The sequence below is a fragment of the Paenibacillus sp. WLX2291 genome (assembly GCF_046603665.1).
GTDB lineage: Bacteria > Bacillota > Bacilli > Paenibacillales > Paenibacillaceae > Saccharibacillus.
The window spans coordinates 519,042-576,712 of sequence record NZ_CP176755.1; the positions used below are offsets into that span (position 1 = coordinate 519,042).

General features: G+C 48.2%; 50 protein-coding genes (2 of these 50 cut by a window edge). 40 read left to right on the plus strand and 10 right to left on the minus strand.

The window, feature by feature from the left end:
- The 4 genes from opp4C to ACDE64_RS02155 form a co-directional block, all read left to right on the plus strand.
- Positions 1-569, plus strand: partial view of an oligopeptide ABC transporter permease gene (gene opp4C, locus ACDE64_RS02140; protein ID WP_411348862.1) — the 3' portion only. The gene continues 358 nt to the left of window position 1, outside the view; the window shows 569 of its 927 coding nt (coding positions 359-927); the start codon falls outside the window, past its left edge; the stop codon is at positions 567-569.
- 9 nt (positions 570-578) lie between these two features.
- On the plus strand, positions 579-1,568 hold the full coding sequence (locus tag ACDE64_RS02145) for an ABC transporter ATP-binding protein (RefSeq protein WP_411348864.1): 990 nt from the start codon (positions 579-581) through the stop codon (positions 1,566-1,568).
- Positions 1,561-2,574 carry an ABC transporter ATP-binding protein gene (locus ACDE64_RS02150; RefSeq protein WP_411348865.1) on the plus strand — a complete coding sequence of 338 codons (1,014 nt, stop codon included), beginning with the start codon at positions 1,561-1,563 and terminating at the stop codon, positions 2,572-2,574. The genes ACDE64_RS02145 and ACDE64_RS02150 overlap by 8 nt, the downstream gene beginning before the upstream one ends.
- Positions 2,575-2,830: 256 nt before the next feature.
- Positions 2,831-4,141 carry a hypothetical protein gene (locus ACDE64_RS02155; RefSeq protein WP_411348866.1) on the plus strand — a complete coding sequence of 437 codons (1,311 nt, stop codon included), beginning with the start codon at positions 2,831-2,833 and terminating at the stop codon, positions 4,139-4,141.
- Between the two features lie 57 nt (positions 4,142-4,198).
- Here the strand turns inward: ACDE64_RS02155 and ACDE64_RS02160 are convergent, their stop codons facing one another.
- Positions 4,199-4,963 (minus strand): tryptophan-rich sensory protein, encoded by a 765-nt coding sequence (locus tag ACDE64_RS02160; protein WP_411348868.1) that lies wholly within the window; start codon positions 4,961-4,963, stop codon positions 4,199-4,201.
- Positions 4,964-5,390: 427 nt separating this feature from the next.
- Here ACDE64_RS02160 and ACDE64_RS02165 point away from each other — a divergent pair, with 427 nt between their 5' ends.
- The 5 genes from ACDE64_RS02165 to ACDE64_RS02185 all read left to right on the plus strand — a co-directional run bounded on the left by ACDE64_RS02165 (position 5,391) and on the right by ACDE64_RS02185 (position 12,779).
- On the plus strand, positions 5,391-6,320 hold the full coding sequence (locus ACDE64_RS02165) for a carbohydrate ABC transporter permease (RefSeq protein WP_411350211.1): 930 nt from the start codon (positions 5,391-5,393) through the stop codon (positions 6,318-6,320).
- Positions 6,320-7,156 carry a carbohydrate ABC transporter permease gene (locus ACDE64_RS02170; RefSeq protein WP_411344929.1) on the plus strand — a complete coding sequence of 279 codons (837 nt, stop codon included), beginning with the start codon at positions 6,320-6,322 and terminating at the stop codon, positions 7,154-7,156. The genes ACDE64_RS02165 and ACDE64_RS02170 overlap by 1 nt, the downstream gene beginning before the upstream one ends.
- Positions 7,157-7,216: 60 nt before the next feature.
- The gene (locus ACDE64_RS02175; RefSeq protein WP_411348869.1) at positions 7,217-8,491 is read left to right on the plus strand and encodes an ABC transporter substrate-binding protein; all 1,275 of its coding nucleotides are present in this window, start codon (positions 7,217-7,219) and stop codon (positions 8,489-8,491) included.
- 455 nt (positions 8,492-8,946) lie between these two features.
- A complete protein-coding gene (locus ACDE64_RS02180; RefSeq protein ID WP_411348870.1) occupies positions 8,947-11,391 on the plus strand; it encodes a TIM-barrel domain-containing protein in 2,445 nt (814 codons plus the stop codon).
- Between the two features lie 389 nt (positions 11,392-11,780).
- The gene (locus ACDE64_RS02185) at positions 11,781-12,779 is read left to right on the plus strand and encodes an ROK family protein (RefSeq protein WP_411348871.1); all 999 of its coding nucleotides are present in this window, start codon (positions 11,781-11,783) and stop codon (positions 12,777-12,779) included.
- Between the two features lie 210 nt (positions 12,780-12,989).
- On the opposite strand, the gene ACDE64_RS02190 is transcribed toward ACDE64_RS02185, so the two are convergent.
- A complete protein-coding gene (locus tag ACDE64_RS02190) occupies positions 12,990-13,706 on the minus strand; it encodes a copper homeostasis protein CutC (RefSeq protein ID WP_411348872.1) in 717 nt (238 codons plus the stop codon).
- Between the two features lie 468 nt (positions 13,707-14,174).
- On the opposite strand from ACDE64_RS02190, the gene ACDE64_RS02195 reads away from it, so the two are divergent.
- From ACDE64_RS02195 to ACDE64_RS02205, 3 genes are all read left to right on the plus strand, one after another.
- Positions 14,175-17,321, plus strand: coding sequence for a DEAD/DEAH box helicase (locus ACDE64_RS02195; protein WP_411350212.1), 3,147 nt, complete (start codon positions 14,175-14,177; stop codon positions 17,319-17,321).
- A complete protein-coding gene (locus ACDE64_RS02200; RefSeq protein WP_411348873.1) occupies positions 17,318-18,193 on the plus strand; it encodes a hypothetical protein in 876 nt (291 codons plus the stop codon). The genes ACDE64_RS02195 and ACDE64_RS02200 overlap by 4 nt, the downstream gene beginning before the upstream one ends.
- Positions 18,194-18,356: 163 nt before the next feature.
- Entirely contained in the window at positions 18,357-19,400 is a 1,044-nt protein-coding gene (locus tag ACDE64_RS02205; RefSeq protein ID WP_411348874.1) for a D-alanyl-D-alanine carboxypeptidase family protein, read from the plus strand.
- 130 nt (positions 19,401-19,530) lie between these two features.
- Here the strand turns inward: ACDE64_RS02205 and ACDE64_RS02210 are convergent, their stop codons facing one another.
- The 3 genes from ACDE64_RS02210 to ACDE64_RS02220 form a co-directional block, all read right to left on the minus strand.
- A complete protein-coding gene (locus tag ACDE64_RS02210) occupies positions 19,531-20,469 on the minus strand; it encodes a nucleotidyl transferase AbiEii/AbiGii toxin family protein (protein ID WP_411350213.1) in 939 nt (312 codons plus the stop codon).
- Positions 20,453-21,091 carry a DUF6088 family protein gene (locus ACDE64_RS02215; protein WP_411344937.1) on the minus strand — a complete coding sequence of 213 codons (639 nt, stop codon included), beginning with the start codon at positions 21,089-21,091 and terminating at the stop codon, positions 20,453-20,455. Before ACDE64_RS02215 ends, ACDE64_RS02210 begins: the two co-directional genes overlap by 17 nt.
- 143 nt (positions 21,092-21,234) lie before the next feature.
- On the minus strand, positions 21,235-23,313 hold the full coding sequence (locus ACDE64_RS02220) for an ATP-dependent helicase (protein WP_411348875.1): 2,079 nt from the start codon (positions 23,311-23,313) through the stop codon (positions 21,235-21,237).
- Positions 23,314-23,576: 263 nt separating this feature from the next.
- Here ACDE64_RS02220 and ACDE64_RS02225 point away from each other — a divergent pair, with 263 nt between their 5' ends.
- A complete protein-coding gene (locus tag ACDE64_RS02225) occupies positions 23,577-24,422 on the plus strand; it encodes a zinc ribbon domain-containing protein (RefSeq protein WP_411348876.1) in 846 nt (281 codons plus the stop codon).
- A gap of 189 nt (positions 24,423-24,611) precedes the next feature.
- Complete coding sequence (locus ACDE64_RS02230; RefSeq protein WP_411348877.1) at positions 24,612-25,394, plus strand: TrmB family transcriptional regulator; 783 nt, start codon at positions 24,612-24,614, stop codon at positions 25,392-25,394.
- On the opposite strand, the gene ACDE64_RS02235 is transcribed toward ACDE64_RS02230, so the two are convergent.
- Positions 25,378-26,025 carry an NUDIX hydrolase gene (locus ACDE64_RS02235; RefSeq protein WP_411348878.1) on the minus strand — a complete coding sequence of 216 codons (648 nt, stop codon included), beginning with the start codon at positions 26,023-26,025 and terminating at the stop codon, positions 25,378-25,380. The two genes, ACDE64_RS02230 and ACDE64_RS02235, sit on opposite strands and share 17 nt — an antisense overlap.
- 323 nt (positions 26,026-26,348) lie before the next feature.
- On the opposite strand from ACDE64_RS02235, the gene ACDE64_RS02240 reads away from it, so the two are divergent.
- Positions 26,349-26,654: a hypothetical protein gene (locus ACDE64_RS02240; protein WP_411348879.1), complete on the plus strand. Its 306-nt coding sequence runs from the start codon at positions 26,349-26,351 to the stop codon at positions 26,652-26,654.
- Between the two features lie 189 nt (positions 26,655-26,843).
- On the opposite strand, the gene mscL is transcribed toward ACDE64_RS02240, so the two are convergent.
- Positions 26,844-27,329 carry a large conductance mechanosensitive channel protein MscL gene (gene mscL / locus ACDE64_RS02245; RefSeq protein WP_411344943.1) on the minus strand — a complete coding sequence of 162 codons (486 nt, stop codon included), beginning with the start codon at positions 27,327-27,329 and terminating at the stop codon, positions 26,844-26,846.
- Between the two features lie 528 nt (positions 27,330-27,857).
- Between mscL and ACDE64_RS02250 the strand changes: the two genes are divergently transcribed.
- The 17 genes from ACDE64_RS02250 (at position 27,858) to ACDE64_RS02330 (ending at position 46,632) form a co-directional block, all read left to right on the plus strand.
- Positions 27,858-28,235: a hypothetical protein gene (locus ACDE64_RS02250; RefSeq protein ID WP_411344944.1), complete on the plus strand. Its 378-nt coding sequence runs from the start codon at positions 27,858-27,860 to the stop codon at positions 28,233-28,235.
- Positions 28,236-28,660: 425 nt separating this feature from the next.
- The gene (locus tag ACDE64_RS02255; RefSeq protein ID WP_411348880.1) at positions 28,661-29,413 is read left to right on the plus strand and encodes a YveK family protein; all 753 of its coding nucleotides are present in this window, start codon (positions 28,661-28,663) and stop codon (positions 29,411-29,413) included.
- Positions 29,397-30,065 carry a CpsD/CapB family tyrosine-protein kinase gene (locus ACDE64_RS02260; RefSeq protein ID WP_411348881.1) on the plus strand — a complete coding sequence of 223 codons (669 nt, stop codon included), beginning with the start codon at positions 29,397-29,399 and terminating at the stop codon, positions 30,063-30,065. Before ACDE64_RS02255 ends, ACDE64_RS02260 begins: the two co-directional genes overlap by 17 nt.
- Before the next feature lie 526 nt (positions 30,066-30,591).
- Positions 30,592-31,497 (plus strand): UTP--glucose-1-phosphate uridylyltransferase GalU, encoded by a 906-nt coding sequence (gene galU, locus ACDE64_RS02265; protein ID WP_411344947.1) that lies wholly within the window; start codon positions 30,592-30,594, stop codon positions 31,495-31,497.
- 74 nt (positions 31,498-31,571) lie between these two features.
- Positions 31,572-32,192, plus strand: a complete 621-nt coding sequence (locus tag ACDE64_RS02270; RefSeq protein WP_411346670.1) for a sugar transferase — start codon at positions 31,572-31,574, stop codon at positions 32,190-32,192.
- Positions 32,193-32,226: 34 nt separating this feature from the next.
- Positions 32,227-33,165 carry a GDP-L-fucose synthase family protein gene (locus ACDE64_RS02275; protein WP_411344948.1) on the plus strand — a complete coding sequence of 313 codons (939 nt, stop codon included), beginning with the start codon at positions 32,227-32,229 and terminating at the stop codon, positions 33,163-33,165.
- A 36-nt stretch (positions 33,166-33,201) separates the two neighbouring features.
- On the plus strand, positions 33,202-34,185 hold the full coding sequence (gene gmd, locus ACDE64_RS02280; RefSeq protein ID WP_017812584.1) for a GDP-mannose 4,6-dehydratase: 984 nt from the start codon (positions 33,202-33,204) through the stop codon (positions 34,183-34,185).
- A gap of 20 nt (positions 34,186-34,205) precedes the next feature.
- A complete protein-coding gene (locus tag ACDE64_RS02285; RefSeq protein WP_411344949.1) occupies positions 34,206-35,573 on the plus strand; it encodes a flippase in 1,368 nt (455 codons plus the stop codon).
- A gap of 216 nt (positions 35,574-35,789) precedes the next feature.
- Positions 35,790-36,950 carry a glycosyltransferase family 4 protein gene (locus ACDE64_RS02290; protein WP_411348882.1) on the plus strand — a complete coding sequence of 387 codons (1,161 nt, stop codon included), beginning with the start codon at positions 35,790-35,792 and terminating at the stop codon, positions 36,948-36,950.
- Positions 36,947-37,558, plus strand: a complete 612-nt coding sequence (locus ACDE64_RS02295) for a DapH/DapD/GlmU-related protein (RefSeq protein WP_411344951.1) — start codon at positions 36,947-36,949, stop codon at positions 37,556-37,558. Before ACDE64_RS02290 ends, ACDE64_RS02295 begins: the two co-directional genes overlap by 4 nt.
- Complete coding sequence (locus ACDE64_RS02300; protein ID WP_411346671.1) at positions 37,558-38,817, plus strand: O-antigen ligase family protein; 1,260 nt, start codon at positions 37,558-37,560, stop codon at positions 38,815-38,817. The genes ACDE64_RS02295 and ACDE64_RS02300 overlap by 1 nt, the downstream gene beginning before the upstream one ends.
- Complete coding sequence (locus tag ACDE64_RS02305; RefSeq protein ID WP_411348883.1) at positions 38,747-39,997, plus strand: glycosyltransferase; 1,251 nt, start codon at positions 38,747-38,749, stop codon at positions 39,995-39,997. Before ACDE64_RS02300 ends, ACDE64_RS02305 begins: the two co-directional genes overlap by 71 nt.
- Before the next feature lie 25 nt (positions 39,998-40,022).
- Positions 40,023-40,613, plus strand: coding sequence for a WcaF family extracellular polysaccharide biosynthesis acetyltransferase (locus tag ACDE64_RS02310; RefSeq protein WP_411348884.1), 591 nt, complete (start codon positions 40,023-40,025; stop codon positions 40,611-40,613).
- A gap of 435 nt (positions 40,614-41,048) precedes the next feature.
- Positions 41,049-42,341, plus strand: coding sequence for a glycosyltransferase family 4 protein (locus ACDE64_RS02315; RefSeq protein ID WP_411348885.1), 1,293 nt, complete (start codon positions 41,049-41,051; stop codon positions 42,339-42,341).
- Between the two features lie 86 nt (positions 42,342-42,427).
- Positions 42,428-43,795, plus strand: coding sequence for a sugar phosphate nucleotidyltransferase (locus ACDE64_RS02320; protein ID WP_411344955.1), 1,368 nt, complete (start codon positions 42,428-42,430; stop codon positions 43,793-43,795).
- On the plus strand, positions 43,759-44,913 hold the full coding sequence (locus ACDE64_RS02325; RefSeq protein WP_411348886.1) for a glycosyltransferase: 1,155 nt from the start codon (positions 43,759-43,761) through the stop codon (positions 44,911-44,913). Before ACDE64_RS02320 ends, ACDE64_RS02325 begins: the two co-directional genes overlap by 37 nt.
- 393 nt (positions 44,914-45,306) lie before the next feature.
- On the plus strand, positions 45,307-46,632 hold the full coding sequence (locus tag ACDE64_RS02330; RefSeq protein ID WP_411348887.1) for a UDP-glucose dehydrogenase family protein: 1,326 nt from the start codon (positions 45,307-45,309) through the stop codon (positions 46,630-46,632).
- A gap of 336 nt (positions 46,633-46,968) precedes the next feature.
- Here the strand turns inward: ACDE64_RS02330 and ACDE64_RS02335 are convergent, their stop codons facing one another.
- The gene (locus ACDE64_RS02335) at positions 46,969-47,328 is read right to left on the minus strand and encodes a helix-turn-helix domain-containing protein (RefSeq protein WP_411344958.1); all 360 of its coding nucleotides are present in this window, start codon (positions 47,326-47,328) and stop codon (positions 46,969-46,971) included.
- A gap of 564 nt (positions 47,329-47,892) precedes the next feature.
- Here ACDE64_RS02335 and ACDE64_RS02340 point away from each other — a divergent pair.
- On the plus strand, positions 47,893-48,465 hold the full coding sequence (locus ACDE64_RS02340; RefSeq protein WP_411348888.1) for a xanthine phosphoribosyltransferase: 573 nt from the start codon (positions 47,893-47,895) through the stop codon (positions 48,463-48,465).
- A gap of 184 nt (positions 48,466-48,649) precedes the next feature.
- Here ACDE64_RS02340 and ACDE64_RS02345 read toward each other — a convergent pair whose 3' ends face one another.
- Entirely contained in the window at positions 48,650-49,858 is a 1,209-nt protein-coding gene (locus ACDE64_RS02345; RefSeq protein WP_411348889.1) for an MGDG synthase family glycosyltransferase, read from the minus strand.
- Positions 49,859-49,876: 18 nt separating this feature from the next.
- Entirely contained in the window at positions 49,877-50,935 is a 1,059-nt protein-coding gene (locus ACDE64_RS02350) for a serine hydrolase domain-containing protein (RefSeq protein WP_411348890.1), read from the minus strand.
- 486 nt (positions 50,936-51,421) lie between these two features.
- Here ACDE64_RS02350 and ACDE64_RS02355 point away from each other — a divergent pair, with 486 nt between their 5' ends.
- The 7 genes from ACDE64_RS02355 to ACDE64_RS02385 all read left to right on the plus strand — a co-directional run.
- Positions 51,422-51,610 (plus strand): hypothetical protein, encoded by a 189-nt coding sequence (locus ACDE64_RS02355; protein ID WP_367062412.1) that lies wholly within the window; start codon positions 51,422-51,424, stop codon positions 51,608-51,610.
- A 445-nt stretch (positions 51,611-52,055) separates the two neighbouring features.
- Positions 52,056-52,784, plus strand: coding sequence for a hypothetical protein (locus tag ACDE64_RS02360; RefSeq protein WP_411348891.1), 729 nt, complete (start codon positions 52,056-52,058; stop codon positions 52,782-52,784).
- Positions 52,785-52,835: 51 nt separating this feature from the next.
- On the plus strand, positions 52,836-53,225 hold the full coding sequence (locus tag ACDE64_RS02365) for a GntR family transcriptional regulator (RefSeq protein WP_411348892.1): 390 nt from the start codon (positions 52,836-52,838) through the stop codon (positions 53,223-53,225).
- Between the two features lie 19 nt (positions 53,226-53,244).
- Complete coding sequence (locus tag ACDE64_RS02370) at positions 53,245-54,222, plus strand: ABC transporter ATP-binding protein (RefSeq protein ID WP_411348893.1); 978 nt, start codon at positions 53,245-53,247, stop codon at positions 54,220-54,222.
- Entirely contained in the window at positions 54,219-55,127 is a 909-nt protein-coding gene (locus tag ACDE64_RS02375) for an ABC transporter ATP-binding protein (RefSeq protein ID WP_411348894.1), read from the plus strand. The genes ACDE64_RS02370 and ACDE64_RS02375 overlap by 4 nt, the downstream gene beginning before the upstream one ends.
- Positions 55,120-56,502 carry an ABC transporter permease gene (locus ACDE64_RS02380; RefSeq protein ID WP_411348895.1) on the plus strand — a complete coding sequence of 461 codons (1,383 nt, stop codon included), beginning with the start codon at positions 55,120-55,122 and terminating at the stop codon, positions 56,500-56,502. The genes ACDE64_RS02375 and ACDE64_RS02380 overlap by 8 nt, the downstream gene beginning before the upstream one ends.
- A 58-nt stretch (positions 56,503-56,560) precedes the next feature.
- A protein-coding gene (locus ACDE64_RS02385; protein ID WP_411348896.1) for a M23 family metallopeptidase crosses the window boundary here: on the plus strand, positions 56,561-57,671 show its 5' portion. The gene runs 50 nt beyond the window's last position; the window shows 1,111 of its 1,161 coding nt (coding positions 1-1,111); the start codon lies at positions 56,561-56,563; its stop codon lies beyond the right edge, outside the window.

Below are 57,671 nucleotides of genomic sequence, written 5' to 3' on the forward strand. Positions count from 1 at the left end.
CGATTGCCGGATATTATCGCGGCATTGTCGATCAGATCATTATGCGCATTGCTGATCTGCTGCTAACGATTCCAAGTTTGCCGCTGCTGTTTATTTTCGGGGCGTTGTTGTCGGAGTGGAAGGTGCCGACGGATTATCGGATGTATATCGTGATGCTCATTTTGAGCTTTGTTGGTTGGCCGTCGCTGGCACGTATGATTCGCGGGCAGCTGTTATCGCTGCGAGAACGCGAATTTATGCAGGCGACAACGGTACTGGGGCTGCGGGATCGGCGGAAGCTAGTACATCATCTACTGCCGAATCTGGTGCCGCTGCTGATCGTCATTGCAACGCTGAATATCGGCGGCGCGATTTTGAGTGAATCGGTGCTGAGCTTCTTCGGGCTGGGGGTTATGCCGCCAACGCCAACATGGGGCAATATGATTGATACGGCGAACAATATGATTGATTTTCAGGAGCGTCCGTGGTTGTGGGTACCGCCCGGATTTTCCATTTTTATTACAGTGATTGCGATTAATATTTTTGGGGATGGGCTGCGGGATGTACTTGATCCGAAGCAGAGAAAGTAGGTGGACAGCATGAGTGACAGTGTATTGCGGATTCGCAATTTGCAAACCCAGTTTCGGACCGATGAAGGTATTGTGCGTGCGGTGGACGATGTAAGCCTACGGGTCAAGCCGGGCGAGATTGTCTGTATCGTCGGTGAATCCGGCTGTGGCAAAAGCATTACCGCGCTGTCTGTGATGGGACTGGTTGAGGAACCGGCAGGACAGATTGCTGGTGGGGTGATCGAATTTGAAGGACAGGATCTACTGCAATTGAGCAAGCATCATCTGCGCGCCATTCGCGGCAATGAGATCTCAATGATCTTTCAGGAGCCGATGTCCTCGCTTAATCCGGTACTTACGATTGGCGAACAGCTAACCGAGCCGCTGATGGTGCATGGCGGATTGAATCGCAAAGCTGCTAGTAAACGAGCGCTGGAGCTGATCAACGAAGTCGGCATTTCCCGACCAGAGCAAATTGTGCGTTCTTATCCGCATGAACTGAGTGGCGGTATGTTACAGCGGATTATGATCGCAATTGCGATCTCCTGCCAGCCGAAGCTGCTGATCGCAGACGAGCCGACAACCGCACTCGACGTCACGATTCAAGCGCAGATTCTGGATACACTGCGCCGTCTGCGTGACGATACGGGCATGTCGATTCTGCTGATCACCCACGATCTGGGCGTAGTTGCGGAGATGGCAGATTACGTGATTGTCATGTATTCCGGCAAAGTGGTAGAGGAAGGCGATGTGGTGGAGCTGTTCGAGCATCCGCGTCATCCGTATACACAAGGGCTGCTGCGTTCCAAGCCGGTCATTCACCAGCGTAAGGAGTCGCTCTATTCGATTCCTGGCTATGTACCCAATCCGCTGGAACTCAAGGAATCTTGCTATTTCCACGAACGGTGTGAGCACTGTATGGACATCTGCCGCAATCAGCAACCACCGCTGCGCGAGCTGGATAACGGACAGAAGACCGCCTGCTGGCTGTATGAACAGGAGGTTGCTGCGCATGTCTGACATCGTATTGCCTGCTGCTTCTGCAATATCGTCGTCATCTTCACAGACGCCATTGTTGGAGATTACGAATCTGAAAACGTATTTTCCGGTCAAATCCGGTCTGCTCAGTCGCACGGTCGGTCATGTCAAAGCTGTCGACGATATTAGCCTAACCATCCGCCCGGGCGAAACATTCGGTCTGGTTGGCGAATCTGGTAGCGGCAAATCGACCGTCGGGCGTACTGCCATCCGTTTGACCGACAAAACGGCAGGTGACGTACACTTCGACGGTATCGATCTGTACAACATCTCGCCACAGGAGCTGCGCCGATTGCGTCCGCGGATGCAGTTGATTTTTCAAGATCCGTACAGCTCGCTCAATCCGCGTGTACGCATCGGGGATGCGATCGGTGAGGCGTTGTTGGATCATGGACTGGCACCAGAGCATGAGATTCGTGACCGGGTACAAGATGTGCTGTCATCATGCGGATTGTCGTCCTATCATATCGACCGATTTCCACATGAATTTTCCGGTGGGCAACGACAGCGGATCGGGATTGCGCGTGCGCTCATTCTGAATCCTGATCTGATCATCGCCGATGAGCCAGTGTCTGCACTGGATGTGTCGATTCAGGCGCAGATTATTAATCTGTTCAGCCATTTGCAGGAGACACGGGGATTGACGTATCTGTTCATCTCGCACGATCTGAGTGTAGTCGAGCATCTGTGTACGACGATTGGTGTGATGTATCTCGGTTCGATGGTGGAAAAGGCACCTCGGGATGAATTGTTCAAGCATCCGCTACATCCATATACCAAGGCGCTGCTGTCCGCGGTGCCGATTCCGATTCCACGGTTGAAGCGCGAACGGATCGTGTTAAAGGGCGATATTCCAAGTCCGGTTAACCCGCCGTCTGGCTGCAAATTCCATACGCGTTGTCCATTTGCCATGCAGCGCTGTATAGAGGAGATTCCACAGTTCCGCGAGGTAGCACCGGATCATCAGGTGGCTTGCCATCTGGTGTGAATGGAATATTTACATGAAAGATAATCATTACGAGATAAAAAGCAATTTTTCTATTAAATATGGAAAAATTGCTTTTTTGTTTTCACCAATTTAATTGCTATAAACTATTATTACAAGGAATACGATATATTATAAAAAGTAATATTAGTAATATAATCCTCATAATTATATTTAATGTAATTATAAGGAAAATTATAAAAATAGTGTAGATTTATGTAGATAAAGATAATAATATGATGTAAAAGGAGGTAATAATATGTCGAATGAAGTCGCAAAAATGATCAAGTCGTTGCCGGAATTAGAATTGAGTTATTGGAAAAATGTTCTAAGAGTGGATACAGATCGAATCAGGAATGCTCTTGAAAATCCAGAAAGTGGAGTTTTAGATCGCATGCTACAAAAAATAATAAAATCTAATGATGGAATTTTAGAACTTTTAAATGAAATATTTCTCTTCGAAGATGAAGTGAAAACTAGTGAACAAATTAGGACAGAACTTGCATTAAAATATGCAGATGATAAACACTTAATTGTCTTACTACTATGCCAAGAGTTCTTGAAAAATAAACATCAATTTTCTAAAGATAGAATATACAGCAAGTTTCTTAAAGGGAAAACAGATGTTTTAGGTAGTTTTGAAAAAAAAGATTTATTTCGGTGTATTTTATTATTATCCTTAGATTGGAAAAAAATGATTTATTATATTTTATTTGATAGTCATGAGAAGGCAGCTATCAAACGCTATAAACTTGTACCTGACGAAAATGAAGGACGATTTGAGAAAGCCGAACAGATATTAAAAAGAGGAATCAATATTGAAACTTATTTAAAAGAAGAAGATATTGATAGTGTACTTGCAGCATTTGAAAAAAATGAAGGAAATGAAGGCGTTAGTAGGAGCTTAGAAGTTTTGAGCGAATCAGATTACATTACTTTATTCGTTCAGAGAAACTACAAACCTACTAACATACTTGAACAAAATACAACTATTTTTGGTGATGAGACTAAAGTTGTTATTATGATGTTTAATAGAAACGGTATGATTTTAAATCAACATTCTGTACAAAAAGATAGTACAAAATTGGCTGGTTTTTTAATGTCCAATGCTTATAAATTAAGATTAAGATACGTTGAAAGTAACGATGCTAATGAAATAGATAAATTTAAAAATGTTTTGGGCTTATTATTAGCAGATCAAGATGAATTTATTGATATAGTATCAGTAGAATATCGAAACTTTGAAGTGGTTGGACACCCTATTGTCAAAATAATCAAGACACATACTACACCTTTGTCAGAAACTATCGAAGATTTTAAAAATAGAGGTTTTGGCGTACTTAATAACCCTGATAATATTATTGCTATAAAGTTGAAGTTTAAAAGCAATGAGAACGATAAAGCCAATACGATAACACTAAGCTTTCGAGTTACAGAAGATGGTGTAGTGTTGTATTATTTTAATAATCGTTTAGGAAAAGCGAAAACGGAATACTTTCATATCTACATGCAGCAAGAATATGGAATCATAGTCATACCTGATGCTGCCAATCAAAAAGATGCTAAGTAGTAAATAAAAAAGCTAGAGTCTTATAGACTCTAGCTTTTTTATTTACATTGTATACTATCAATCCCTCGCCGTATTCCTCGCAAAGAAAATCCACAACGAGTACGCTGCCAGCAGCACGGCGATAATCATGCCTGTCCACCATACCGTCTGAATATCTGGATGCTTGAGCGCAATCGCTATATACGCCCATGTGAACACTAGCGGATAGATGCTATCCCGAAACCGATAACTGATCACGACCGCCAGCAGCGCGCCAACGATTAGTCCAATGACTGACCAGACAGTCGGTGCAATTCCGAAGCCTGACCATTGATTGCTCGACAACGTGATTCCGATGTTAAGAATGGTAGCGACCGATACCCAGCCCATGTAAATACTGTATGGTAATTTGACTAGCCAGATTTGTCCCATCGTCGGACGTACAATCCGGCGAATCTGCACATACGGCACGATCAATGTCACCAACAACAGCAGAATGACTAGCACAGCAATCTCCAGTTGCAGCGTATGCCATAGCATCAGCCAGCCCATATTACAGAGCGAATTCAGAATCAGCCATGGACCGATAATCTGTACCGATTCCCGGCTGTCTTCCCGATTGCGGAACTGGTAGATCAGGAAACCGATTAGTAGCAGATAGATGACCATCCAGATCGAAAAGGCATAACCTGACGGCGTAATTTGCAGCGGATATTGATCGGAAATCTCGCCAGTATCTCTACCGAACAGACGTAGTGCGGATGCCATATAATTGACGACCAGCACACCGACGATACCCAGTACATTTAGCCAGCGATACATATTCAATTTTGTCAACATCATTGCCTCCTTAAATGGAAAAGATATCGTGCTTGTAGAGGACAGTACGCTATTTATATACCCGCTGCTTGCCATATCGCCTACAGAAAATTCGCACAAATTCCGCATAATTTTCTGGCACGGTATGAATGCCCTTTGACCATCGCAACAATCATGCGTCATAACTGAGAGTCTACGTCGATGATAGCGTTATCAAAAAATGAACAAATCGTGTCATCAAGCTTACAATCTTTGGGTATATAACAATATATTGCGAGTGAGGCGCGACATTCTTCTATGCGTGGCACCCGCGGTTGAGTGGTTTTGCTCAGCAAAACGCCTCGCCCATAACAATACGGAAAACCGCATTGTAGAGCAGGTGCTTGTGCCTGCGACTATCGGCAGTACATACGCACCCGCGCCAAATGATAATGGAAAAGGGGTTGGCATGATGAATGATACGAGGGTAGCGGCAGGAACACGCGGAGCGGCGCGCACGTCCAGCCGCAAACGGCTAACGCAGTGGCTTCATCAGATTGTGTTTGTAGGCCCGGCTACATTTTTCTTTATTCTGATTGTGATTATTCCGTTCTTTCTCGGTCTGTATTACTCGTTCACCGACTGGAACGGCATCTCCAAAAACATCAACTGGATCGGTATCGAAAATTATACCCATATCCTCACCAAAGACCCTGACTTCCGCAACGCGTTCTGGTTTACCGTTCGGTTTACGGTGGTAGGGATTATCCTCACCAATCTGCTCGGATTCGCACTGGCATACATTCTGACCAAGCCGCTGCGGACGCGCAACATTATGCGGACGATCTTCTTTATGCCGAATATGATCGGCGGTCTGTTGCTCGGGTTTATCTGGCAGTTTATCTTCATCCGTGGGTTTGCCGCTGTGGGCGAAGCGACCGGATTGAGCTTGTTCAATTTGCCGTGGTTAGGTGATCGGGCGACGTCGTTCTGGGGCATTGTCATCGTATTTGTGTGGCAGACAGCTGGTTATTTGATGGTCATCTATATTTCCTCACTGAACAATATTCCGAAGGATGTACTGGAATCGGCAGAGATCGACGGAGCGAATCGTTGGCAGATTATTCGTCATATTGTTGTGCCGCTCGTTATGCCTGCGGTGACGATCTGTCTGTTCCTAGCAATTTCATGGGCGTTCAAAATGTTCGACTTGAACCTTGCGCTCACCGGCGGTGGGCCATTCAAGGCAACCGAATCGGTAGCACTGGATATTTACAATGAAGCGTTTACCAATAACCGTCTCGGACTCGGTACAGCGAAGGCTGTGATCTTCTTCGTGATCGTTGCCATTATTACGAGTATTCAGGTACGTGCTACCAAGAGCAGGGAGGTTGAGATGTAATGGACGTACAAAGCAAATACAGCGCCCGTACATTGATTCTGGAGATCGTTGTTATTCTCGTGGGCTTGTTGTTCCTCGTACCGTTTTATTTTCTGGCAGTCAACTCGGTCAAATCGTTCGGCGATATTTTGTCCAATTCGGCAGCATGGCCGCAGCAGTTTGTATGGAGCAATTATAAGGATGCGTGGACAGCGATCGACTTTCCGTCCGCTTTTAAAAATTCATTGATCGTTACCGTATTCAGCAACATATTCCTCGTATTGATCAGCTCGATGGCAGCGTACCAGATGGTGCGTCGCCCGACGAAATTCAATCAGATTTTGTATTTTGTATTCGTGGCGGCAATGGTCATTCCGTTTCAATCGATCATGTTGCCACTGGTAGAGATGGCAAGCGCTTATCGTCTTAATAACAGCATGCTTGGTCTGGTCGTCAGCTATCTCGGATTTGGCGCACCGTTGTCCGTTTTCTTGTTCCATGGATTTGTGAAAAATGTACCGCTGGAGATTGAACAGGCTGCACGGGTGGATGGCTCCAATCGCTATGGCGTCTTTTTCCGCATCGTCTGTCCGCTAATGATGCCGATGTTCGTAACGGTCATCATCCTGAATACATTGTGGATCTGGAACGATTACCTGCTGCCTTCCCTGATGCTGTCCAGCCCGGAGCTGCGCACCATTCCGATTGCGACGTATAGCTTCTTCGGACAATACACGAAGCAGTGGGATCTGGCATTGCCTGCACTGGTGCTAGGTATTACGCCGATCATTATTTTCTTCCTGTTCCTGCAACGGTATATCATTCAGGGCATTACGGCAGGCTCGGTCAAAGGCTAAACATGGCAATGATGAAGAGGGCTTGAACAAACGGCATTTCAAAGACAGGAGGATCTGTGCATGAACAAGCTGTGGCTTACCTCCCTGATCCTGCTAATCAGTCTGTCCCTGATCATGGCGGGATGTGGCAATTCGGGGCAGAGCAGTACTTCGGCGAGCGGGAAAAAGGTGATCCGTATTTATCAAGGCAAGGTTGAGATCGCTGATGCCCTTGCCAAGTTGAAAGTGGAATACGAGAAGGAGCATCCTGATGTGGAGCTGCAAATCCAGTCCGTCGGTGGTGGTACCGATTATGCGGCTTCATTAAAAGCGAAGTTTGCGGCGGGCGATATTCCAGACATTTTCACCAATGGTGGAGATGAAGAATTGAATTTGTGGCAGGAATATTTGGAAGACTTGTCTGATCAGCCGTGGGTGAAAAACATCGTCGACGGTGCCGCCGACCAGATCAGCAAGGACGGCAAGATTTACGGTCAGCCGAACGGTCTGGAAGGATACGGATTTATTTATAACAAGGATATTTTCAAAAAAGTAGGCATTACCGAAGTGCCGACTACGATTGACGAGCTGCGCGCAGCATGTGAGAAGCTACAAGCGGCAGGCTATACGCCATTTTCCAATGGATTTCAGGAGTGGTGGGTGCTGGGCAATCACAATGTAACGATTCCATTTGCCCATCAGTCAGATCCGACGCAATTCGTTGAGGATCTGGATAACGGAACCGCTCAGATTCCGGGCAATGAGAAATTCAACGAATGGCTCAATCTGCTTGATCTGATGGTGAAATACGGTAACGCGAATCCGCTGACGACCGACTATAATACGCAGGTGACGCTGTTTGCTAATGGCAAAGCTGCGATGATGCAGCAGGGAAACTGGACGCAAGTACAGATTGACGGTATTAAGCCGAATATGAATATCGGGCTGATGCCAATGCCAATCAATAACAATAAGGAAGAGAATGACCGTCTGTTTGTACGTGTGCCGAACAACTGGGTCATTTATAATCAATCGCCCGTGAAGCAGGAAGCAAAGGATTTCCTCAATTGGTTAGTGACTTCCGATACAGGCAAACGCTACATTACCGATGAATTCAAATTTGTACCAGCATTCAAAAATATCCCGACTACCGACAAGCAGCTCGGTCCGATCGGTGCGGATATTGTTCGTTATAATGATGCAGGCAAAATCCTGCCATGGATTTTCCCGAAATTCCCAATGGGATTAAGCAAAGATTATGCGAGTACGATGCAGCAGTATCTGGTTGGTGAGTTGAGCAAAGAAGATATGCTGCAACAGATGCAAGAGCAGTGGGTGAATCTGCAATTGCGTTGATGCGTTAGGTACGCATGTTCATCGAATGGATATTCAACCTCTTACTTGTATAGTTGGACTTATATAGCTTGGTACCAAAAAGAGTATCTGAAAAGATACTCTTTTTTACTTAAAGCGGCAGATTCACTGTTATGCTGAACGTACCTTTTGGAATGAAATTAACGGTGAACATTCATATCAATGAATACACTTCGTTCGTAAGCTCAATATGCCAGACAAAGCGTATAAATCAATATTGCGCAAACGTTAGCACAAATGATATGATGCAACATAATGAGCATGATTGTCTCCAATTAGCAGATTGAACAGGAGCTAGGTAGCTTAATATAAAAGTATAGATTGAGCAAACGCCAAACCCCATAGAACGTGCAGCTTCGCCGTGCGACAGCCCATGATGCAGCGATAACGATCAATCTGTTTCTCAGTTCACATTACCAGCCATGGAGGGAAAACCAATGATGGAAGATACAAGCGAAGCGATACACCCCGATAAAGCGGACGCCCCCGTCATACAAGAAGTATGGAATACGTTTGGTCAGTTACGCGACTGGCGCGAATATGATGGCGCCTATCTGTGCCATGGTCAGAAGGCGGGAGCGGTGCTGGTGTTTTTCTCGCCGACGCAGTTTCGCTTCAAGGTGTTTGGTGAAGGGGTCATTGATCTGACCACGACGATTGCTGTGCTGCCATCTCAAGAAATTATCAAACCGGATGTAGAAGAAACAGAAGGTCATTTGAATTTTAGTACAGGTGAGCTGATCGTTTCCTTGGATAAGCAAACGTTTGCACTAACGGTGTTTAACAAGGAAGGCGTAGAGGTGGCTCGTCAGGAAAGTGTGAGCTGGAGTCCACGCGGGGCAACGAGTGCGCTGTTTAATATGGAAGAAGACTCGCACTTTTACGGTCTGGGCGAGAAGTCCAGTTTTCTCGATAAGCGTGGAGAGCGATATACGATGTGGAATACAGACGTTTACGCGCCCCATATGCCGGAGATTGAGGCGCTGTATCAATCGATTCCGCTGCTCATCCATACGCATAGTGGGCTGACGTATGGCATTTTCCTCGACAACCCGGGACGTTCGGAATTTGATATGCGCTCGCATGGTGTTGCGTATACGGTCGGCTGCATGACGGGAGCGTATGATATTTATTTTATCTATGGACCGGAGATCAAAGATATTATTAATCAATATACTGCACTGACCGGACGGATTACGTTGCCGCCGAAATGGGCGCTTGGTTATCATCAGTCCCGGTATAGCTATATGAATCAGGCGGAAGTGATGGATCTGGCGCACAAATTCCGCGACAAGCAGATTCCGTGCGATGTGATCTATCTGGATATTCATTATATGGATGAATACCGCGTATTCACGTTTGACCAGATTCGTTTCCCCAATCCCAAAGAAATGCTGGCAGAGCTGCGTGAGATGGGCATACGGATCGTGCCGATCGTCGATCCCGGCGTGAAAAAAGATCCTAAATATCGTATTTATCGTGAAGGTGTGCAGGAGGAACATTTCTGTCGTCATCTGGAAGGTGATATTTATTTTGGCGATGTATGGCCGGGTACGAGTGCGTTTCCTGACTTTACAGAGACGCGCACATCGCAATGGTGGGGCGATCTGCATGAATTTTATGCTTCGCTCGGGATCGACGGCATCTGGAATGATATGAACGAACCGGCGATTTTTAACGAGTTGAAAACGATGGACCCGGATGTGATGCATCTGAACGATGGCGATCCGGTTACGCATGAGGAGATTCATAATCTGTACGGAATGCTAATGTCGCGTGCGACGTATGAAGGGATGAAACGGCATATGAACGGGCGTCGTCCGTTCGTGCTAACGCGTGCCGGATATTCGGGTATCCAGCGGTATGCAGCGATCTGGACAGGCGATAACCGTAGCTTCTGGGAGCATATGGCGATGGCGATTCCGATGGTGCTGAATATGGGCTTGTCTGGATTGCCGTTTGCTGGGCCGGACATTGGCGGCTTTGCCCATCATACGTCGGCACAATTGCTAGTACGCTGGACACAGATGGGAGTCTTTTTCCCGTATTGCCGTAACCATTCGGCGCTCGGTACGACGCGTCAGGAGCCGTGGGCATTTGGAGAACAGGTAGAGGAGATTCTGCGCGAGTACATTAGTCTGCGTTACCGCTGGATGCCGCATCTGTACAATTTGTTCTATGAAGCGTCTCAGACGGGGATGCCGATCATGCGCCCGTTGCTGCTCGAATATCCGAATGATCCGAAAGTGACGAATCTGTGCGATCAATTTCTGCTCGGACCGGATGTAATTATCGCGCCAGTATATCGCCCGGATACGGATTATCGTAGCGTTTATTTGCCGGAAGGTGTATGGCATGATTACTGGACAGGCGAGAAGCATGAAGGTGGACGTACGATTCTGGCGGATGCGCCACTGGACGTGTTGCCGATGTATGTACGTGCCGGAGCGATTGTGGCGGAAGGGGCGCTGTATCAATATAGCGGTGATCATGATTCCGACGATGTGGTCACCTTCCATCTGTATGGTGCGGATACAAACCCGGACTTTGAAGTTAAATATACATTGTATGAGGATGACGGTGAGACATTTGCTTATGAGAGTGGCAAAACGTCCAAGCTGTATATCCGTGCGCAAGGTCAGCAAGATTCGCTGCGCTTGATGATTCAATACATGGAAGACACGTATGTACCGAAACGTCAGCATCTGCGCTTCACTCTGCGTCAACCCGCGTTCAAGCCTTCTAGTGTAGAACAGCTCGAACGCATCTCGCTCGATGATCTGGCAGAAGGCAAAATCGGTTGGAGCATCGACGATAACAGCGGCGATATTCTCATTCAAATCGAAGATCGCAAGCTGGATGAACTCGTGCTGAAAGTGTAATATAGCGTCCAGTAAACGACACATTCATTCACGATCAGCATTCAGCCTGCATAGGCAGCAGTTCAGGAAAAACCGCTTTTTCGGAGAGATACCGAAAGGCGGTTTTTCCCCATTTCAAGCCGCGTAAGCGATTTAGCGTGCTACGCACGGAGAAAAGGACGCGATACGCGGATTCTGGTGCTTATTTGTGCAGATGGTATAATCTTTTACAGATAAAATATCGATAAACATGGAGAACCCTACGGAATTACATAATCCTTTATACTCATGTCAGCGTTGGTCATCTGCAAACGCGAGGTGCAATCCCAAGTGATGGTTGCTTCAGCCAAATATCTTACAGTAGTATTCGCGCAAGTACCTTACATGAAAGATGATGGACGCTTTACAGTATGGCGAATCAAGCTGTATCTACTTATACAATCAATGCACTCATGGAGATGATGGATATGCAATCATACTGGATCGGAATCGATATTGGCGGTACGGGAATCAAAGGGGCACTGGTCAGCGACAGCGGACAAATGATCGAACGCATGGAATTGCCCACTCAGGCGGAACAGGGCGCAGAACATGTACTAGGTCGAGTGCTGTATATCGCCAATGAATTGAAAAGTATCGTTTATGACCGAGTCAAACAAAACATTATTACCGTTAAGGCAATCGGCATCGGTTCGGCGGGACGCATCGATCGTGAGAGTGGCATCGTCATCGACGCGACCGACAATCTGCCCGGCTGGAAAGGTCTGCATCTGGCGGAGAAAGTATCGGAAATGACTGGTTTGCCGGTATTTACTGTGAACGATGCCCATGCGGCAGCGGCAGGCGAGGACTGGATCGGTTCAGCGGCAGATATTCATTCGTGGATTATGCTGACGATTGGAACTGGTGTTGGCGGTGCGCTGGTGCATTACGGAGAGATTATTTCTGGACAATATGGCGGTGCAGGCGAGTTAGGGCATATGATTCTCCATCCGGGCGGCGTACAGTGCAATTGCGGCAAAAAGGGCTGTGTGGAGCAATATGTATCCGGCAAAGCGCTGAACCGATTGGCTTATCAACATCAGCCGGGCTGGACATCGCGCGAACTGTTAAAGTACGCGCGCCGTGGCGATTGTAGCGCCCGGTATATTCTCGACAACTGGCTGAACGACCTTGCCAGCACAATCATCAATCTGGATCAGATCTTCGATCCGCAGGCAATCGTGATCGGCGGCGGCATCATTGTTACACGTGAAACATGGTGGAAATTACTGAATCAACGCATCGACGAATTGGGTGGTAGACCGGTGCGACTGGAACCGGCACTGCTCGGTAATCATGCTGGTATGATTGGCGCAGCACGTATTGCGATGCAGCGCTATGCACTTCAGATGCGTACGCAAGGCTAGAAAGAGATAGAGATAGAATAAAGAGAGAATAGATATACGGATACAATGACAGCGTGTGTTCACTGTAAATTGTCCCTTCCAGTATGACCATTTCAACATCCCCTTTCGAATACACCAACAAGCCAATCATCTGCTTACGATGAATAGCTCGTGGTGGAACGGAAGGGGATGTTTGTGTTGTAGCGCAAAATGAAGAGCACTTGTTTACGATCAAAGTGGAGTATGGGCTTCATCCAGAATCTGTCGTGCTTGCCGAATGCGTTGTGGATCAAGCGGCAATGCAATATTTCCCTCGCACCGAACCGCACTGCCCAGATGCACTTCACGTACATCAGTACGACGGACAAAGTCACCCAGCGTATCCAGCGTCAGCCCTGCCCCGGCAAGCAGCGTAATATGATGCTGTTCTGCCAGTTGTTGCAGGGAAGACCATTCATCTGCCGCATCTAGCACTGACGAGCGTCCACCAGACGTCAGAATGCGCGTAATCTGCGGATATTGGCTCAGCGTTATGATCGCCTCACGAATGTCCGCCGCTTCATCGATGGCACGGTGAAACGTCACTTTGATATCTGGCGCTGCTGACAGCAGGCGCGACAATACTTGCGTATCCACATGCTGTGCATCGTCCAGCACGCCCAGCACAAGCGCAGCCGCTCTCGTATTGGCGATCAATTGCGCATCGCGCAGCATGCTGTTGATCTCGCCAACTTCATAACGGAAATTACGGCTATGCGGACGCAGCATCACATGTACCGGAATAGAGACAGAGGAGACAACTTCTTGGATCATCCCAAGACTAGGCGTTAGCCCGCCTTCGGATTGGGCAGAGATCAATTCAATCCGGTTGGCACCAGCGGCTTCGGCGATAATCGCATCTTCCGGGCTGGTGGCGATCACTTCAAGCAGAGGAGAATTGTGCAACATCAACTTCATCCTTTCCATTGGTTTACTATAGAAGATCGGTAGAACGAATAGTACTCATCGGTCATACTCGTACAGGGTCTGGCGTTATTATAACCGATTTCCATATACCGTACTCTTTTCACGATGATTGCAATCCTTTCTGATTAGGATGAAGCTGATGACATATATTCAAAATAAGGCGCAACAGAAGGATCACGATAGGATGTCGGATATTGATTTTTACGCGCAAGAACGCGATTTGCACAGCTTTACAAATAAAGCAGGGATGGTATTTTTGCACAAGCAATCTTATAATAGATAAGATACCTGTTCTGGGCGTATTGTTCGTTCTATTGGGCAGGAAAAGGAACAGAGGACCGACAGCAGTCTGTGGATTACGAACAGGCGATGAAAGGGATACCCTGTAATGAAAACAAATACCAATTACAACGATCGCAAAGATTTGACCAAGATGGACGGGAGACGATGATGGATCAACCGTTATATGGAATATGGATTGGAGACGTATTTTTCTGTTTTTCCGGCGAAATGTCGGAGCCGAAGGTAGACGCATGGATGAAAGTTATGCGCCGTGTGCAATTGCCAGCGGGCACGCGCCCGTTTGCGCAATCCGGTCTGCGATTGGCGGAGCTGAAATCCGGCCCGGTCAATACATCCAAAGAACCGGTGCCACGCCGTGCTGGACGTAATAAACGATTGCCTGGACGCATGGTGGAGGGGCTTGCCCTGTCTGCGGAGCAGGCATATGATCTGCTGCTATCCTGGGATGAACAAGTCATTACCTCGCAGGGCATCACGCCCGGTAGCGAGATGAAATACTGGCAAACCGTCGCCCGGTTTGCAGAGAAATTGCTGCGCGAAGGCAAAATCGTACCGGATAGCAAAATTGTTGCCGGTACCGGACGACGCAGCTCACAAGCGTCATTGCATGGCGTATGGAAGCCGCTGTTAGTAGGTGAAGATCGCGAGATGTTTGCCAAACTGGCGGAGGCGATTCCGATGATCGGATTGTCGGCATTGTCGCTCTTTTCCTCATCTGAGCTGCCGGTTGCTTCGCGCGCACGCGCCGAAGTGCTGCATTCGTTCCTCGTTGCGATGATGGATGCCGAAGTGCGCCGGATGCTGCGGGATGCAGGTTATGGCAAATTCCGCATGTATCAGGCGAATTATCGCCGTGGCTCGTCGCCACAGGCACATCTGTGGTGGAACACGCTGTTCGACGCATCTGCTGAGTTGGCAGTACAGGGCACAGCCGAGGATATGGCGGAACTTGAAGCGGAGATTCGTCAACATAACGGAGCGGAAGTGCCTATGCCGGAAGCGGGCAGCTCGTCTGATACTCATGGCGAATTGTCACTCGTTGTGCGACTGGAACCCCCAGCGGCAAGCGAACCGGGCAGTTACAACGATGCATTACCGCCAGCGCTACAGGAATGGCGTATGTCATTCTGGGCAGGCGATGAATCTGATCCGGCAGTCTTGCTGCCAGCTGCACTATTGTGGCGGCATGAAGAATCTCGTCTGGTTGTACGCGGACGGACGTATGAGCGGGTACAGCAGTCGATGCTCATTCAGCTAGGACGCGCATCAGAGTGCTCCGACATTGTACGTTTCTGGATTGATCATCCGCATCCGGTCGGCGGTATGCTGGAAGCGGCGGATGTGTATACGTTTCTCAAGGAAGATGTGCCGCGTCTGCGCAAAGCGGGCATTGCAGTACAGATTCCATCGCGCTGGACACGGGAAGGCAAGCGCCGCACCGGTCTGAAGCTAAAAGTAAAAACCGCACAGCCACATGAAAAGCGTAACCCGAATGAACATTCGCGACTAGGTATGGAGCAGATGGTATCATTTGAGCCGCAAGCCGTACTGGATGGCAAAACATTGTCTGCTACCGAACTGGCAGAGATCGTCAAAAACGGCGTACCGATCATTCCGCTGGATGGCGGCTGGGTCGAAGTGGATCTGAACGAGATCAAGCAGGTGTTACGTTTTATCCGTCGTCATGAGGAAGGCGAGATTTCGTTTAATGAGTTAATGCATATTTATGCCGAGGAACAGGATGCGCTGTGGAACGGATTGCATATTTTTGAGATTGAAAGTAATCCGCTGCTGAGCAATCTGATGGATGGCAGCGCATGGCGCAATCTGCCGAAGCGTGAAGTGCCAGAAGGATTACACGGTACGCTGCGTCCGTATCAGGAGCGCGGCTTCCAGTGGCTCGCTACGATGCGCGATCTGGGCTTTGGCGCATGTTTGGCGGACGATATGGGTCTTGGTAAAACGGTACAGGTCATCACCTGCATGCTGGATCAACCGGCGACTGCACCGCGTCTGATTATCTGTCCGACTTCACTGCTAGGCAACTGGCAGCGTGAGCTGGAACGGTTCTCGCCGGAGATGAGAATGTATATTCATCACGGTAGCCGTCGTCCGCGTGGACAGGAATTTATCAATGAAGCACGTTCGCACAATATCGTACTCACGACGTATCATCTCGCTGGACGCGATGGTGAAGATTTGCGTCAGGTGGAATGGTCATCCATTGTGCTGGATGAGGCTCAATATATTAAGAACTACCGTACCAAGCAGGCGCAGAGCGTCATGAAGCTGAATGCGCCGCACCGGATTGCGATGACCGGTACACCGGTAGAGAATCGGTTGAGCGAGTTGTGGTCGATTTTCCAATTTTTGAATCCGGGGTATCTCGGCACTGCGTCGGGTTTCCGTCAGACATATAACGCAGCAGGTGGACCGGAAACGGAAGGCAAATTATCAACGCTGCGTAAGCTGGTAGCACCGTTCATGCTGCGTCGTCTCAAAAGCGACCCGGACATCCGCCGCGATCTGCCGGACAAGATCGAGTTGAAGTCGTACTGTTATATGACCGTCGAACAAGCAGGCATGTATCAGAATGTCGTATCCGATATGCTCGGACGCATGAGTAATAGCGAAGGCATTACCCGCAAAGGGATCGTTTTGTCATCGCTAACGAAGCTCAAGCAGATATGCGATCATCCATTTCTGATCGGTAGCAGTGGTCGAAGCGATACAGGCAAGCAAGAACGCTCTGGCAAAATGGCACGTCTGATCGAATTGCTGGATATGATTCGCGATAGTGGGGAAGCGGCGCTCGTGTTTACGCAATATGTAGAGATGGGTGAACTGCTGACTTCGCGACTGGGACGTCACTACGGACAGGAGCCATTTTTCCTGCATGGTGGTGTGAGTAAGGCAAGCCGCGACGAGATGATCCGTTTGTTCCAGCAAGGTGAAGGACCACCGATCTTCGTCTTGTCGCTCAAGGCAGGCGGCGTCGGTTTGAATCTGACTCGGGCGAACCATGTTGTCCACTATGATCGCTGGTGGAATCCCGCGGTTGAGAATCAGGCGACGGATCGCGTCTTCCGAATCGGACAGCAGCGCAATGTGCAGGTGCACAAGCTGATCTGTCAAGGTACGTTGGAAGAACGAATCGACGAATTGATCGAAAGTAAGAAAACATTGGCTGAGCAGGTAGTCGGTGCTGGGGAGCAGTGGTTGACCGAAATGTCGGACGAGGAACTGAAGCAACTCGTTTCCCTGCAAGCGGCAGAATGGGGGACTGAAGAATGAGCAGCGAGCGATGGATACTGGAGCAATACGGCATAGAGCCGGGACAGATTCAGGCGACAGTGCGCCAAACTTCTACTTCGGAACCTGTATCGGTTACAATAAAAGTAGAGCCACCAGAACCGGCAGCACTTCAGCGTATGATGGAGCAGCTCAGCATGTCTGCGGTTCAGTTGCATCTGCTGCTGTCCAGTGACCCTGATGCTGCTGGCGAAGATGTTGCACCTTCCGGCAAGGCGCCGGGTATTCTCAGTCTGCAATCATTGGTCGGACAGGAAGAAGACACTACGATCTTGCACAAGTTGCTATCGTTTACCCCGTACATTGGAGAAGCTGGTCCATCGTGGACAGAGGTAATATCTGCTGCTCAGTTGGATGATGACTCTATTGTATTCGTACTGGATAAAATAAAGTCTGTGCTCGAGCAGCAACCGCTGCTTGCCTGGACACTGGCAGGACGAACGTGTGAGCAGGTGCTTGAACAGGTATGGACATGCTGGCGTAACGATATGCCTGCTGCTCCATTGCCTTCTGCCGATGGGCAGGAGGAGGAACAGGAAGAGACATCGTTATCCGACGAGCCAAGTCTGGGCAGTCTGCTTGCCGAAGCTGCTGCTGCGGGCAATCTGCATCAAGTGGGCGAAGGATTGGCCGATGTACAGGCGTATCTGGATCAGGCGGATATCGTCTGGCAACCAGCTACCAAGTCGCCGCCTGTTTTCGGCACAGATGGCGAAGACAAGCAGCAGCTGCCGCAAGTCGGAGGAATTGTACCGGAAGTGAAACCGGCGATGGACGGGTACGAAGAGATTCGTCGCCGTGTTGCCGAACGAATCAAGCAACGTCAACTGACTGCCCAACGAGGCAAAAAGTAGACTGCGCCGCCCCTTCACTTTTCACATGTTCGAGATTGTAGCTGGTTCAGATTTCAGCGTTAAGACGACAAAGGTATGTATTGCAATGTAGGAAAGGAGCCGGAGCAGTTAACAGCCGGCTCTATTTATTTCCAGGGCAGTTCAATCACAAAGGAGACTTCACATGAAAAAGCAATCATCATGGAAATGGGCGCTACCTGCGGGCGTGCTAATGTCCGGGCTCGTATTCGCTGGTTGTGCGGGAACGCAACCGACGGCATCCAGCGGACAAGCATCCAGTACGACTGGCACTCAACAGACAGATAACGGGAATAATACGAATGACAGTGAAACGAGCAATGCTACGGACAGTACGAACAATAGTACCACTGGTTCCGATAGCAATGCCGCCAGTGGAACAGATAGTAGCTCCAATACCGGTACAACACAAACAGGCGCGTCCAGCAGTGGTTCGTCTTCCGATAACGGACAAAGCAGCGATGCGACTAGCAACAGCGGTACATCAGATTCGAACGAGAGTAGCAGTACCGATGCAAGCAGCGATGCCGCATCCCTGATTCAGCAGCGTGAAGACAGCTCACTGCAATCCACGATTGAGAAAAAGGACGGCAAAATGGTCGTGACCAATCCAGAATCGCTCACCGTAATCGCCAACAAGGAACGTTTCTTGCCCGACGGCTACGTGCCGCCTGATCTGGTCGTGCCTGACGTTGCCTTTTCCTATGACGGTGTCCTCGAAAAAAGTCATATGCGCAAAAAAGCAGCCGCAGCGCTAGAGCAATTGTTTGCCGCAGCGAAAAAAGAAGGGCTTGATCTGCGCGCCGTCTCTGGCTATCGCTCCTACAAACGCCAGGTTGCCATTTACAATAACAATGTGGCGACCAAAGGCAAAGCGTATACCGATCGCGTCAGCGCGCGTCCGGGTACAAGTGAGCATCAGACAGGGCTTGCAATCGACGTCTCCGGTCCCGGCATTGGTTATGGGCTGGAACAGAGCTTTGGTGCAACTGCCGAAGGCAAATGGCTGAAAAAGAACGCACCGGACTATGGCTTCGTAATCCGCTACACCGAGAATGGCGAATCCAAAACCGGCTATACATGGGAACCGTGGCACATCCGCTATATCGGCAAAGATCTGGCTGAGGATGTTACTGCCAAGGGATTAACACTTGAAGAGTATTTCGATCAGGATACTATCAAGAACTGAGTCGCTAGTTAGATCAGACTATACGATAATCACATCATACAAACAACAAGAACGCCTTCGGATGCAAAACGAAAGACGTTCTTGTTATTTGTGCAATTATGTTTTTAGAGAATTTCTACTGTAGACATTGCTAGTATCTAGCATTAAATTGTAATTGCTTAAATACTTTTCTAAGAAATGTAACGATTTGATCGTAGGGAACAGAATTATGTACGAACAGTTGCATGGTCAAACGGTTATAGTCGTTTTCAAAAAAGTTGGTATCCAGAATTTCAATTAAACGTTGTTGAAATGGATAGTCCGTTGCGGATGAAGGATTACGCTCAATATCTTTGGATAAATCCGATTGTACTAAAGAGAACAAAGCTAACAGCTCATGCTGATCAGTCTGTATGATGTCCCATATATGATACAAATCATATAAATGCCTCGAAAATTTATCCGGTGTGCGCGCTTCGTATTTATCGCATATGGCAAACAGTTTATCGATAAATGTCCGATGTAGACTTTGCACTTTCATATCAAAAGGAACCAACTCTGTAAATTGATCTGCAAGATGAAGCATATTGTCCTGCTGGATATAATCATAGATATAATTGGAAATGGTTGTCTTCTCGCAAGGATAAGGGGCATGAACAAAATACGTTTCAATTAATACATGATCTTTTAAAGTATCGGTGATATGAATATGGTCGTAGATGATTTCATATCGATTTACCCGCCCTCTTGAACGTATATGTTCGGGATTTTGTATCACTAAACCTACTTTATTCACTACATCCATAATGGTTTGATGAATATATTTTAGATCACGTTGTGCAGGCAAGTGATGATCTGCGTTAAAAATAGACAGGTCAATATCTTCAGAGAATCGATCAATGAGCCGGTATGCCTTGGATAAAGAAGTACCACCTTTAAAGATAAGATCCGGTATGCACTGGCTTAGTTCATTTAATAAAAGTGAAACATAATAATCCTTCTCAATAATAGCTTCTGGTATAGCTGTATACTGGCTAGTAAGAATAACCAATTGTTCAAAAGTCTCTCGATCTTCATATAACTGCATCATCAATCCCAAGCTCCTTCAATCGTTCTCTCGTTTTTCGGGAATACTGCGATAAGATCCATTCATAATCTCCTACACAAGGCGTTGTGCTGGTTAGATATCGTTTGATTTGTTCACGAGTATATGTGAGATCAGTTTCGATATAGGCAGAACTGCCAGATAATAAATCAAGCACCTGCAACCATTTTACGTTTTGTGAAGTAACAGGTACTTTGGGTTTTCTTAAAATAAGAGTGTAATTTTTTAACGTAACCATTCTTTTCTTAGATGCATTGTGCTCGGTGACAATTTCCAGTAGAGCAGGGACTTGTGTGGTCAACTTTAACTGATTGGCAAAAGCCAGCCCAGACACATACCCATACACATCCGTATCATTTCGAATATATTTTTTCTCAATAACCGCCTGCTCACTGATTAAAGATTTGCGATTAAGCAGTTTGTTCCACTTGGGAAAATAATATACGCCTTCACTGAAACGCTCGACTTCTCCTTTTTGCACAAGTCGATTTAGATTTCTACGTAAACTGTCCTTTTTTAAGCCAAAATACTCATTTCTCATCTGATTAATAATAATAGGCTCATTGTATCCATAACGATCTAACAGCTGCTCTTTCAAAGAATTCATTTCTTCACCTCCTTCGCATGTATACTTTTATTTTACCATCATTTCAACTGAAAAAGTCAAAAATCGAGACAAAACATACTCGAAAAAGGCAGTGCCATCCCACTTGCAATCGCACTGCCTTCTGCATTCATTCCAACATCAGCCTACTTAAAAGCTTCCAGCAAAAATCGCGACGGCGGCACGGTCTTGCCGTGGTGCATAACAGGTGACGAAATGTACAGCTCATGCTTCGCCCGCGTCACCGCTACATAAGCGATTCGTCGTTCTTCTTCCAACGCCGCCTGCATTAGCTTGCCTTCTGGATCAGGTCCTGTCATGCCTTGACCTGCCTTCACATCCTCCGGTGCTTCTTCCAGCAGTGCCGCTTTGTGCGGCAGAATGCCTTCGGACGCGCCAAGCAGATAGACGCAAGGGAACTCCAGCCCTTTTGCCCGGTGAACGGTCATAAGATGAATGCCTTGTGGCGACTCCTGCTTCATCAGCTCGATCATCTTCTCGCGCTTCACTGACAGATCATCGGCAAACGTAACCATTTCCTCGACTGTTGTAAACTTTGCTGCCGCACTTTCTAATTCATCCAGTGTCTCGCGGATATTATCCTTATGCCGGGTGGCAGGGCCGCTAAAGTCGGCACTAGCAAATTTATCATAAAAGACCCGCCGAATCTCGCGAATCGCATACACTGGCTTTAATTCGCGCAGCTTTTTCAAAAACACGATCCGATCCTTCACCTGCTGGCGCTGAAACGATTGCAGCTTCTCCCAATGGTACAGATGAATGAGCGGGTACTTTTTCGCTTGTCGCTGCTCTTGAGCCATAATGTGATCCATTCCAACATCACGGGAAATGTACAGCGGTCCAATCACTCCCGGTAGTGCATCCATTCGGCGCGGATTGACCGCCAGCCGCAGATGATCCATCACCGGACGAATCAGTGAATGATCGTAGAACACGGGCGCTTCGCCATACTGAATAAATGGAATATCTTCCATGAGCAGCCGCTCGGCAATGGCACGCGTACCGCTAACAGTACGATGCAACATAGCGATATCGCCCAGCTCATACCCTTCTGTCTGCTGCTGGCGTAGCTTTTGTACAATCCAATCGGCTTCCTCGTCCGCATGGGAAGGACGTAAGTAATACGGGCTTTGCCCTGCCGATGCTCCAGCTTGCAGTGTCTTCGCATGACGCGCCTGATTGTGAGCGATCAGCCGAACACCAAGTCCAAGAATCTGCGGATGACTACGATAGTTAATATCCAGCGCAATAATCCGTGTGCCTGTATATTGTTTGGGGAAATCGAGAATATATTCCTGACGCGCCCCGTTAAACGAATAAATCGTTTGATCATCGTCACCGACCACCATCAGATTGCGGTGCTGATCCGCGAGCTTCTGCACCATACCGTATTGCAGACGATTCGTATCTTGAAATTCATCCACCATAATATATTGAAATCGCTGCTGTAGCACATGCAGCAGATCCGGGTCTTGTAACAGCTTCTCTGTACGCAGTAGGATATCGTCAAAATCAAGCTTGCGATAATTCTGCTTCCAATCCTCATACCGACACAGTAGTGCACAGCGGTCGCGTTCCTCTGGCGTATCCTTTGGCAGATCGTCCGCTGTACCGCCTTCCAGCTTGATCGCCGACAGCATCGCAAGCAATGTTTCCGGTGGCGTCGTGCTTGTGGAATTAATCTCGCGGCGCAAGCGCTGAATGATACCATGCTGGGCGCGCGTATCACCGAAAATATCCTCGGTCAGATTGCCATAGCGACGGAGCAGCAACAACCCGAAGGAGTGAAATGTACGTGCTTCAACTGCCCGTGCCACTTTGGCGGTAATACCAGGCAGAGCGGCAATCCGCGACTTCATTTCGGCTGCCGCCTTCGTTGTAAAGGTCACCAGTAAAATATGCTGCGGATTCACTTTGCGTACGGATAACAAATACCCGGTGCGTGCCGTCAGCACGGTCGTCTTGCCGCAACCGGCACCTGCTAGTGTGAGCAGTGGACCGTCGCCATGCCGCACCGCTTCGATCTGTGGCGCATTCAGCAGAATGCCTTGCTGCTCCAATGCTCGAAAGAAAAAGGAATCGTCTGCATCGTCTGGCACTAACGTTACGCTCGTATCTGCCGGAGCGGGCTGCGCAGCAGGCAGCGGAGTCTGTGGTGCCACCCCCTGAGGTCGGAGGGAATCTTTGATTGTAGTCTCTTTCAAGAGGGATCTTCCTTTCTATATCGCCTGCATTTCCAAGCACTTTTTTCAAAGAAGCCGGAATTTTGTTATGATAGGGTTACAAGCTGTTTATATTGCGGGTATATTCGTTATAAGGGGCTACTTTTGTACATATCCTTCTATTATAATGGATGTAACATTTTTGAGTAATCCCCCAATACAACGCTTGCGGCGATTTGTAATGGAACAGTGATATATAGTAGGGAAACGGGGTCATCCGTTGGAATTAGAGGAGGAGAACAGTCATGAATTTATTACAGCGGCTTAAAAGCGGTGCCGGCAAAGCGACCGAGCGCGCACAGAATGCGGTGGAGGTCAACCGGATGAACGGCCACATCGTCGATATCGAGCGCGAAGTCGGTGTGCATTATATGCGGATGGGTGAAGTGTTTTACGAAGGCTACCGCGCTGGCGATATGTCCATTGCCGAGGAAGAAATGACTGAATTGTGCAAAGCCTGTGACCTTTTAAATGAAGAGATCGAGGAAATCCGCACTCGGATTGCCATTTTGAAAAATGAACGATTGTGTGAATGTGGGAATGTAGTCGCGCTGGAAGCGAACTTCTGCCCAAATTGTGGTCGCAAAATGGAGAAACTGGCGATTCCGCGCGATGAGCAGCATCTCCATGATGACGAAGATGGCGAAGTGGACGAGGAGCAGGACATTTATGCGGTAGCGGCAGGATCACGTAAGCCGGAACCAGAACCAGATCTGTCGGATCTGCCAGCCGATGAAGCAGAACGCCGCCGCGCTGATCGTCAGCGTGAGGAGCATGAACGTCAGGAGGAGCTGGATCGTCTCGTGCGTGCATGGAAGCAGGATCTCGGTATCCCGCATGAAGAAGAGCCAGAAGAACAACCGCCAGCGGAGCGCCCGGCATCGTCAGCTTCAACTGCTCGCCCTGTAGCTGCTGCGCCGGTTGCGGAACCGATTGCTGAGGACGAAGGCGATGTATTGATCGTAACGGAACCGGTGGAAGTGCCGCCGTCGACCGATCCAGACACATTCAGCTGTCAAGTATGTGGGAAAACATTGCCGAAAGGCTCCAAATGGTGCCCAAGCTGCGGCACCGAGCAAATCGTCGGCTAATTTGCTTTCAAATGCTAACAACTAAGAATAACATAACAGGACAACAAGCACAGGCTGATCACAGACGCATAAACGGATGGATCAGCCTGTTGCCGCATACATAACCGTGCACGCGAGCGGGCGGGTACGGACGATCCAGCGATAGTCTGCGAGAAGCTGGAACAGGCAAACAGGAAAGGCGGTAGAGGGATGGAACAACTGCTGAATCATTTGCGCAATCTGGGATTTACCGAATTAGAAGCCAAAGTGATGGTTTGCCTGGCTCGTCATTCGATGCAATCCGGTTATGAAGTAGCGAAGCGTCTTGGTGTATCGCGCTCGAACGTATATGCCACATTGCAGCGGCTCGTATCGCGAGGTGTCGTGCAGCATACGCCAGGGGAGCCGGCACGCTACAGTATGCTGCCCGTGCAGGAATTTACACGTATGATCGCTGGACAGGTGGATGAATCGTTATCGTATCTGGAACAGGAAATGCCGATCAGCAGCACGGAACAGCCGTCGTTTTACATCGTGGACGGTGAACGGAAAGTGATGGAACTGCTGGCTCGTGAGCTGGACAAAGCGCAGGATGAGATTATTGCAGGCATTTGGCGTCAAGAAGCGACGTGGTTTCGGCAAAAGCTTGAGCAGGCGGAGGAGCGCGGAGTGCGGGTGTTATGGTCATTCGAAGGAGTGGATGATAATCATCCGGGCATTACCTTGCTCAAAGACGGTGGCAGCGGTCGCAAATTCTGGCTTGTGATCGACCGCCGCTGGTGTATGGTTGGCATGAGAGGCGATGGCATTCCTGCTCAGGCGCTCGTAACCGAGCATCCGCTCATGGCGGAACTGCTACTTCAGCATTTCTCACAGGAAATTATTTTGTACGAAATGGAAAATGATCTCGGTAGCGAGCTGGTACGTCGTTATGGCAAAGGCTATGCTGGGATTCTCGACCGCTATCTGCCGGGTATTATTTCGACGGAGTGAGCTGCTGGAGCAAGGAGAACGTTTTTACACAATATCCGGGCTGATGCGGGACAAAATCAGCTATCGTTACCGAGATGTCGAATACATCGTTGTGATCCATCACGGGTGCGTTGTGAACACCACGCGCTTGAACATGATCGCGTTGTCCGGCGAATAGTTCCGTCATCTCATCAAGACGCGCTTCGTAGATGCCAGACACTTCATCATCTTGTAGCGTATACTCATACAATTCCCGATCGCTGAATGCGCCGAATACGCTGCTCACTTCTCGGTCGATAAACATGCCGTGCATCGTCTCACCCTGCGATTCATCTCGCAGAACGAACAATGGAGTCAATTGGGCAAATGTCAGCGGCAATCCTAGCTCCTCTTGAATCTCGCGTGCTGCCTGTTGTACCGTTTCGCCTGCCGATAGGTGCCCGGCGGCAGTAATATCATACAGATCGGGAAACGTATCTTTGCCCGGATGCCGCCTTTGGAAAATCAACATACGACCTTCTGGTGTATCGCGAACGAGCCAGCAGTGAAACGTATGATGCCAGTGCCCGAGACGATGAACCTCTGACCGTTCACAGACGCCAAGATGCCGATCTTGATCATCGTAAATATCGAGCAATTCCTGCTTCATCATGTAAAATCACATCCTTAAACGTTAAATGATTCATAGGTTTTTGATCGTGTTTCTACTATTATAATAGTAAGCCGTGCAGCACTGGAAATTGTAAAGCCAGCGTATGTGTATATCACCATTTTGCAAAGCGTATATACAATCACGATTCTATGCAAAACCGGTTCCGTAGAAGTAGTGTAACTAGCCATATCATATGGCTGATAAATCTGCTTATGATTATACCTCTGTATACCGCCAGCTGCCAATCCGTTAGGGCAAGTGATCATCTGCCTGTGTTGCTATCGGCTATATCTATCATTCAGACAGAGAGGAAGAGAAACCATATGGAATGTATCGTAAAATTTGATGTTGTACATGGACAAGACGTGAAGTCACTGCGTGGACTTGTATTCGTAGATGGTCATGCACTGCCTACTACGGAACAATTAACTGAAATGTTCAAAGACATGAAGTATGAAGTGACTCCCGATCGTACCGAACCGATGCGGTTTACGCCGGTACAGCCAAGTGCCGGATATGATCATATTCGGATCCGCGAGCTGGACACAGGCGAGAAAAAGTACACCGAAGATCGGGACTTGAAGAATATCGTATCCAATCTAATGCCTAATCCCAATCGCCCCATCTAATTTGAAGCAGAGTCCAGGGAAGTATAAAAATGAGTATCCAGTACTGTTACTGTACCAAAAGAGCGTATCCTCAGTGTTTGTAGACTGAAGATACGCTCTTTTTTGCATATTTGTGAAAATACGCTGAATGTAACGATATTGGATATGAACATAACGAAATGACAAGCTTTTGTAGACTGGTAAAGTTGCTCAGGACAGTCCAGCTGGAGCAGTAGTTAACTCGGATGTGCAGTGTGGGCAACGTGTTGCCTTGATCGAAATCTCATTGGTGCAATATGGGCAGGCTTTGGTCGTTTTTTCCGCAGCTGGTTTGGCATGTTCTTTGCGTTTGAGCATATTCACGCCTTTGACGAGCAAGAAGATACAGAACGCAACGATCAGAAAGTCGATCACGGTATTGATGAATTGCCCGTAAGCGACAACAGCAGCTCCTGCTTGTTGCGCTTCAGCTAGCGAAGCGTACACTTTATCGCTTTTGCCCATCAGGGAATCGAGATTCCAGAATAGGTCTTTGAAATTGACGCCGCCCATTACAGCACCGATTGGAGGCATAATGATATCATTTACCAGAGATGTAACGATTTTACCAAAAGCTGCACCGACAATAACACCGACTGCAAGGTCGATGACATTGCCGCGAACGGCAAATTCTTTAAATTCCTTGATTAAACCCATAGTTCTTAGCTCCTTTTTATTATGAAATTGGTGTTTTTGCTCCGATTCGTGGAAAAAGTTGTCGTATTGGACGATTTGGAACTTTGGACACCTGTAAAAGCCGTTTTTATTTTAACATATTTCCTAAAACCTGCGGCAGCCCCTTTTTGATAATGAGAACAAACCCTTATGATTAAATAAATGTAAACGTATTCAATAAAAAGTAACAATTCATTAACCGCTGTAATACCCAAATTTTTACTGTTTCATAATTAAAGAACTGTTTAAATTAACGGGTAAGCAATAAACTAGGGTGGAACTAGACGAAAAGACCCGAAACTTACAAAATTTGCTTGCCAAGTGAGTCTAAAGGTTACAGAAACGACATTTTACCCGTCTTAAAGCCCAAAACTAAAGCCGTGGAAAGTCGAAAATTAAATAAATAAAGTTTTATTTTTATACTAGCTTTCGACATGATTTTCAGATAACCTAATTTATAATTTATTCAAAACGAATAAATGCTAACCGGAAATATAGGAGGGAATTGATGTGAGAAATCAGTATGTCCTTAATCAAGTAGGAGTTGAAAAGAAGAATGAGGTGAAAACATTCTTTGATCGGCTTTCGATTGACCCTGCACTTCAGGAGAGTGAAACTTGCAAATCTGACGAGCATCTGGCAGACTGGTTGTCGTTGGTTCGCTATCCGATTCATCAGGAAATCTCTTATCATCAGGGTATTTACGAAGATAAAACGTATCGCCCACTAACCGATCAGCCTGTGAAGAGCGTTAACGTTGCATTGCTGATTGATATGGTATTCGAGAAAATGGGCGTTCAAGCCAATGTCAATGATCTCATGAACCATATCAACAATGGAGGAACGCTGGAAGGATTCATGACAGAGCAAGATAAACATTCTTCATGAAAATGGGAATTGCAACCATTTTCGCAACTATGGGTGGTTTACAAAGTTTTCATGAGGCAGTATAATGAGCGCAGGAGTTATTCAAAACGAATAACATTGTGAATGGAAATCCAGTCACCAAGTGATTGACTTTCTATCACCGGCACAATTTCATACGCATTATGAAAATGAATGTGAAAAGCAACTTTTGCAGCTTTCAAACAGTCATAATATACAGAACGGCAATCTCTCTTGATCAGCAATGAAGTGAAAGCCGTTATTTTCTATTTTGAACATGTTACAATTTTGTAATTTTAAAATGAATTTTTGTAACTATATTCATCACAGCGCTTGAGAGGAGAATGGCTACCCACCCTGACGGACCACGGCGATAACGGGCACATGTTTATAAACGTCCGATTTCAAAAGTTATTGGAGGAGAAATAGTGGAGATTAAACAGTACTTTAACATCATAAAGAAACGCCTCTGGCTGGTGCTGCTGATCGTATTCGTCATCACTGCTGCTACTGCGGTGTATGCGTTCATGACGAATACGCCCAAGTATACGGCGACCGCTAAGCTGGTTGTGAACAGTACATCCAGTTCGGCAGACGGCATAGCCAATCAGCTGGATTTGGGAGCGATCAACTCCAACATCCAATTGATTAAGACGTATCAAGAAATCATCAAAACACCGGCTATTATGAATAAAGTGGTAAAAGAACATCCGGAACTTGGATTGAATGCCACGCAGCTTATCAATATGGTCAGTGTAAGCTCGGTTAACGAAACGCAAGTGATGTCGCTGACCGTTACCGATGGTTCCTATGAGCGTGCAGCACAGACGGTTAATGCGATCGCAACTGTGTTCCAGCGTGAAGTTCCACAGATTATGAAGCTGGACAATATCAACGTACTGGATGAAGCAGATCCATCCGCAGGCGGCGTACCGATCGGCAACAGCCCGATTCTGTTCGTTCTGATTGCACTGGTTCTGTCAATCGTCATCGGTATTGCAGTTGCATTTGTACTGGAATACATGGACGATTCCATCAAAACGGAAGAAGATATCCGCGATGTACTCGGACTTCCCGTTCTTGGTGTGATTGCCAAAATGAATGAAGAAGACCTGACAGCCAAAGAACATCTGCCAGCGAAGCCTTTTGTAGGAGGTGGGGAACGTGCCAACCACACTTAAATGGCCATTGATTACGAAACAGAATCCCAAGTCACTGATCGCAGAATCTTACAAAGGTCTGCGTACCAATATAGATTTTTCCCGATTGGATGCCAAGGTGAAAAGTATTCTCGTCACTTCGGCGGCACTCGGTGAAGGCAAGAGCACAACGGTAGCCAATCTCGCTATCGCTTATGCAGAAACCGGTCGTAATGTACTGATCGTCGATGGTGATCTGCGCAACCCGGCAATGCACAACATCTTCAACCTGTCGAATGACAAGGGATTGTCCAATGTACTGTTTAATACGGCAGATCTGGAGAAGAACATCCAATCCAGTCGTACGATGAACCTCAGCGTGCTGACATCTGGCCCAGTTCCACCGAATCCATCCGAGATTCTTGGTTCGCACCAGATGGAAGCTCTCATGAATGAAGTGAAATCGCAGTACGATCTGGTCATTCTCGATACGCCGCCAACCTTGCCATTTACCGACGCGCAAGTAGCTACTGCATTGTGTGACGGTGTGGTGCTGGTGATCAAGTCCGGTGGCGAAAGCCGCAAGGATATTAGCAAAGCAGTAACGAGTCTGGAATTTGTCGGTGCCCGCTTACTCGGCGCCGTACTGAATCAGGCAAGTCGCAAAACATTATCTGCTGCTTATCACGAATAACGTCTCATCTGTACTGTGCCAGCATGGACAGTAGGAACAGGATCGCGTTACTTTCAGCCGTGAACCGGCCTTACCGGATTTCAAAGTTGATCAAACCGATCTGAAAACCATTGTATGAATGAGTACATGAACTACATTTTATAACTTTGCTTAACATATCTTCTTTGCCGCTAAGGCCAAGCTTGGGGTAATGCCTCCTGCACCCATATCACTGGAGACACTCGGTCATGCCGTGGGCTGCAAGGGGCAGCCTTAGACGTTCATCGTCAAAGGTATGGTGATGAGGACGGGTTGAATGCCCGGTACCTGCTATTTGCCGGTACGTACCCGGGTGCGTCTGAAACCATACGTTATATCCATATATAGTAAAGGAGAGAGTATAACGCGTTGTTTCAGGCGTCCCGCGTATGGATCGGAAGGTAGTGCAGTCTTCATAACAAGGGGTTATGGAGAACGTCATTGCCTACATAATTTGCAACTTGGTCATCATGAATGCAAACCAAAACAAAGGATAGGGTGTGATCTTGTGAAGAAGGTTCGTAAAGCCATCATCCCTGCTGCAGGACTTGGAACACGCTTCCTGCCTGCAACCAAGGCGATGCCGAAAGAAATGCTTCCCATCGTGGACAAACCGACGATTCAGTACATTGTTGAAGAAGCGATTGCTTCCGGTATTGAAGACATTATCATCGTAACTGGTAAAGGCAAACGCGCCATCGAAGATCATTTTGACAATGCCTTTGAACTGGAAACGACATTGCTGGAAAAAGGAAAGCTGGATCTACTGGATGAAGTACAGAAGTCATCCAAAGTGGATATTCACTATATCCGTCAAAAAGAAGCCAAAGGACTGGGACATGCAGTATGGTGCGCACGCAACTTTATCGGGGATGAGCCGTTCGCGGTTCTGCTGGGCGATGATATCGTCGAATCCGATACACCATGCACACGTCAGTTGATTGAACAATATGAAGTAACGGAGAAATCGGTGATCGGCGTACAAACCGTACCGGAAGATCACACGCACCGTTACGGCATTATCGATCCGATCGAACAATTTGGACGATTGCATGAAGTGCGCCAGTTCGTTGAGAAACCAGCTCCGGGCACAGCGCCATCTAATCTGGCGATCATGGGTCGTTATGTACTAACACCGGAAATCTTTGAATTCCTGGGCGAGCAACAAGTTGGCGCCGGCGGCGAGATTCAGCTGACCGATGCGATTCAACGGTTGAACGAATTGCAACAGGTATTCGCATATGACTTCCAAGGTACACGTTTTGATGTTGGTGAGAAACTCGGCTTTATTCAGACAACGATTGAGTTTGCTTTAAAGAATGAAGATCTTAAAGCACCGCTGCTGTCTTCTCTCAAAGCCGTATTGGAGAGAGAATCACAGGAGGATGTGCTGATAGCAAGAGGTGAGGGATAATGACTCCAAGACATGGGAGTGAAGCGGAAGCTTTAGCAAGCTATAGCGAGTTCTATGCGAGACATGTAGGCAGCATGACCACCAAACTCCGGTTTTATATGCTGATGAAACGGACCCTCGATATTATTTGCTCACTGCTGGGGTTAATCGTACTATTACCACTCTTTATTGTACTTGGCATTCTGATTAAACTGGAAGACCCGAAAGGGAAAGTATTCTTCTACCAGACACGAACTGGCAAGGATGAACAGCCGTTCCGAATGTACAAATTCAGATCCATGGTTTCGGATGCAGAGGAGAGGTTAAAAGAACTGCTCGCGCAAAACGAAATTGAGGGTGCCATGTTCAAAATGAAAAACGACCCGCGGATTACGCGAGTCGGACGTTTTATCAGAAAAACAAGTATTGATGAATTGCCGCAGCTGTGGAATGTGCTGCGTGGTGATATGAGTCTAGTTGGACCTCGTCCGCCATTGCCGCGTGAAGTGGAAGAATACAGTCCACGCGACAAGCTGAGACTGAGCGTAACACCGGGGTGCACCGGGTTATGGCAGGTCAGCGGACGAAACGAGTTAAGCTTTGATGAGATGGTTGATCTCGATTTACATTATATCAAAAAACGAGGGATCATTTTCGATTTATTTATTCTCGTTAAAACGGTCAAGGTGCTGTTCGGTTCCAAAGACGCGTTTTAAGAGACGAATTTCAGAATTGATGAGGTGATTATTAATGAATAAAGACTCCAAAATTTACGTAGCAGGACATCGCGGTCTAGTTGGATCGGCGATCCTGCGCTCCCTTGAAAAGCAAGGCTATACGAACCTCATCTACCGCACTAGCTCCGAGCTGGACCTGCGGAATTTGAATGATGTCTATGCCTTCTTCAAAGAGGAAAAGATTGATTATGTATTCCTGGCTGCCGCTAAGGTAGGCGGTATTGCGGCTAACAACGATTTCCCGGCAGACTTCATTCGCGATAATCTGATGATTCAAACGAATGTGATCGACGCTGCTCACTTTAACGGTGTACAGAAATTGCTGTTCCTCGGCTCTACGTGCATCTATCCGAAGTTTGCACCGCAGCCGCTCAAAGAGGAATATCTGCTGACTGGCGAACTGGAACCAACCAATGAGCCATACGCTATCGCCAAAATCGCTGGTATCAAAATGTGCGAATCGTACAATCGCCAGTATGGATCGAAGTTTATCTCCGCTATGCCAACGAATATGTACGGGCCAAACGATAACTTTGACCTGAAAACATCGCACGTACTGCCAGCACTAGTACGCAAAATCCATGAAGCGAAGGAAAGCAACTCACCAACGGTGGAAATCTGGGGAACCGGTACACCGAAACGTGAATTCCTGCATTCCGACGATCTGGCGGATGCTTGCGTGTTCCTGATGAACAACTACGAAGGCAACGAGATTGTGAACGTAGGTGTAGGTGAAGATATCGCTATCAAAGATTTGGCGCATCTGATCCAAAACATCGTCGGCTACGAGGGTGAACTGGTGTTCAATTCTTCCGTACCGGATGGCACACCACGTAAACTCGTTGATACGACCAAAATCAACGGTCTCGGTTGGAAAGCCAGCATTCCACTGGAAGAAGGCGTTCGTGCCGTTTATGAAGATTACCGCAACAGCTTGGCTGTTCAATCATAACTTATAAAAAAACATATTGGTGGAGGGAATTAACTTATGAAAAGCGCATTGATCACGGGTGTAACGGGACAAGACGGATCTTACTTGGCAGAGCTTCTGCTGGAAAAAGGATATAAAGTATACGGCGTACGCCGCAGAACAAGCACACCAAACTACGAAAACGTAGAGCATATCAAAGACCAAATCGAATGGATCTCTGCTGATCTCGGTGACCTTGCTTCCCTGATCGAAGCGGTTCGCGTGTCGGATCCAGACGAAGTATACAACCTGGCAGCTCAATCATTCGTTGCAGCTTCTTGGCCACAACCAATTGCTACTGGTCAAATGACAGCAATGGGCGTAACGAACATGCTGGAAGCGGTACGTCTGGTAAAACCAGAAGCACGCTTCTATCAAGCATCCAGCAGTGAGATGTTTGGTAAAGTTCAAGCGATTCCGCAAGTGGAAACAACGCCATTTTATCCGCGTAGCCCTTACGGCGTAGCAAAACTGTACGGTCACTGGATCACTGTAAACTATCGTGAAAGCTTCGATATGTTCGCTTGCTCCGGTATTCTGTTCAACCACGAATCCCCGCGTCGCGGTCTGGAATTCGTAACTCGCAAAGTTACTGACGGTGTAGCACAGATCAAACTGGGTCTGTCCAAAGAACTGCGTCTTGGTAATCTGGATGCACAGCGTGACTGGGGCTTTGCCGGTGACTATGTAAAAGCGATGTGGCTGATGCTGCAACAAGATACTCCAGACGATTATGTAATCTCTACTGGCGAGATGCACACGGTTGAAGAACTGGTACAAATCGCGTTCGACCATGTTGGTCTGAACTGGAGAGACTATGTCGTAATCGACGAGAAATTCGTTCGTCCGGCTGAAGTGGATCTGCTGCTCGGCGATTGCACCAAAGCTAAAGAACAACTGGGCTGGGAGCTGGAAGTCGGATTTGATCAACTGGTGAAAAACATGGTCGATGCTGACCTGAAGCGCCATTCTCTGAAACCGTCCGCTGTACCTGTCTACTAAGCTAAGTGAGATGATTATGAATGGCTAATACAGTTGCCAGATTGAAGAATAAATTTTCCATGAGCCCGGAAAAGCGCAAAATCTTCTTTAATAGTAACTGGCAGTTGATGGACAAATTCCTGCGACTCGGAATCAACCTCATCGTCAGTATCTGGATTGCGCGCTATCTCGGACCGGAACAGTTTGGACAGTATAACTTTGCGATCTCGTTCGTCACGATCATAGCGGCCGTCGTGCCGCTCGGTCTGGCGAATATCATCGTGAAGGAGCTTGTTCAACACCCGGATAACAAAAACGAGATTCTGGGAACCGTATCTACACTTCGGATGCTCAGTGGTCTGATCGCTTTTGCGATTACGCTTGTACTGGCATTCATGATTCCCGGTCAGGACGCTATCGTCCGCTGGAGTATTGTTGTCATCGCGGCGAACATGCTGTTCCAACCGCTCGACGTTATTTCCCAGTGGTTCGATTCTACAGTGGAAGCCAAGTATGCAGTCTATGCCAAAGGCATTGCCTTTGCAATGACCTCAGTGATGAAGGTTGTACTAATCGTATTCCATTCCTCTCTGATCTGGTTTGCCGCATCGTATGCACTGGAATTGATTCTCGGATACGTGTTCTTGCTATTAACGCAGCGTAAACGGGTCTCAATTACGAAGTGGTCGTTCAACTGGAAGCTAGGCAAACGACTGACGAACAGCTCGTGGCCATTGATCGTCGCTGGTATCTCCACGATCATCTACCTGAAGATCGACCAGGTTATGCTGAGTTATATGATCAACGATACAGCGGTTGGTATTTATGCCGTCGCTGCAAGGCTGTCGGAAGTATGGTACGTCATTCCAACAGTCGTCGCTGCATCGTATTTTCCAAGCATGATCAAGAATAAGCAGCTCGGCCCGGATATCTATCATGCCGAATTGCAAAAGTTGTACAACATGCTGTTCTGGTTCGCGCTTGCCATCTGTATTTGCGTCACCTTGATGGCGAAGCCAGTGATCTCGATCCTGTATGGAAAAGAGTACCTGGAATCGATTAGCATCCTGGTTATCCATGTATGGGCGTGTCTGTTCATCTTCATGCGCGCCGCACTGAACAAATGGATCATCAGCGAAGGATTGTACCGCTTCGAACTGATTAGCCAGGTAATGGGCGCAGTGACCAAAATCCTCGTCAACCTGATCTTGATCCCAATGTTCGGCGGTGTTGGTGCAGCCGTTGGTACAGTGCTTGCCTTTATCGTATCCAGCTACGCGTTCACTTTCCTGTTCAAGGAAACCCGCGTATCCGGCGTGATGATGTCCAAAACACTTATCTCACCAATCACCACACCGATCTCGAAGCTAAAAACAAGCAAAGCCAAACTATCCACCAATCAGGAATAAGCAACCCAGTCATCAGGTTCCCCATCAAGGGGAACTGATGCTTTCCTGCTTCATTACTTGAAAATAAGCTTCGCATTTGCGAAAACGACTCATAAACAAAACATAGCACATCGTAATCTCATACGTACCCAGTCTTAAATATTTTTGAATGTGATGCAGTGATACTGCTTCCTATTCAAGTTCATTTGAGCAAAACAAATCAAGGAGGCGTAGGCATTGAAAAAAGTACTGTACGTTCATCACTCGGGTCATATGGGCGGTGCACCGCGTAGCCTGACCTACCTGATCAGCCATCTGGATAAGGAGAAATTCCAGGGCAATGTACTCACCATTCGCAACGGTCCTGCGGTCAAGCTGCTGGAATCCGGCGGATTGCCGGTTGAAGTTGCTAAGGGCATGTTCCCGTTTCACGGTTCTACCGTATCGGGTATGACACCAAAGCTGTTCATTCGCAATCTGATCGGCGCGCTACCGACTTATTTTCAGGCTAAAAAATACATTCACAAATACAAGCCAGACATTATCCATCTGAACAGCACCTGTCTGTTCCAAGTCGCACGAGCAGCCAAAAAAGTATCTCCCGATACAAAAGTTGTCTGCCATGTGCGTGAGCCACTGCTCAATTCCTTTGCGGGTAATATCCTCAAACGGATGAATCACAAGTATGTGGATGGCTACATCTCCATCGACCAATTCGATTCCGAGACGGTAGACAGCCAAGGACGCGAGCTGGATGTCGTGTACAACTTCGTTGATTTCAAATCGTACAATCCGCAAGTCAACGGCGCACCGGTTCGCCGGGAGCTGGGATTGGCGGACGACGATATCGTATTCCTGTATATCGGTCGTGTCGTATCTGGCAACGGAGTACTGGACATGGTTAATGCGTTCAACAAGATTGCCAAAGATCATCCAAAGTTCAAGTTGATCGTCGGCGGATTTTATTTTAATAAGAACAATGCGTATGAAGATAAAGTGATGGAAGCTTGCAAAGGCAACGACCAGATTCATCCGCTTGCTTTCCGCGACGATGTACCACAAATGATCGCTGCCAGCGATGTGATGATGTGTCCATTCGTGGAGCCGCATTTCTCGCGTAGCATTATCGAAGCCGCATCGATGAAGAAGCCGTCCATCGGCACCAACATCGGCGGACCGAATGAACTAATTTTGCAAGGGAAAACAGGCTATCTGTTTGAAGCTGGTCAATACGATGCTATGGCACAGTACATGGTGAAGATCGGAACCGATCGCGCTCTGCATGAGAAGCTGGGGCAACAAGCATTGGAATTCGCTGAAGAGAACTTTGACGCCAGAAAGAACACCAAGCGCACCTTTGAATTTTACAACCGATTCTTCGTTAGGGAGCCTGTATGATCACTTCTTTTATCAAAATCAAACGTAAAATTGCAAAAAAATGTTCAACTTGGGTGACCCGCCGGATGTTCAAGGAACAGCGGATCTCCTTCGGTCACAACCTGATCGCAGTCGGCGTACCGATTGTCGAGCAGGTAGCGGGCAGCAGCATCACCATCGGTCGCAACAGCATTCTCTGTTCGGACGATTACAGCAATCCGATCGGGCTGAATCATCGTACTGTGATCCGCACACTCTCCAGTGGCGCGGTGATCAAGATCGGTGACGACGTTGGCATTAGCGGCGCTAGCATCTGTGCGGCGTCCAGTGTGACGATCGGTAGTGAGGTGATGCTCGGCGTCAATGTACAAATCAGCGATACCGACTTTCACCCGATCAAGCCGGACGGACGACGCTTCAATAAGAATGTCGCCGATGTCGGCACGTCACCCACGATCATTGAAGACAATGTATGGGTCGGCGCCAACTCAATCGTGTTGAAAGGCGTAACGATTGGCAAAAATAGCATCATCGGAGCAGGCAGCATCGTCTCGGGTTCCATTCCGGCAAATTGTATTGCCGCCGGAGTGCCTGCCAAAGTGATCAAACGTCTGGATGTGAATAATTGATGATGTCAACTCCATCTACACTGTCCGATTCGTCGGACATTACGGTGAAAAGTAAGTTTTTAACCTTTGTGGCAGTGATGCTCATCGTTGTCACTTCCGGTTCGGTCCTGTTTGGCAAACAGTTTTACGCCGAGTGCATTATGGTGCTGTTCGCGATTGCGCTCGTCTTTTTCTTCCCGAAAAAGATTGAGCCGCGTCAGTTCCTGATTCTGATGGCGGTTATGATCGTGATTCTGTTCAATATGTTGATCTACCGTACGAACATCGGCGGCTATGCCGGGCTGATGCTCAAGATTATGGCGGTATTCATGGTCTTGAACCGGATCGATCTGCGGCAGGCAGCGAAAAGCTATCAATGGTTAATTACCGCACTGGCGATTCTCGGTATGCCGTTCTATCTGTTCGGTGTACTGGATGCCGCGCTCGTACGTGAAGTGTTCCCACCGACTGCGGTGTGGGGCGGCGCGTATCGGATCACTCCGTTTCATGTATACGGATTGTGGAATATGTCGCGTAATCAGGGAATTTTCTGGGAACCGGGTGCATATCAAGTATTTCTGAATCTAGGGATTCTACTCACCCTATTCTTGAATAAAAAAGTTCCCAAATGGCGGCTCATTATTCTGACTGCGACCCTACTGACGACGATGTCCACTTCCGGTTACATGATCTGTGGACTGATCTTTCTGGCGTATGTCATCCGCAACGGCAAGAGAGAGCAGATGGCACAAATGCTGCTATCGCTGCTGCTGTTCATCCCGCTCGTGTTCTTTATCGCTCAGAGTGGAGTCGTTACGGACAAATTTCAGGATGGCAACGCATCGTTCGACCGCCGCTCGCTCGATACTAGCTCGAATCTGGAGCTGATGGTCGAGAAGCCGCTATTCGGTTGGGGCTTCCAGAACAACGCGGTATTGATGGAGCGCTACGGTATTCCCGATTCGTCGAACTCGCTACTCACGTTCGGCTACCAATTCGGATTACCGCTGCTGCTGATCCTGATGATCTACTACTACTTTCAAATCTTGAGACCGGTCGGCGGCGTGTTCCAGGCACTTCTGATCTTTATCGGACTGCTGGTCGTGTTCTCAACAGAAAATATGCTATTCCAACCGTTATTCATTACGCTGATGTTCCTGGACACCAGCCGCATCCAAGCCGCCGTACAGGCAGAACGAGGTGAAATCCGTGGAAACGAAGTCAGTCGCATACGTGGCCCCTTACGTCAACAGCGAGTTACAGCTGAAAAGGGGATATAGTGCCAAGCATACAGCCGGTAACAAAAAGATCGATTGTATTCTAGAGGCATTGGAAGAGGGCGGACATCAGATAACGGTCATCTCGCCACTGCTGCTCAAGCGTAACACGCTGAAATGGTTCAGCCGTGATACGTACGAGATCGGCAAGCGCAGCAAGGCAGTCTATCCGGGCAACGTCGATCTCAAAGGATTCAGCCTGCTGGTTACATTATTCACTACGTTTTTCCAACTGATTCGCTGGAATCGGGAAAACAAAAAGCAGCCACGCGCAGTCGTCTTTTACAACTATCGACTGGAAACCGCATTGCCTGCGATTCTGTTCAAACTGCTGTTCCGCGTACCGCTGGTTGTGGAATACGAAGATGGCATCTACGCTGTCACCGAGACCAACCGTCATTACAAAAAAATCTCGGTCGCCGTTGAGAAATTCGCCAACAAGCTGCTCGACGGTGCGGTACTCGTTACATCCGTTCTGAAAAAACGAGTCAGCACCGACAACTACACCGTCGTGCGTGGCGGTACGGTTCATCCCGCTCGGCTCAAGCCGGTGCAGGAAGTCGATCTTGGCAGAGAGCGTCCATTTCGGATGGTCTACTCCGGTCGACTGGATTATGACCGTGGTATCGAGATTCTGCTGGATGCTCTGCCGCATGTGCATACCGGTCGTCCACTGGAGCTGCATATTACCGGCTACGGTCCAGTTGAAGATAAGCTGAAGCAGTTTATTCAAGATTTCCATCATACGCACATCAGTATCCAATTCCACGGCTTTCTAGATGACCGGGAATACGGCGAACTGATGGAAACCGCAGACCTGTTCATCAACACCCAACGCGAGAAGATTGCATTCAGCGAATGCTCCTTCCCATCCAAGGTGGTCGAATATATCAAATACGGCAAGCTGGTACTCACTTCCGGCGTGTCCGACATCAATGTCATCAATCAACAAATGTTTGTGACGTATGACAATGACGATCCACAGTCGCTCGCCGCAGGGTTGAACGAAATTCTAGATCATCCAGAGCGTTACAGCCTGTATCCGGTACGCGCGATGGAATGGCTCGTCAGCGACTGCGCTCACGAAGTCGTCGCAGGAAAGCTGGATCGCGTACTGAGTCAAGCGATTCACGGCAAACCGGGACAACCGGTATACTCGTCCGAATCGCCACAAGCGGAATAATTTCAATCAAGAGAGGAGAACGGACATGACACAAATCCGACTGGATCAATACTCGCAGGCAGAATACGATCGCGGCAAGCCGGGCTGGTACTGCCTGATCTGGTGGTTCGTCCAGGGAACGGTGTTCCGTTTCTCACTGCATAATATGTATGGCTGGCGGCGCTTCCTGCTCAAGCTGTTCGGAGCGAATATCGCACCCGGCGTCAGAGTACGAGCATCCGCCAAATTCACCTATCCATGGAAAGTCACCATCGGCGAACATTCCTGGATCGGTGATGACGTCGAATTTTACAGCCTGGACGAAATCATCGTCGGCAGCCAGTGCGTCGTTTCGCAAAATACGTACCTGTGCACTGGCAGCCACAAACTGAGCGACCCGACCTTCGGCTTGATCACCAAACCAATCGTCATCAAAGACGGAGCCTGGATCGCCAGCGACGTATTCGTCTACCCAGGCATCACCATACACGAACTCGCCGTTGCCGGCGCAAGAAGCACCATCACCAAAGACATCCCGCGCAACGAAGTTCACATCGGCTTCCCAGCAGCATTCCATAAACACCGCTTCCCAGAAGCCGAAACCCAATCTCCACCCGCCGTCCACATCGTGAAGTAAAGAAATTGCCCTTCACATCTGAACGGTATGAAACAGAACCAACATTTCCGGGACACCCCGGCTTAACGTAAAAGTAAAAAGCCTGAAAAAAATTACTTTTTAAATCAACCCAAGCTTGAACCAAGCAAAGTGTATTAGTGGTTCTCACAAACCCGACTTCATTGAACAAGCTAAAATCTTTTTAAAACTACTGCTCCCACATCTCTCCTGCTTTGAACAGTTGAGCGCGTCATGCGCTTGATTGCACAGAGCGGAGGCAAGGGAAATCGGTCAAAGGACGACCTTGGATCACGGGAATCTACAATTCATTCCTAATCCGTAGATTCCCGCGATCCACCGGAGGACGTGACCGATTCCCTTACCGGAGCGGACCTATGCAATCCCAGCACCCATGACTCGCAAAACCCTGTCAAAGAAAAGGAGGGATACCCACCCATGAATGGTAAGCCGAAAATCGTCTTTGTCATCAACTACTTTTATCCCGACTACGCTTCGACTGGACAACTGCTGACCGAACTGTGTCTGTACTTACAAAATGACTTTGACATCACCGTCATCGCCGAATGTCCACCAGGCTACGGCGGCGACAATGCAGGCAAAGGACGCGTCATCCGCGACCGACTGGAAAATATCGAAGTCGTACGCATTCGCTTGCCGGAGGTCGACAAGCAAAATAAACTGAGCCGGATCAAGTATATCTCCACCTACTTCTGGTTCGCGACCTACCAGCTGCTCAAGGAAAAGAACACCGACTTTATCTACACCATCTCCACCCCGCCAGTGCTAGGCGGTCTGATCGGAACGATCGGCAAACTCTTCAAACGCGCCAAGCACATTTATAACATTCAGGATTTCAATCCGGAGCAGGCGGAAGCGGTTGGCTACACAGATCGCAAATGGATTTTTAATATCGCTCGTGCCATCGACAACATCAACTGCTCCATGTCCGACCATGTTATCACCGTCGGCAAGGATATGCAGGAGACGCTGGATAAGCGCTTTGGTGGACGCAAGAAGATCGCCAATACAGTGATCAACAACTGGACGAACGAGCAAGAGATCGTGCCGGTGAGCAAGGATCACCCGCGCGTGGCGAAGTTCATCGCCGACAACGGCTGGCAGGACAAATTCGTCGTAATGTACTCCGGTAACCTCGGATTGTACTATGACCTCGAAAACCTGATCAGCGTAGTGCCGAAGCTCAAAGAATGCAAGGACATGGTGTTCGCCTTTATCGGTGAAGGCGCCATGAAGAAGAAAATGCAAGACTACGCCGAGCAGCATGGATTGATTGCTTCTGGTCAAGTCTGCTTCCTACCGTTCCAACCGAAAGAAGATTTGAAATATTCACTGAATGCCGCCGACGTCCATCTGGTCGTTAACCAGAAAGGCATCAAGGGCGTATCCGTACCAAGCAAAATCTACGGCGTCATGGCTGCTGGTAAACCGGTACTAGGCGTACTGGAAGAAGGCAGTGAAGCACATCGCCTGATCGTCGATAGTTACTGTGGACTCGTTGCCGAGCCGCAAAACTACGATGACGTTGCCGTTCATCTACGTACGATGTACGAGATGGATCGCGCCGAATTGCAGCAGGTTGGTCATAACGGACGCCAGTATCTGGAGAAGTATTTACGCCGCGATGTATCGCTGGAGAAATACCGCCAGCTGCTACTATCTATGGCTACACCGTCCTCTTCACCAAGCATGTTGCCTGAATCGCAATAACATTCAGCATCATCGCAAGGGCAAGCAGGACGTCAACGATATACACAACCGAACGACCCATTACAGAAAACACAGGAGGGATCGGAGTGAAACTTATCCTTTTATCCGGAGGTTCAGGCAAGCGTCTGTGGCCTCTATCCAATGATGCGAGATCCAAACAGTTTTTGAGAGTGCTGGAAAATGAACGCGGCGAACTGGTATCGATGGTACAGCGGGTGTGGAACCAGCTGGACATCAGCGGCTTGAGCGAATCCAGTTATATCGCGACAGGCAAATCTCAGGTGGAGATTATGCGCAGTCAGGTAGGCGCCGATGTGCCTCTGATCGTGGAACCGGAAAGAAGAGATACGTTTCCTGCCATTGCATTGGCGGCAACCTACCTTTACTCCATCAAAGGCGTCAGCTTGGACGAAGTCGTTACGATTTTGCCGGTTGATCCTTATGTAGACAATCACTTTTTCGAGACGGTACGCAGCCTGGAAGAAGCGATCAATGAATCGCAAGCTGACCTGGCGCTGATCGGTGTAGAACCGACGTACCCGTCTTCCAAATACGGTTATATTATTCCTTCCGGGGAAACAAGCGAAACCGGTCTTCGTTACGTTAGCCGTTTCCAAGAGAAACCAACGGAAGAATATGCCGAGCAACTAATCGCTGAGAAGGCATTATGGAACTGCGGCGTGTTCGCGTTCAAGCTGGGATATATCATCAACCTGCTGGAACAAAAAGGACTGCCTATCCATTACGAGCAATTTCTGAAAAACTACGCTAGCCTGCCGAAGATCAGCTTTGACTACGAAGTTGTGGAAAATGCTGAGAACATTGTGGCAGTACCGTATACCGGTTACTGGAAAGACTTGGGTACATGGAATACACTGACTGAGGAAATGAGCAATGTGCAGATCGGACGCGGCATCATTAGCGACGATTCCACCAATACCCATCTGGTAAACGAAACGAATATTCCGGTTACCGTACTCGGTATGCAGGACGTCGTCGTAGCTGTTAGCCCGGACGGTATTCTCGTCTCTGACAAAGCAAGCAGTCCGAAGCTGAAAGAACTGGTGAACTTTGATCAGGGGCCGATGTTTGAGGAACGTCAGTGGGGCTGGGTACACGTACTGGATGATCAGACGTACGAAGATGGTCGATGCGTATCAACCAAGCGAATCGGTTTGAAAAAGGATCACAACCTGAGCTATCGCACCCATACCGAACGCGAAGAAGTATGGACGATTGTGAAAGGCGAAGGCGAATTTGTACTCAATGGCAACATGATGCGTGTTAGCGCAGGGAACGTACTGCATATTCCGCTCAAAGCAATGCACAGTATGAGAGCCACAAGCGAGATGGAATTTATCGCTGTACAAACGGGAGTGTTTGAACGCGAAAATCAACTGGTGGAGCTGTTCCATTCATGGGAAGAGATCGCGCAGAACTGCATGAAAATCTGACGGCAGTCGCCTATTACGTATCTGATTACGGGTACGGGCATGCGGCGCGCAGCATTGCGGTGATCCGGCGGTTATTGGCGGACAGTCCCGAACCGCTACGCTTGATTATCCATTGTGGCAAAGCATTAGGGTTTATGTATGAATCACTGCAAGAGGACAGCAGACATCAGCTGGAATTCAGAACCGTTAGTTCCGATACGGGCTACGTGCTGAAGCAGGATTCCATCGCTGCCGATACGGAGGGCTTGCGTAACAAGTACCGGCAGGATCTGTCGTTGTTGGACGAACGAGTGGAGCAGGAGAGGGAGTTTTTGCTGCAACAACGGGTACAGCTAATAATCAGCGATATTTCGCCGATTCCAATTGTAGCTGCCGCACGAGCGGGCATTGAATCGCTCGGTATCTCCAACTTCACTTGGTATACCGCATATCGCGATATGTTGGAGCCAGCGGAGCTGGATGCGCTACGTACGGCGTATGCGCGTATGGATCACTTTATCGGACTGGCAGGCTGTGCAGAGCCCGCATGGGGCTGCAAAGACCGGATTCATACCGGATTCTTTTGCCGTCAGCCAGACGCACGTGAAGTGGCGCGTATCCGCCGCAAGCTGAACCCGGATGGCACACGCAAAATCGTGTTTTTCGCACTTGGCATGAGCATTGAAGTGGGCGAGCTGGAACGGCTGCCGCTGTGGAACAGCGAAGGCTACAGCTTTATCGTTTCCTCCAATGTGCAGCTAGAGCGAGAACATATTGCCCGGATTCCATTTCACTACAGTGAATCGCAAAACTATCTGGCAGCTGCCGATCTCGTCATTACGAAGCCCGGCTGGGGCACGATTGGCGAGGCGGTCACGCTAGGCAAGCCGCTGCTGCTGCTGAACCGCAGTCAGTTTTACGAAGACCGCCATACGGTGGCGGCGATTCCGAATCATCATCCTTACATGCTGATGAGCTGGGAAGAGATCAGCCGGCTGGATCTGAATGATCTGCCGGCGGTGGAGCAGCCTGATTCGTACCGAAGCATCCAGCGACACGGCGTGCAGGCCGTACGGGAAGATGCACTGGGCGAGATTACTGGCTATATCCGCAATTTGTTACATCAGGTACGTGTATAAGTGACGATGGTGTGCATATAGGGTTAATGACAATCGGCGGATGAATCGTATCTCCAACCTTATGCTCTAGTTAGCAGGATTAACGCAGTGCAATGGCAACGGTGAAAATAGCTGCCCACAGCAACAGGGACAATGCAGTGCCCCAGAGACAGCCTCTGGCAAACGTCGGGTTTCCCAAATGTTTCATCTTGATCAGCCTCCAAAAGTATATAAAATGCTTCAACAACTGATGTTTGAATACTTCAAACACAACATTGAGTGGAATGAGATTTTTGCGATCGCAATCATCTTACACTTTATATCGGTTGCTTGATGTCAACCATGAATAGAGGTTTTTTAATCAACTGACAATAATGGCAACACCAACAAAAAACGGAAATAGGAGTGTGGATTATGAAAATTACAGTCATTGGTACAGGTTATGTGGGTCTGGTATCTGGCGTATGCTTTGCAGAAGTCGGCAATACAGTAACATGCGTGGACAAAATTCCAGCAAAAATCGAAACGCTTAATAGTGGCGAAGTACCGATCTATGAGCCAGGTCTGAAGGAGATCATGTTGCGTAACGTAGAAGCAGGTCGCCTGTCCTTTACGACAGACCTGAGCGCTTCTGTACCGGATTCTGATCTGATCATCATCGCTGTAGGTACTCCACCGCTTCCGTCCGGTGAAGCCAATCTGGAATATATCGAGGCGGCAGCACGCGAGATTGCGCTTTCAATTCAAGGCTACACAGTAGTTGCAGTGAAAAGTACCGTTCCAGTTGGTACCAACGAGCGCGTGAATACGATCATCGGTAGCCTGACGGATCAACCGTACGATACAGCTTCGATGCCAGAATTCCTGCGTGAAGGCTCTGCTGTAAAAGATGCCTTCAACCCGGATCGCCTCGTTATCGGTGTAGAGACACAGGCAGCAGCTGACGTGCTGGTTGCATTGCACAAGCCGTTGACCGAGAATCTGGTCGTAACAGACATCCGCAGTGCAGAAATGATCAAATACGCATCCAACGCGTTCCTGGCTACCAAAATTTCCTTCATCAACGAAATTGCCAACATTTGCGATAAAGTAGGCGCGGACGTGGATCAGGTCGCACGCGGTATGGGTATGGATCGCCGCATCGGCGCTTCATTCCTGAATGCAGGTATCGGCTATGGTGGTTCTTGCTTCCCGAAAGATACACATGCGCTTATCCAGATCGCTGGTAACGTTGAGTATGACTTTAAACTGCTGAAATCGGTCGTTGAAGTGAACCAATCGCAACGCTGGGCAGTAATCGACAAGCTGCTGGATGGACTAGGTACATTGAAAGGTAAAAAAATCGCTGTCTGGGGTCTGGCGTTCAAACCGGATACCGATGACGTTCGCGAAGCACCATCGCTGGAGATCGTACCAAAACTGGTTGAATTCGGCGCATTGCCACAAGTGTTCGATCCAGTAGCTGCTGACAACTTCCGTCGTGAGTATGATCACTCGTCCATCACCTATGCAGACAATGCACTGGAAGCTGCGCGCGATGCTGATGCGATCTGCCTGCTTACGGAGTGGGGCGAGTTCGTGAACATCGATCTGGCAGAAGTAGAAGCAGTTATGAGTAATCCTGTGCTGATCGACGGTCGTAACGTATACAGTGCCGATCGCATCAAAACAACAGGCTTTGACTACCATTCTATGGGTCGTCCGGCACTGCTGCGTGATAACTCTATAGTAGCCAAATAATCCAAATTTGAACCAATTTATGTTAAAATTTAACAAGCCGTTCGGTGATTATATGCACCGAACGGCTTGTTTTTGCTATTTTTCATTCCGTATTCTTATGTAGGTAGGCATGGAAGCAAGTAGATAGATCAGTGACATACAGGACTAAGTGCCTGAACTAGGAACATATTCATGTGATGGCAGGCAATACAGACATAACAAAAACCGGCTTCCGAATTCATCGCCAAAGCCGGCTACGTGAGACTGACATATGCAACGATACGGAAGTGTACCTATGGGGATGGGAAGAGACGAAATCATGATAGTAGAAGCAATAGAGGTAACAGACGGATATGATTAATGTTGTTCTTCCTCGGATTGGGCACGATCCCGCACAACACGCTCTAGCAGCTGGCGAATCAACTGCAAATCGTCGGCTTCCAGAGGAACGCCGTCCCAGTGCAGATGGGCATAGTTCAGGAATTCGCGGGCATTGGTATTTTGCAGAACAGGATCAAATTGTTCTGTCAAACCAAGCAAATAATCCGATGTCGTACTCAGCTTGCGTGCAATCGCCTGGATCGTTTCCAGAGTAGGTTGGCGGTAACCGGATTCATAGCCTGCATATGTGCTTTTGGCTACTCCAACATAATCCGCGACTTCCTTCATCGACATATTTCGCCGTTTGCGAAGTTGTTTGAGGCGTTGGGCGAACAATACAAAGACCTCCTAATGAAGCAATAATGTATACGGCCCGGACAGACGGAATAGGAAAAAAGCCGCAGACAACAACTAGATTATAGCATGATGATGCACCATTGCCTACTTGACCTGAAATTCAAACAAACGGGCCACTATACTGCTATTTCATTTTCAAATTAGATAAGCCTAATTTCTTATCCATAAACAATTTTTACAAAAAAAGTTAAAATATAGAGTGTCCATTATACATGGTGTTAAGGAAAAGGAGCATTTGCTATTTTATGTAAAGCATGTTTGCAGAAGAATACAGGCTCTTCGCAACCTGTCAATATAGTAGGATCATTTACAGAAGTTGCGTATTGTTTACGTATTTTTTTAATATTTAAAGTATATATCGGTTATTTTAACGCAATCTTGAACGAATTTGGTAAAAAACTGTAAACTTTTTAAAAAAGTTTTAAGATCAGCATACTGCTACAGGGTGGTATGACGTCTACAGATTCGGTTATAGTGAGTATAATCTCAACCGGTCAAACACGATCATATCGACGAAATATAAGCCAAAGGAGCTACGACAATATGGAACTGTTGCGCAATAAGGTAATCACAGAAGGGATTGTACTGCCCGGCAATGTACTGAAAGTCGACTCGTTTCTGAATCATCAGATGGACCCGGTGCTGATGCAGGCCATTGGTCGCGAATTTAAACATCGGTTTGCAGAGGCTGGTGTGAATCGGATTTTGACTATTGAGTCGTCAGGTATCGCCCCGGGTATTATGACTGCGCTGGAGATGCAGGTGCCGTTGATTTTTGCCCGTAAACAAAAGTCGCTCACATTGACTGACGATATTTTTGTAGAAACGGCATATTCGTATACGAAGCAGCAGAGTAATGATATTACCGTCTCCAAGAAGTTTATTCAGCCTGGCGACAAGGTATTAGTCATCGACGACTTTCTCGCCAATGGAGAAGCAGCATTTGCACTGGCACGGATCGTGGGGCAAGCTGGAGCAGAAGTGGCAGGCATTGGAATCGTCATCGAAAAGTCCTTTCAGCCGGGCGCGGATCTGCTGACAGGCGAAGGATACCGACTGGAATCGCTAGTGCGCATTGCCGGGTTGGAAGACGGCGGCGTGCAGTTTGCGGACTGATCTGTATACGCGGCACCATCGCAGAGATATGCTGTAGCCTACAATACCAACCGTTATAGCAGAAAAAGAGCGTATGCCATCGTATGTGCATACGCTCTTGGTGTATTCATCTATCTGTACATATCACTCCGTCTATACATATCAATTCATTGGCAGATGTAACTGCCGCCCTACGTGCGCTTTTCTAGCGATATACACCTTTGCTCAGCTTGTTCAACATGCGCATCGGTACAGCCGTCGTATCGGTTGCTGGTGCATCCAGATAGCGTGTGACCAGATCATTAGCGATGTAGCCTGCCGCATCTGGCATATGCAGTAGCTCCATCTGGTTACGCATCTGTTCCAGCCGTTCCGGTTTATCCAGTGCAGCACCAAGCACTTGTGCCAGCTCTGCCGCGGAATGGCATACCTCGGCAATCCCTTCCTGCTGTAAATATAGTGCATTGGCAAGCTCTTGCCCCGGCACTGGCTTGAGTAGGAAGACAGGCAGCTCGCAGCGAATACACTCTGACATCGTAATTCCACCGGGTTTGGTCACGGCGCAATCGCTCAGCATCATCCAGTCGCTCATGCGGCGGGTGAAGCCTTCGATGTGGATCTGCTCGTAATGACCGTAGCTTTGCTTCAGATCGCGACAGAGCGCCTGATTTTTACCACAAATGACGACCAGCTGCGTATCCTGACGGTGCACGATCTCGTCGCACACTTCGTGTACATGTTTCAGTACGCCATAAGCGCCTGCCAGTAGCAGTACGGTCTTTTTGTGCGGATGTAGCCCTGCTTGCTCTCGCAGACGTTGCTTCAATGCCTGATGCTCATCCGGGTCAACGGAATATTGCTCAAAGCTGCGATGCAGCGGAATACCCGTCACACTAATATTGGTTGCTGGAATACCACGCTGGATCGCTTCATTGCGCATATGAACAGATGGCACGTAATAATGATCAATATGCGGATGCAGCCACCGTCCATGCAGATCGTAGTCGGTCAAAATATTGATCAGTGGAACCTTCAATCCCCAGCGTGTTTTCAGATGCGGTAGCGCTAGTTGAGGAAAGGTATGCACGATCAATTGCGGCTGCTCTGTATTCAGCACCTGCCGCAGCCGCCGAACACCAAACGAATGAAGCCAATTGGAAAAGGGCGAGTTTGCCTTCATATCGCGGGTTGCATTATACACCCAGCCATACAGATGCGGAATCGTCTTGAAGCTCTGCATATAGACGAACCGGGTCACTTCATTGATGAAGGGATGTGCTTCCGCCATCAGATCGAGCAGGATCACCCGCTGCACGCCCTGCTCCAGCAGGCTGTCATATAGCGAGCGCGCCGCTTGCAGATGACCGTCGCCATAACTTGCATATACAATCAGAATACAGGAATTGTGCTGCATAAGGATGTCCTCTCCAGATTAGTTAGTTGGATTACTGCTCTCATCAAGCAGCGGAAATAATAACTCCGGCAGCAGATGCCGCGGATTTTTGTATTTGCGTACTTTGCTTTCGGACGTGAAGACGACGACGGTATCCCATTTGGGCAGCAGAATAATCTCCTGGCCGCCGTGTCCATGGGCACAAATATAATCTACCCCGTCTTGTACACCATTCCACCAGCCATAGCCGTAATGACCAAATCCGGCATAACCGTCGGTATGCGGTAGAAAGGATTGTTCCAGCCATTGTGCTGGGATCAATGACTGACCCTGCCAGCGTCCTTGCTGCATACAGCAAATGCCGAATTTTAGCATATCGCGCGGCGTCATACATAGTCCAACATGACCAATCGAATGTCCTTCCGGCGATGGTGACCAGGCAACCTGCTCAATGCCAAGTGGCACGAACAATCGCTCATTCGCATACGTAAATGCATCCTGTCCACTCCAGCGACTAATCAGTACGGAAAGCAGATGTGTGTCAATGCTCCGATACTGGAATACCTCGCGCATATCCGGTACAATCTGACGGCGCAACGCTGAGCGGCTCCAACCGCGACTACGGTGAAAGGCATGAATATCTGGCTCGCCCAATTTTTTGCCCGTTTTCCAAGCAAAGCCGGTTGTCATCGTTAGCAGATGCCGAATCGTCGTTTCTTGTAAGAGAGACGAGGGATGTGGGGGAAACAGATCACCAAGCCAGCGTTCAATACGTTCTTCAACGCTGTTGATGCCATATTCCTGCATCGCCATGCCAGTCAGTACCGAGGTGAAGCTTTTGGTAGCCGAGCGTAAATCTGCCAAACGCCCCGGCGTATGTCCATTATAATAGCTTTCATGTACCAGTTGTCCACTTCGGGCGATGAGGAAGCTGTTCACGCCTAGATAGCGCTCTGCTACCTGCTTACCGATCTGCTCCAATTGCCTGCTGTCCGTTTCTGATACCGACAGTTGTTCGGCATTGTTCAACCCGTCCAGTGACGGACGTAGCAGGTTAGTATGTACCATAATTGTAGTTCTGTCCGTCGTATCGCTCATACTGTACCTCCTGCAAGAATGAATGTGTATTATCCATTACCCGGTTAAGAGGAAGAGTAAGAATATTTGTATATATTCTGCTGTTTTGCTGTAGCATCAAAACTTGGTTCCTATATGATTGGCAAATTGCTTTATTTGCAAACTATTTGTGCTTTTCAAGAGTCTATTATGATACAATAGGGAAAGATGGTGCTTAGATAAGTGCTGATAATGTAACATGATTGACGACCGGTCAGCACGCCAGAGACGCGCTCTCAAGCAAGAAATTGCAGCATTACGAAGGGCAATATCGGCCTTGTACAAGCGATAGGAGCATTCAGCCGGATTGATTCAGGTATCGTATCGACGGGTAATTTTTTAGATCAAATGCCTACCGATATAGGTGCCAGAAGATCACAGACGAGATATAACTTCATACTACTACGACACAGCTACGGATCTTTTCGGCGTTCTCACAAACAAGGCACGTTTTGGGGAGGGAATTCCATGGCAACTAAAGGTCACAATGAAGTCAAGGAAAGTCTACGGGAGATGACAAGAATCTTCCGGCCTAAGGATCCAAAAAAATTCGTCAAAGAATATGTGCGCAAATATCACATTACCGGCGGCTACGAAGAAGAACTCACGCTTCTCGTAGAGGATGAATTGCACAAACTAAATTCATCGGTTTCCTAATGGAATGACAGATAGCACATGCACTTGCAATGCTGGCTGGTGCATACGGTAGAATCAACTCATGATTGAACATTGTTAACATTTGATAATAGGAATAATGGCAATGAATAGTCCTTTGGCGATTGCGCCAGAGGACTTTTTTTACGTGGATTTGACGTCTGTTTTGCAGCTGCTGCTTGTAGTTGCAGGAGAGGCGTATTTGCTGTTGTTTGGCGCTGGAATGCGGGTTTGCAGCATTTATAGATGCTACATACAGGATAGGGAAGAAGGATAATTCGCAAGAACATTTCTATGAAAAAGGAAATAAAAGGTTGCGCAGGTGTATGCAGTGTGTATATACTGTGTATATAGATATACACACTAAGCACAGATTCATTGCATGCTGACATGTAGACTATACGATATGCGCATCGCAAGGATGACTGTGATCGAGGAGAGTGTACATATGTTTGATTTTAAAAAGGGCTGGCTGATTACAAAACGGGAATTGTCGCTGAATTGGACGATGTTTATCTGGTCGACTATTTTCATGCTGTATATGGGTGCAGTGATCGGATTTCTGTATTTTACCCAGGGATATGTACAGGAAGAATCGCGTCTTACGCACACATTGCTTGATTTTATTCTGTTACTTATTGCGCCGCTGCTCGGCATCGACTATTCGCGGCGTGCGTTCCGATTGTGGCAGGAGGATTCGTATCGCAAGCAGATGCAATATTATCGCGCTCTACCAATTCCGTTCGCTGCTGTACTTGGAAGCCGATTGCAGATTTTGCTAATGAGTCTTATTTATAACAGCATTCTCGTATTCACACTTACGTATGCGATCGGCATACGTACGATACCGGAAGTTACATTCAGCGGGTATCTGGCATTCGTTCTTACGACGATTGGATTTGGACTGCTACTGACGGCGCTATACATTTATTGGGAGTATATGGTCAATTACAAACGATACGTATTCTGGTCGAGTATCTCCACGATACTGATCGTTGCGATCACGATTACTAGCATGAATCTGGGTTGGAATATCGCCAATCGAATGCTGGCACTATCGATTCGGGATGGTCTGGCTTCCCCGCTAATGTGGATCGGACTAGTTGCCGGTATTGCGGCGCTGACGCTGTCGTTTACGATCGTAAGTCGCAAAGCGAAAACAAGAGATTTATTATAACCAAGCCCTGCCGAAGGGGAGCAACAGGTGCAATGGACGGAGGGCAGAACAATGAGAATACCTGTACAGATTAATGAAAATAGTGCAGAACCGCTATACCGTCAGGTGGAGAATCAGCTACGCGCGCTAATCATAAGTGGACAATTGCAGGAAGGCACCTTGCTACCGTCGATCCGCGAATTCGCCGCCGATCTGAAATGCAGCGTGATCACGATTCGGCGCGTCTATCAGGATCTGGAAAATGAAGGATTGCTGCGTACCCGTCAGGGAACGGGAACATTTGTGACTGGTGTGGAAGAGGAGCTTCGCACGCGAATGGGTGAGGAGCAAGTACGCCAGCTGATCGACGATATGATCGTGCGCAGCTACAATCTGGGTTGGACGCGGCAGCAATTGAGTCTTTTGATTGAAGAGCTGCTGAACAAGCATGACGACCAATAGACATAAGGAGATGGGAACGATGAATCGCAATCCTTTACAGAGCCAATATGCCACATCACATACACTGGAATCACAGCCAGTCATTATGCTAGAACAGGTATGCAAAACAAGACGCGACCATATGATCGGACCGCTCAACTGGAGTGTGCCGCAAGGATATGTGACCGCACTTGTCGGCGAAAATGGAACTGGTAAAAGTACACTGCTGCATATGCTGCTGCGTACGATGTATCCAGATAGCGGGCGTATTCACTGGTTTGGACAATCGCCTACAAGCGAGCTGCCAGTAGAACTGCGTCAGCAGATTGCTTATATCGGTGAAGGGTCTTCGCCGGAGGAAGACCGCATGACTGCTTACGAAGCAGCGGCGTTTCGCTCTAACTGGTACTCGCGCTGGAATGCGGAACGATTTGCACAACTGCTGGAAACGCTAAACGTACCATCCAATGCCCGCCTGTCCAAAATTTCCAAAGGACAGCGGCAAAAATTTGAACTGGCTGCTGCGCTGGCATCATCGCCGCGTCTACTATTGCTGGATGAGCCATCGTCGGGGCTTGACCCTTTTGCATGGAAAGATATGCTGGATGTGCTGCACACGTATATGGATAGCGGCGAGATTACGATGATCATCACTACGCACCGGATGGAGGAAGTGAAGCGTCTCGCCGATTATGTCGCACTTATGCATCACGGTCAGATTGTCGGCATGCGGGAAAAGGACGAGCTGTATCAGCAATGGAAGGAAATCTGGATCGACTCTTCAGGTCAAGGTACCGCCGCAGATATAGAATTGCTGCGCGATTGGCACGGCATTCTGGAGTGGGAACAACGTCCAGATGGAGCGGTACGCATATTGACAGCAGATGCCGACGCACTGGTACAAGTCGCTGAGGAAAATGGAATTCCTTTGCAAGTGCGTGGTCTGGAGTGGGAAGAACTACTGTTATGCTGGGTTCGTCATCATCAAATGAATGTGAACAGGGAGGTCCAATCATGAACCAACCGTTACAATTGCATGACGTCGTTAAGCAATATGCTGGTCACACTGCGGTCGATGGATTATCGCTTCAAGTGGAAAAGGGCGAGATTTATGGACTGCTGGGAGGCAACGGCGCTGGTAAAACGACCACGATGCGTATGGTGCTAGGCTTGATTCATCCAGACGAAGGTCATATTTCCTACGATGGCAAGCCGTATCATAACGGTTTGCAGCCGCTGATGGGATATCTACCAGAGGAGCGCGGATTGTATCCGAAGGTCAAGGTGAGCGATCAACTGCTGTATTTGGCACATTTACGCGGAATGAAGGCGGCAGACGCGCGCCAGAGTTTGCACTACTGGCTGGAGCGTTTTGACGCAATGGAATACGAGCACAAGCGGATTGAAGAACTGTCCAAGGGCAACCAGCAGAAAATGGGCTTTATCGCTGCTGTCATTCATCGTCCGAGTATCCTCATTCTCGACGAAGCATTCAGCGGATTGGACCCGGTGAATGTAGAGATGCTCAAGGAAGTGGTGCTGGAGCTACGCAATGACGGAACTGCGATTCTGTTCTCCACGCACCGTATGGAACATGTGGAAGAGCTATGCCGTCACCTGACGATGCTTAAACGCTCCAAACCTGTATTGCAGGGCGATATTCGTGAAATCAAACAGGCATATCCACGCGAGCATGTGCTGCTGCGAACTCCACAGGATATTGACGGATTGGAGCAACTGCCTGGCGTGCTTCAGGTCGAGCGCCGCGATGAGGGCGATTATCGACTCAAGGTGAGCGACGAACAGGCGGCAAGGCAAGTACTGCAAACGGCGCTGGCGGCAGGCAATGTAGACCGTTTCGAGATTCAAGAACCAACATTGAATGAAATCTTTATCAAGGTGGTGGGACAATCTCATGAATAAAATGGGCGCAGTTATCTCCTTCACATACCGTAACAAAGTCAAAACGAAAGCATTCCGCTGGACGACAATTCTGCTGGCACTGCTCATCATTATCGGCTTGAATATTCCGTATGCGATCCAGCTCTTTTCCGGTAGTTCCTCAGATGGAACGATCCGAATTGGCATCGCTTCCGGGCAGTATAACGATATTGCCGACGATATTCGGCAAGCGTCGGACGAGGCACAGCAAATAGTCGCACATTCTGCATCGGGCATGACCAATGGCAGTACTGTCAATAGCATGAATACGGGGGCATCTTCGGCATTGGCAGGCAGTACAGACGAAGATATTCCTACCAAACTGACGTGGAACAATAAACCGCAAGCTGTTGCTCAGTTGAACCAACAGCTGGAGCAAAAGGAACTGGACGGGTATCTGTTGCTGCGCAGTGGAACGGGGACGGACAAAGAGGCTTTTCCAACAGTAACTTATGTGAGCGATAACGACGATTCAACCGTACAAGCTATTCTGCAAGGCGCTGCACAGGCGGTCAAGCTGCGCACGATTGCCGCTGGTCAGCTTAGCGATGAGCAGCTTACCGAGCTGGGTAGCCCGGTTACTGTCGGCACGGTATCGCCAGATAAGCTGAACGGTGGAGCAGCGGCAGACAAGCCGTTTTCGGTAGAGAACTTTATTCTTGTCTATATGCTTATGGTGTTGTTCTTCATCTCGCTGACGATGACTGGTAATATGGTCGCTGCCGAGATTACCGCTGAGAAAAGCTCGCGTGTCATGGAGATTCTAATCACCAGCGTCTCGCCACTCACGCAGATGTTCGGCAAGATTATCGGCATTTTCCTAGTTGGGCTGACGCAGATGGGCATCTATGCGCTGGTCTTTGGAATCCATCTGACCTTGCCGTATTACCAGCATGTACTATCGCAATTCGATCTGCATGTGTCCAATTTGTCGTGGGAAGTGGCGGTATTCGGCTTTATTTATTATATTCTCGGCTATTTCCTGTACTCGACATTGTATGCGGCAGTCGGTTCGATTGTCAGTCGCACCGAGGATCTGGGACAAGCAGTATCACTACTGACCGTACTGACACTGGCAGCATTTTATATCGGGATCTTCAGTATTTCTAAACCGGATACGTTGCTCGTTCGTATCGCATCGTACATTCCCTTCTTCTCGCCGACCACTTCACTGATCCGGCTTGGGCTGGGCAATATGGCGTGGTGGGAAATCGCCATCTCGATGCTTATCCTGCTAGTATCGATCGTCATCTGTGGCTGGATCTCCGCGAAAATTTATCGTACTGGCGTACTCATGTACGGCAAACGCCCAACGTGGAAAGAATTACGCAAAGCAATGAAGGCATACAAAATCTGAAGTCCCATATTCATCGTCCAATACCCGACATATAGGCAATCCAAGGGAGGGATCATCCATGAATCATCAGCACAGGCTGACCGTATCAGAGGAATTGCGCCCAACACCTAAGCCAGTACCAAGGATCAAAGGAACAGCCATCTCCGCACTTGTGCTTACAGCCGCACTGTCTATCACCGCATGTAGCAGTGGGAACGACAGTAGTCGTGGAAACGACAGTGGTAGTGCGATGTCTAACGATTCCGCATATTCGGTAGAGCAGCAACCGACCGAATCTACTGCACAGGAGGAGGCAGCGGAGGAAACAGCGATAGAGCAGAATCGTTCCGATTCCAATGAACAGACAGATGACACAGAGATATTGCCACCGGAACAAATTCCGACGGCATTGTTACAAGGCAAGGAGGCGGCTGTGTACAGACAGCTGACTCCGGCATTTCAACAGGTGCTCACGCAACAGCAACTGGTCGATACTGTGCAATCTTCGTTGCAGAATGTAGCATCATTTGAACAATTGGGGAAGGCTATTATGCTTAATCATCATACGCAATACAACTGGCTGGACAACAACGGCAAGCTTGGGCTGACGGCTATTGTGGATGAACAGGGCAAGATTGCCGGGTTGCAATTGCAGCCGATCCAATCATTTCCGGCAACCGATCAGAAGCTGACAACAGCCACATATCGCTTGCCTTTGCAAGGCGACTGGTTCGTCTTCTGGGGCGGCAGCAATGTACTGCAAAACTATCACTATGCGGTGGAGTCACAGCGGTACGCGTATGATTTTATCCAAGTGAAAGATGGAATGTCCTACAGCGGCGATGCTACGCGTAATGAGAGCTACTACGCATTCGGTCAGCCTGCACTGGCACCAGCCGATGGGACAGTGGTAGCTGTGGTAAACAATATCGCAGACAATGAACCAGTTGGCAACATGAATCCGCAGCAGCCCGCAGGTAACAGCGTAGTGATCCGCCATGGCAATGAATACAGTCTGCTGGGGCATTTGCAGAAAGGTTCGGTTACAGTAAATAAGGGCGATACCGTGCAAGCCGGACAGATCATCGGCAAGATTGGCAACTCCGGCAATTCCAGCGAAGCACATCTACACTTTCAAGTAGCAGATCGCCCGGATCTAGCAAGGGGAACATCGATTCCGATTCGTTGGC

Excerpts from the sequence above, each read along its gene's own strand:
- ACDE64_RS02145 (WP_411348864.1), top strand. The coding sequence starts at position 579 with ATGAGTGACAGTGTATTGCGGATTCGCAATTTGCAAACCCAGTTTCGG.
- ACDE64_RS02150 (WP_411348865.1), top strand. The coding sequence starts at position 1,561 with ATGTCTGACATCGTATTGCCTGCTGCTTCTGCAATATCGTCGTCATCT.
- ACDE64_RS02155 (WP_411348866.1), top strand. The coding sequence starts at position 2,831 with ATGTCGAATGAAGTCGCAAAAATGATCAAGTCGTTGCCGGAATTAGAA.
- ACDE64_RS02160 (WP_411348868.1), bottom strand. The coding sequence starts at position 4,963 with ATGATGTTGACAAAATTGAATATGTATCGCTGGCTAAATGTACTGGGT.
- ACDE64_RS02165 (WP_411350211.1), top strand. The coding sequence starts at position 5,391 with ATGAATGATACGAGGGTAGCGGCAGGAACACGCGGAGCGGCGCGCACG.
- ACDE64_RS02170 (WP_411344929.1), top strand. The coding sequence starts at position 6,320 with ATGGACGTACAAAGCAAATACAGCGCCCGTACATTGATTCTGGAGATC.
- ACDE64_RS02175 (WP_411348869.1), top strand. The coding sequence starts at position 7,217 with ATGAACAAGCTGTGGCTTACCTCCCTGATCCTGCTAATCAGTCTGTCC.
- ACDE64_RS02180 (WP_411348870.1), top strand. The coding sequence starts at position 8,947 with ATGATGGAAGATACAAGCGAAGCGATACACCCCGATAAAGCGGACGCC.
- ACDE64_RS02185 (WP_411348871.1), top strand. The coding sequence starts at position 11,781 with ATGGCGAATCAAGCTGTATCTACTTATACAATCAATGCACTCATGGAG.
- ACDE64_RS02190 (WP_411348872.1), bottom strand. The coding sequence starts at position 13,706 with ATGTTGCACAATTCTCCTCTGCTTGAAGTGATCGCCACCAGCCCGGAA.
- ACDE64_RS02195 (WP_411350212.1), top strand. The coding sequence starts at position 14,175 with ATGGATCAACCGTTATATGGAATATGGATTGGAGACGTATTTTTCTGT.
- ACDE64_RS02200 (WP_411348873.1), top strand. The coding sequence starts at position 17,318 with ATGAGCAGCGAGCGATGGATACTGGAGCAATACGGCATAGAGCCGGGA.
- ACDE64_RS02205 (WP_411348874.1), top strand. The coding sequence starts at position 18,357 with ATGAAAAAGCAATCATCATGGAAATGGGCGCTACCTGCGGGCGTGCTA.
- ACDE64_RS02210 (WP_411350213.1), bottom strand. The coding sequence starts at position 20,469 with ATGATGCAGTTATATGAAGATCGAGAGACTTTTGAACAATTGGTTATT.
- ACDE64_RS02215 (WP_411344937.1), bottom strand. The coding sequence starts at position 21,091 with ATGAATTCTTTGAAAGAGCAGCTGTTAGATCGTTATGGATACAATGAG.
- ACDE64_RS02225 (WP_411348876.1), top strand. The coding sequence starts at position 23,577 with ATGAATTTATTACAGCGGCTTAAAAGCGGTGCCGGCAAAGCGACCGAG.
- ACDE64_RS02230 (WP_411348877.1), top strand. The coding sequence starts at position 24,612 with ATGGAACAACTGCTGAATCATTTGCGCAATCTGGGATTTACCGAATTA.
- ACDE64_RS02235 (WP_411348878.1), bottom strand. The coding sequence starts at position 26,025 with ATGATGAAGCAGGAATTGCTCGATATTTACGATGATCAAGATCGGCAT.
- ACDE64_RS02240 (WP_411348879.1), top strand. The coding sequence starts at position 26,349 with ATGGAATGTATCGTAAAATTTGATGTTGTACATGGACAAGACGTGAAG.
- mscL (WP_411344943.1), bottom strand. The coding sequence starts at position 27,329 with ATGGGTTTAATCAAGGAATTTAAAGAATTTGCCGTTCGCGGCAATGTC.
- ACDE64_RS02270 (WP_411346670.1), top strand. The coding sequence starts at position 31,572 with ATGACCACCAAACTCCGGTTTTATATGCTGATGAAACGGACCCTCGAT.
- ACDE64_RS02275 (WP_411344948.1), top strand. The coding sequence starts at position 32,227 with ATGAATAAAGACTCCAAAATTTACGTAGCAGGACATCGCGGTCTAGTT.
- gmd (WP_017812584.1), top strand. The coding sequence starts at position 33,202 with ATGAAAAGCGCATTGATCACGGGTGTAACGGGACAAGACGGATCTTAC.
- ACDE64_RS02285 (WP_411344949.1), top strand. The coding sequence starts at position 34,206 with ATGGCTAATACAGTTGCCAGATTGAAGAATAAATTTTCCATGAGCCCG.
- ACDE64_RS02295 (WP_411344951.1), top strand. The coding sequence starts at position 36,947 with ATGATCACTTCTTTTATCAAAATCAAACGTAAAATTGCAAAAAAATGT.
- ACDE64_RS02300 (WP_411346671.1), top strand. The coding sequence starts at position 37,558 with ATGATGTCAACTCCATCTACACTGTCCGATTCGTCGGACATTACGGTG.
- ACDE64_RS02310 (WP_411348884.1), top strand. The coding sequence starts at position 40,023 with ATGACACAAATCCGACTGGATCAATACTCGCAGGCAGAATACGATCGC.
- ACDE64_RS02315 (WP_411348885.1), top strand. The coding sequence starts at position 41,049 with ATGAATGGTAAGCCGAAAATCGTCTTTGTCATCAACTACTTTTATCCC.
- ACDE64_RS02325 (WP_411348886.1), top strand. The coding sequence starts at position 43,759 with ATGGGAAGAGATCGCGCAGAACTGCATGAAAATCTGACGGCAGTCGCC.
- ACDE64_RS02330 (WP_411348887.1), top strand. The coding sequence starts at position 45,307 with ATGAAAATTACAGTCATTGGTACAGGTTATGTGGGTCTGGTATCTGGC.
- ACDE64_RS02340 (WP_411348888.1), top strand. The coding sequence starts at position 47,893 with ATGGAACTGTTGCGCAATAAGGTAATCACAGAAGGGATTGTACTGCCC.
- ACDE64_RS02345 (WP_411348889.1), bottom strand. The coding sequence starts at position 49,858 with ATGCAGCACAATTCCTGTATTCTGATTGTATATGCAAGTTATGGCGAC.
- ACDE64_RS02350 (WP_411348890.1), bottom strand. The coding sequence starts at position 50,935 with ATGAGCGATACGACGGACAGAACTACAATTATGGTACATACTAACCTG.
- ACDE64_RS02355 (WP_367062412.1), top strand. The coding sequence starts at position 51,422 with ATGGCAACTAAAGGTCACAATGAAGTCAAGGAAAGTCTACGGGAGATG.
- ACDE64_RS02360 (WP_411348891.1), top strand. The coding sequence starts at position 52,056 with ATGTTTGATTTTAAAAAGGGCTGGCTGATTACAAAACGGGAATTGTCG.
- ACDE64_RS02365 (WP_411348892.1), top strand. The coding sequence starts at position 52,836 with ATGAGAATACCTGTACAGATTAATGAAAATAGTGCAGAACCGCTATAC.
- ACDE64_RS02370 (WP_411348893.1), top strand. The coding sequence starts at position 53,245 with ATGAATCGCAATCCTTTACAGAGCCAATATGCCACATCACATACACTG.
- ACDE64_RS02375 (WP_411348894.1), top strand. The coding sequence starts at position 54,219 with ATGAACCAACCGTTACAATTGCATGACGTCGTTAAGCAATATGCTGGT.
- ACDE64_RS02380 (WP_411348895.1), top strand. The coding sequence starts at position 55,120 with ATGAATAAAATGGGCGCAGTTATCTCCTTCACATACCGTAACAAAGTC.